Raw genomic sequence first — 57,671 nt, 5'->3', positions numbered from 1 at the left:
TGGTTAACGTGCCGATCGGCGACTATCAGGACGGGGAAATATCCAACGTGGCCTTCCATCACTGGGGCGCGGACGTCTCGACATCGCTGACGTGGCTTGATCCCTCGATCGGCCTGGATCTCTCGGGAACGGTCGGCATGACGTTCAATGCCGAAAATCCGGCGACCGACTACAGAACCGGTAACGAGTTCCATTTCGAATGGGCGGCCGTTCAGCATTTCAACGAGCAGTTCGATGCCGGCCTGGTTGGCTATTATTATCAACAGGTCACGGGTGACAGCGGGCAAGGTGCCACGCTCGGCGACTTCGAGGGACGGTCGCTCGCAATTGGCGCGACGGTGGGCTGGACCTTCAAGGTCGGTGAACTTCCGCTATCCACGCGCCTGAAATATTTCCATGAATTCGACACGAAGAACCGAGCAAGCGGCGATGCTGTCTTGCTCACTCTCTCAATGCCGTTGTCGATTACAAAGCCGGTCTCCGCGCAATAGGCGAGACCCCCCTCGCGGGTTTCCGTGATCGCTGTCGGCTTGAGAGAGGCCGGGCGAACCCGCCGTTCGCGCCTGAATTCGGCGCCATGAGCAAAGCCCCACGAATATGGCTGCCGCTCCGTCAGGCTCATGACGGAGCGGCTTTATCGTCATTGTTCGAAGGCGAAGATCTTCTTCCAGTCGGTCTTCATGTCAACGACCAGCCAGTTCCGGCGTTCGGCCTCGTTCAGCGCCTTGTCGAGCTTGCCAAAAGCAGATTGGCGGTCATAGGCATATTCCCGGTCTGCGTCGGTATGGTGGACCAGCATCGCAAAGCCCGGTCCTTTGGCGGCCGTCACCCATCGCATCATCTCGTAGTCGCCATCGGAGTTGCCTGCCACGAAGATCGGCTTGCGGCCAATGAACTTGTTGATGCCCACCGGTTTGCCTCGGCCGTCGTCGACGAAATCTATCTTCGGCAGGCGCTTCAGCACAGGCACGTCGCCGACGATGGCATATTCCGTGGCAATCGTGCTGCCGACGACCTGTTCGGGAGGAATGCCGTACAGACGCTCGCTGACCGGCCGCATGAATTCGACGCCGCCGCCGGAGACGATGTAGGTCTTGAAGCCGTTGGCGCGCAGGTATTCCAGGAGCTCGCGCATCGGCAGATAGGTCATGTCGGTGTAGAGCTTGCCTGTTTTCGGATGGGTTGCCGTTGCAAACCAGTCCGTGACGATCTTGCTGAACTGATCGGTTGTCATGCCGGCATGGGTTGCCGTTCCCAGTTCCATGATGCCCATCTCGCCGCCCTTGGCCAATCCCTTGAGATCGCCGTTCAAAATGCTCTTGAACGGTTCCTTGGTCTTCCATTCCGGGTGTTGCGGAGCGAGCGTCTTGACACGGTCCAGCATAAAGCCGAGCTGGGGATAATATGGCTGTTCCGTCCAGAGCGTTCCGTCATTGTCGAAGACGGCAATGCGGTCTTCCGGCGCCACATAGCCTTCGCCTCCTTCGGTGACCGTCGCCTTCACGAAGTCCATGATGCGTGATTTGGCGGCAGTGTCGTTCCACGACGGCAAAGGTTCCTGGGCCAAGGCCGGGAGTATGCCGACCAGGATCATCACAAGCGCTGCGATCAAGGAAGCAAGCGTTGCCTCCGCCCTGTCATAAGCTGTTCTCATCGTCGCTCTCCTCATGCGGAAATCCGCTTGATGCATCGGAAGCCAACATGGCTCGTGGAGGTGTCTTCCGGTTCGGCATGCCGCGCCGCCGGTCTGTACCGGCGGCAGTAGTTCGGTGCGCAGAGATGCGAGCCGCCTTTCAGGACACGGCGCGGAATTCGGATGTCCGGTTGGCGCGGGTCGTAGCTGGCGTCAGCTCTGCCGCCTCGGGGATTGGCAGGAATGCAGCATGAATGCTCCGCAGGCTCCGGATGGCGCGAACTCCAGTAATCGGATGTCCATTCCCAGACGTTGCCGATCATGTCGTAGAGGCCATATCCGTTGGGGGGAAACGAACGGACGGGGGTCGTGCGCTCCTGTCCCTTGGGCTTTGTCGTGTGGGTCGGGAAGGTGCCTTGCCAGGTATTGGCCATCGGCCGGCCGGCCGGTTGCAATTGGTCACCCCAGGCAAATTCCGTGTCCTCGAGGCCGCCACGGGCCGCAAGTTCCCATTCCGCCTCTGTCGGCAGGTCCAGACCCGCCCAATCGGCATAGGCCTTGGCGTCATGCCAGGCGACATGAACCACCGGATGATCCAGCTTGCCGCGCAAGTCGCTTAAGCCTCCAAGCGGCCGGCGCCAGTTGGCGCCGAACTTGAAGGTCCACCATTGTTGAATATCCGGCCCATCGACGGATTTCGGCTGGAAGAAGACAAGGGATCCGGCTCTGAGCATTTTGGGGATTGCACCCGGATAGTCTTTCGGATCGGGCGCCTTTTCCGCAACCGTCACGTATTCCGTCGCCTTCACGAACTCCATGAAGCGGCGATTGGTGACGGGAGCTTCGTCGATCCAGAAGCCGTTGACCTTGACCGGATGAGCCGGAGCCTCCTCCGGATAGTGGTGATCGGAACCCATCATGAAAGTCTGGCGGGGTATCCAGACCATGCCGGCCGGTCCCGCTTCTTCTGACGCCGTGCCGTCGAAAGCCAGTGCCATTCTTGCCTCCGGTTCGTGAGAGGCCATGTTTGCGTGTCATGGCACGGCTGATAAGTACGTAACAGTAAATGTCCGGGTCGTTTACGTAAGCCAGCTGTAAAAGTGCTTCATCGTGAAACTGAACGGTTTCAGCCCGGATTCAACTCGGGCAGAAAATGCTTCGGCGAGGAAGCCCCAGGCCGGCTTTCCGTCTTTGCCAGAAGACGTGCAACCCGGCGCCGCGCAAAGCCTCCTTCTCGGCCGGCATACAGCTCTTCCTCGAGGCGGCGGACATTGTCACGCACTTCCTGCGGCTGCCGATCCGACCAGTCCTGGAGCGTCCTGTATCCCTCGAACCGGCTCCATTGCTGGAGTGCGGCATAGACCTGCGGCAGATCGGCGGACAGGAGCTTGGCTCTCAGGCGCCTGAGCCGCGATCGTCGGGATGTCGATATGCGCAAGCGGACGTCCCGCAGCATCCTCGCGGCCTGTCTCGGGAGGCGGCGGGCCAGCCAGATGGCGAGCACCAGAAACAGCAATACGGCAACTGCGACGACGATGAGGCGGGATCCTTCGGCGAATTTGCGCCGGCCGTCCCTCTGCGTGGGAACGATCCCCGCCGTTGCAGGGGCAGCGGTCACGGTGACATCTCCCGCAGTCAGGTGGGCGAAGGCCTGGCTGTGAGCATCGACATCGAACCAGGGATAATCGATCGCCGGAAGCGCAAATCGTCCTGGCTTCGTTGCCGTATAGACGATGGTTTCGGTGCGGCGGCTCGCCGTTTCCCTGCCAAGAGCGACATTGTCTTCGAGCTTTGGCTGCCTGATGTACTGATCGAGCCCCGGCGCACTCTCGAACCGGATCGGGGGGATCAGCATCGATTGGGTATCGGACGCCGTAATCGTGATCGTCCGCACCAGAGCGTCGCCGGTCCTCATGGCTTCCGGGTCGCGATCGAAGGATTGTTTGATCCGAAGGCCCCGGGCGGCGAAGATCGGCGCGGAATTGTCGTCACCCTTGCCGACTGTGAAAGCGAGCGGTTGGGTTGCGGCAACAGCGGTCGTCGGCGTTCCATCGGCCGAATATCCAAGCTCGATCTGGATCCCCGGTACATTAAAGGCGCCCGAGACTTGCGGAACCACCACATAGCCGCGGGCGATGATGGAGTATTGCGTGCCGTCTATGGTCTGCACCGCGTTGCGAGCACGTTCCTCCGAAAGCGTCACCAAGGCATTCGGCATATCGAACAGGGGAAACTGCGGCGGCGAGGTGAAATAGTTCGGCGCGAAGACCTGGACGGTGATATGCAGTTGCTGCCCCGGCACGATGTTCTTGCCATCGTCAATATCCGCCCGCGCAAACGGCCCCGCCGCCATGGCGGTGGCAGGCACGAGCATAGCGAATACCAGCATTAGCCAGTTCATGGCCGTGCTCCCTTGGTCTCCAGGGCAAATCGCCGCGCCATCAGGTCTGCCGGGCTGATCGGGATATTCCGGATCCACATTTCCGCTGTCTGTTCCGCAAGGTTCACCGTGCCGGCCTTGCCACGCTTGCCCTTGTCGTCGAACTGGATGCTATCGGGCTTTTCGTTCGGCTCCTGCGCCTGATCGTCGTCTTCCTGCTGCTTCTTCAGCCGCTCGGCGATTGCGAGATTTGCCTCGGCCTCCGGCCAATCCTTCCTTGCCGCAAGCGCTCTGCGATAGGCGTCGACGGCCTCGTCGAACTTGCCCATGTGCATCAGGCAATTGCCCTGATTGTACCGGCTTTCCGGCGTGTCGCTCGCGGCAAAGGTGTCGTAGGCTTGATCGAAGTGGCCAGCGCGGTAAAGAGCGATGCCTTTCCACGGCGGATCCTTGAAGAGCTTGGCGGCCGTCTCGAAGTCGCCGTGCTCGAAAGCCAGCCGTCCCTGCTGGTCCGGCGTCAGCCACATATCCGCAAATTCCCCGGCGCTTGCTTCAATCGGCGTAAGCAGACGGATTGCCACCATGGTCGCCATCAGCTTCACAACCCAGCCGCGCCGGAACGACAATGCGAAAAGCAATGCCGCCGGCATGAGGAACCACCATCCCAGGTCATGCCAGCGGTCGCTATCCTTGGAGCTTTGCCGAACAAAGTTCGCTTGGATGTTTCGAGCGATCCACCGTATATCGGTGTCGCCATCCGTCATGGTCGCGACATCGGCATCCATCGCGGTGGCGGTCTTTTGCAATGCGTCCGTGTCGAGCCCCGAGGCGGTTTCGTGACCACCCGATACCGCGCCCGGATTGCCCCTGGCCGGATTGAGCGAACCGCCGGCGGCCGTCCCAAAGCCGAGGATCAGGATGTCGTTTTCGATGCTCTTGGCAGCCGTGATCGCGGCGTCCTCCACCCCGTCCGTCAGAAGCAGGATCGTTCCACTCGAACCGTCCGTCTTCAACAAGCTGTCGGCCAGCAGAAGCGCAGCGGGCGTGTCCTTGCCAGGCTTCGGCATTATGTCGGTTGCCAGCGCGTCCGTGTAGGTTTCGATCAGGGCGTCATCGTCGGTTAAAGGCACGACAAGATGCGCGCTTCCCGCGTAGGCGATCACGGCTGCGCGCGCGCCTTGCCTCATCGCCAGAATGTCATGGATCTTAAGCTTTGCGCGCTCGATCCGGCTCGGACTGATATCGGTGGCGTCCATTGATCGCGAAAGATCGACGGCGATGACGAGGGCGGCCGTGTCTGCGGCAAAGGGCGATGCCTCGCGCTTCCATGTCGGCCCTGCCAGGCCCACCGCCATCAGGGCAAGCACCAGGGCGAGCAGCCAGACCGGCCTCAGGTGGCGCTGCTGATCCGGCTCGATCAGAAGGTTGTCGAGCAGATGCGGCGCGATCATGCCTTTCCAGTGCCGCCGAATATCCGTCGTTCGTGACGCCAGCCAAACGATGATTACAGGCAGGACGATGGCCGCCAGCCACCACGGCCTTAGAAAATGGAAATCGGAGATCATCCTGCGAACCTCCGCCTTGCGACTCCGATCATGCCGGAAGAGAGATACCAGCCGGATAAAAGCAGAACTGCGGCGGCGAGCGGCCACGGGAAAAGTTCGATGCGCGGACGCCAGGAGAGGCTCCGCTGCGCCTGCGGCGTGATTGCGTCGAGAACATTGTAGATGGCAGACAGAGACGTCTGGTCGCTGCCGAAGAAGTAACGTCCGCCTGTTTTTGCCGCGATCTGTTGCAGCGTCGCCATATCCAGCTTGTCCTCGCCGCTCGCCTTCGGATCGCCTATGCCGATGGTGTGGATCGTAATGCCCTTGGTCCTGGCGATTTCGGCGGCCTTCAGAGGCGGCATCCGGCTGGCCGTGTCGTTACCGTCGGTGAGCAGGATCAGGACTTTTTCCGGCATGTTCGTCTTGTCGAACATCCGAATGGCGAGGCCGAGCGAGTCTCCCAATGCCGTGCGCGGCCCGGCGATGCCCGGAAGCAGGTTTGCGACCATCTTGCTCACCAGCGGATGATCCATTGTGAAGGGCGCGAGCGGGTAGGGGGCGTCGCCAAACGCAATCAATCCGATCCTGTCGCCGGTCCGCTTCGCAATGAAGTCTGTAACGGTCTGCTTGACCGCTTCGACGCGCGGCTCCGGCGATCCGTCAGGCTTGGCGAAATCCCTTGTGTCCATCGATTGGGAAAGGTCGAGAGCCAGCAGAATGTCGCGCTGCGGTTCCGATTTTTCGATCGGCGGCTCGATGAACTGCGGTCGCGCCAGCGCAACGACAAGCAGACACCATACCGTTGCCTGCATGGCCGCCTGTGATCGGGTTCTTCCCGCGATGACGGAGCCTTGAGACGGTGTAATGCCGGCCGCCTTGGCGACATCGTCGAAAAAAGGCAGCCGAACCGAAGGCTCGATCGAGTGGCGCGGAGGGAGCAGGCGCCACGCCAGCAGCGGGACCGGAAGCAAAAGGAGCAGCCAGGGCAGGGCGAGTTCATACATGATGTCCCTCGATCCATCGCCTGGCGCCGGCGATGGCGTCGCCAGCGGCCATCGGCGAGACCTGCTCCGGTGTCCCGTCCTTGCGATATTCGAGGTCGTCAAGCAGGCTCTTGAGAGCCGAATTTTCGGAACCGTCGAAGGAGGCGCCCAGAAACGCATTCCAGTCGGCGCCCGCCAAACCAGCCACACGCTCGCGCTGCCAGGTCGCGAGCGCCGTTCTTTTGACGATTTCCGCCAGCTCTTCCATCTGCCGGCGTTGCAGTCCCGTCCCTTCGACGTTGTCGGCGATCCGGTCCACGAGGCGCAAGGCTTCGCGGCGGTAGGCGTTTTTCCGGTATCGCCGCCATCTCGACCAGGCATAGGTGCCTAAGGCCGCAACGGCGACGATGAAAAGGACCGCCCATCCCCAGGTTTGCGGCAGCCAGGCAACCGGCTGCGGAACGGCAACGTCGTGCAGCGAACGAAGCGCGACGTTGGTCATCTGGTCGATGCTTGCTCCGGATGCCATCATCGCCTCCGCTGTCGCCAGGCCGCCTGCTCCAGGAGGCGCCGCAGTTGTGGCGCCGTTTCCTCGGCGGAAGACACCGGCAGCATGGGCAGGCCCAGATCCCGCTGCCAGGCGCGAAGCTCCCGGCCGCGACGACGGGCAAATGTGTCGATGGAACTGCGCACCGCATTCCTGCCGAGTGGAAGCTGGGCCTGCAATCCGCCGCCGCTGACGACGATATCGCCGCTTCGCGGCAGTTCCAGAAGAAACGGATCGTAAATCAGCAGGCAGATGACATCGTTGCGGCTCGACAGCCTGAGAAGGAGGTCGCGCGTGCGATCACCGTGGCCGTCGAAGTCGGTTATCAGGATCAGCAGATGGTCGTGATGGGCGATGTTGGCGACCTGCAAAAGCGTTTCGTCGAGCCTGGCCGGAGATGCCTTCTCGGTGTAGGTCGCGCAAAGCAGGGCGTTCTGCCGGGCGATCGCGTCGGCAAGCGCGACGACGGCGTTGCGGCTCCGATGCGGCTTGATCTCGGCAATGCCGGTATCGCCGATGACGAATCCGCCGATACGATCGCCCGAGCCGAGCGTGCGCCAGGCACATAGCATCGCCGCCTCGGCCGCCGTGACCGATTTCATGGATCGGCGACTGCCGAAGAACATGTTGATCCTTTGATCGACGATGACGATCGCGGGCCGCTCCTTCTCCTCGTCGTAGACGCGAACGACCGGTCCGCCGGTCCGCGCCGTTACCCGCCAGTCGATGGAGCGGATATCGTCTCCCGGCAGGTACTGGCGCAATTCCTCGAAGATCAGGCCGCGGCCGCGAAGGGCAGATTGCATGCGTCCCGCGAGTTGCTGATGGCTTCTGGCGCGCTGCACGAAGGTAAGGTCCCGCGCCTGGCTTTCGAGCGCGACAAGCCCTTCCGTCGTGACATGAATCCGTTCGTCGCCCTCCGCCGTCGCCCGGGAATTCATGAGACCGCCACCAGTTCCGTGATGCGATCGACCACGTCGTCCGCGCGGGTGTTGGATGCATGCGCCTCATAGGAGAGGATCAGGCGATGACGAAGGACATCGTTGACGACGGCCTTGACGTCGTCCGGGGTCACATAGTCGCGCCCGTTGAGCCAGGCCCGAGATCGCGCGACCTTGTCGAGGCCTATGACGCCGCGCGGACTTGCGCCGACCTGCAGGAGCTTGGCAAGCTCCTTGTCATAGCGGTCCGGGTAGCGCGTCGCGAAAACGAGAGCGACGATATATTTCTCCACGGGTGACGACACCGTGACGCTGCCGATTTCCTTGCGTGCCTGGAAGACGGCCTGCGGGTCGAGGCGTTCCGTCGCGACCGGCGGGTGGCCGCTATGGGCGGCGTTTTCCTCATCGCGATTGAGGCGCATGATCGCGGCCTCCGAGGTCTCGTCCGGATAGCCGACCTCCACATGCATGAGGAAACGGTCGAGCTGAGCCTCGGGGAGCGGATAGGTTCCCTCCTGCTCGATGGGATTCTGGGTTGCCATCACCATGAAGAGATCAGGCAGGGGGTAGCTTTTTCCTCCGACCGTGACTTGCCGTTCCTCCATCGCCTCCAGAAGGGCGGATTGCACCTTCGCAGGCGCGCGATTGATCTCGTCGGCGAGGATGAGATTGGCAAAGATCGGACCTTGCTGGAACTTGAACTCGCCCTTGCCGCCGTCGGAAAAATAGATCTCCGAGCCGGTGATATCCGCTGGCAGCAGGTCGGGGGTAAACTGCACGCGCGAGAGTTCGGAGTTGAGGTTCTTGGCAAGGCTTTTGATGGCGCGCGTCTTGGCAAGCCCCGGCAGGCCCTCGACAAGGAGATGGCCATTGGCAAGAAGGCCCAGCAGCAGGCGTTCCACCATGGTCTCCTGCCCGATGATGGACTGGCCGATACGCTTGCCGAGCGCGAGGATGTCGTCACGAGCGGTCATGAGGCAGCTTTCGATCTACAGATGTGAAGCGAGGCGCGCCGAAGCGCGCCTCACGGTGATCGCCTCTATTTTTCGATGCCGCGATCCTTGAAGGACTGGTCGATCGCCTTGTCGACCTGCGCACGGACGCCTTCGATGTTGAAGCTCGCACCCCGCTGGCTCGGAGGATAGGTGAGGAATGTTTGCAGGAAGGCGGCGGCCTGCAATTGACCCTTGACGAGAAGGTAGTCGTTGCGGACGAGCCAGTCGTTGTACTGGTCGGATACGATATCCGCGCGCTCGTAGGGGTCCATTCTGAGATTGAACAGCTTTGGAACCCGCCAGGTGATCAGAGGCGTTTGCCATACCGCGAAGCCTCCGGGCGCGGGCTGCTCGTGGAACACGACCTTCCAATCGTCGAACCGCGTTGCGACCAGATTGCCGTCGTCGTCGAAGTAGTAGAAGTCGTGGCGGGCGCTCTGGTCGGACTTGCCTTCCAGGTAGTCGAGCTGGTTGTAGCCGTCGAGATGGTTCTTGAAGGTCGTGCTGCTGCCTGCAGGCTGCCACCCCTTCAGCAAGCGGTCCTTGACGCCCGGATCACCGGCAGCGGCAAGAAGGGTTGGAAACCAGTCGAGACCGGAGAAGATGCCGTTCGTGACCTGGCCGGGCTGGATGTGTCCGGGCCAACGGATCATCGCCGGAACGCGGAAGGCGCCTTCCCAGTTGGTGTCCTTTTCGCTGCGGAACGGGGTGGTCGCGGCGTCGGGCCACGACCACTGGTTGGGGCCGTTATCCGTCGTATAGACGACGATGGTGTTGTCTTTGATGCCGAGATCGTCGAGCGCCTTCAGCAGCTTGCCGACATCGCCATCGTGCTCGACCATGCCATCGGCATAGTCGTTCCCCGGCATGCCGCTCTGGCCGTGCATCGATTCCCGTACATGGGTGAAGGCGTGCATGCGCGTCGTGTTCATCCAGGTGAAGAACGGCTTTTTCTGCTTGACCTGCCGGCCCATGAAATCGATCGCGGCGGCGGTGGTCTCGTCGTCGATCGTCTCCATGCGTTTCTTGGTCAAGGGACCGGTATCTTCGACCTTGCCGTCGGCCGATGCCTTGACGACGCCACGCGGATTGTAAGCCTTCAGGAATTCCGGATCGTCCTTGGGCCAATAGGGAGCTTCGGGCTCTTCCTCGGCGTTGAGATGATAGAGATTGCCGAAGAATTCGTCGAAGCCGTGGTTGGTCGGCAGATATTCGTCCTTGTCGCCGAGATGGTTCTTGCCGAACTGGCCGGTCGCATAGCCAAGCGGCTTGAGCGCCTGGGCAATCGTCATGTCACCGGGCTGCAGGCCGACGGGGGCTCCCGGAGCGCCCACTTTGCAAAGACCCGTCCGCAGGCAAACCTGGCCGGTGATGAAGGTCGAGCGGCCGGCCGTGCAACTGTTCTCCGCGTAATAGTCGGTAAACATCATGCCCTGTTTGGCAATGCTGTCGATGTTCGGAGTCTTGTAACCGACCACGCCCATGGAATAGGCGCTGATGTTGGTCTGGCCGACATCGTCGCCGAAAATGACAAGAATGTTTGGCGGGGCGGGATTGGCCGGCGCTGCCGCGGTCGTGGCGGATTGTGCATGAGCTGACGTCAGGAATGTTGTCGACGTCAAGGTCATCGCGGCGGCGAAGGTCGCGAAAAAGAGCTTGTTGGAAAGGGAGGTCATCACGTCCTCCCAGCAATTCGGTCGTTGAACATTACGGTCTCCCTATCGTCGGGCGGACGGATGCCGCCGCAGCTGGATCGTCGTCATTCGACGCAGGGAAGACTTCTTCTTTATCTACGGGCGCGGAAGTACGTAACGGTAAATGGTCGCGTTGCTGATGGTAAATGCGGACGTAAAACACGGATGTTCATTGCGTCAGCGGTTTCGATTCCGGATCTTCGGTCAAAGTCGACCCGAGATCGGTCGGCGAATGGTGCGTGTGCGGCTGTTCGACGGCGTTCAAGGGGGCGGAAATCGTCGTTGCCGCAACGGTTCCGACCGTCCTTGCGGTTCCGCCGATAACGGCCGCGACGCCTTCGCCGAGCGAAACGTTGGAGTCCGTCAGCGTCTGGCCCGTCATCAGCCGCTGGCCGATAAGCTGAACGATCTGGGGGCTCTCGGCGAATTTCCCATGGTTCATGCTGTCCCCGCTCTTGACCTTCGTCAGATCGATCGCGGTGATCCCGGCCTTTTCGAGGCGCGAGCGATAGGGTTCCTCGGCGGGGTTGATGGCGCCGAGCCTCTGGACGCGGCCGGTGATCCAGCTCGAAGCGGCGAGGGCACGGTCGTCCTGGGAGACGAATATCGTAAACTTGGGATGCGGGCTTCCCATCTCGACGAACTGCTTGGCAAAGACCTGAATGTCGATATCGGGCGAGGCAAGAATGACATCGCGGATCTTGGGGTCGACGTGGCCGTCGCGAATGCCCATCTGGCGCAGGGACTCCATGGCAAGCCATGTCCCCATAGAGTGGGCGAGGATCGTGATGTCCTTGACGTTGGGGTCGCGTGCAAGAATACGCAGCGCCTGTTCCAGCGCCGTTCGGGAATAGTTCGTGCTCTCCTTGTCGTATTCATAGGCGAACAGGCTTGCGCGCGACGGCCAGGTGAACAGGATCGGCGTCGCCCTCATGCGGGAGTCATGGACGATCTGTGCCAGCCGGAAGACCGAATCCTCGTACTTGTTGTTGAAGCCGTGGACGAAGACCAGGGCATGGCCATCCTCGACATGCTGCTTGAACCATGTCTTGCCCTCGGAGATCGTATCGATCTGTTTGACGCGGGTGACGGCGAAATCGGTGTCCGGGTTGGGAGGCAGGCGCCTTGGCCACTGCACGGTGCCGGGATCCCGTTTCGGCGGGATGGAGACGGCGATCTCCGTCAGATAGGGCTTCGGGCTGCGCTCGCCATTGAACAGCGTCGCCGGATTGCCGGAAGGCTGCCGCGTGGTCGCGACCAGCATATCGACCTGGGAGGTTGCCGGTGCGCCGGGGCGCAGCGCGACGGGCGTCATCACACCAGCCGGATGGCCACAGCCGGCCAGCAGAAGGAGTGCAGCGATGGCGAGGTATCGATGCATGGGCGCTCCGTCGTTGATCGCTGGCACCATCGGCAATCGCGGGCGCGGGCGTAAGTACGTAACCGTAAATGCACTGTCGTTTACGGTCGGCGGCGCCGCATTTACCGTAACGTACTCCCGCAATCGAAGTCCGCGGTGTCTTATTCCCCCGCCAAGCGAAACGGGAAGGGTGCCATCATGCGACTTGTCGTCATGTTATTCGCGGTTCTGTTCGCCTTGCCGGCGGTCGCCGCCGACAAGGCATCGCAAGCCGCATTCGATCGGGAGATCGAGCGCAATGCCGTGCAGGCAGCGGTCTGGGGAATACCCGTCGTGAACTACGATCTCATGCGCCAGGAAATGCTGGCAAAGACGCCGGGCAAGGTGGGGCAGGTCATTTACTGGGGGCGGCCGCTTGATTGGCGCAATCAGACCCTGACTCCAAATCCGGACGCCCTTTACTTCATGGTGTTCTTCACCACCAAGGATGGCCCGGTGGTTCTTGACCTGCCGCCTGCGGAAGAGGCGGCATCTTTCAACGGCAACATCGTGACGGCATGGCAGTTGCCGTTGGAGGATGCCGGCCTGCTCGGCTACGACAAGGGGAAGGGCGGGAAATTCCTGGTGCTTCCGCCGAATTACCAGGAGACGGTGCCGGAGGGATATATTCCGCTGAGATCGGAGGTGTATGGGGGATACATGCTGTTTCGCTCCAATCTCGCAAGTCACGGCGATGCCGACGTCCAGGCCTCCATCGCCTACGGGAAAAAGCTGAAGGTCTATAGCCTTGATCAGGCCGATCATCCGCCGGAGACCGTCTTCACCGATGTGAAGGATGTGCTCTTCGACTCCACCATCCGGTGGGATGGGAGCTTCTTCGAGAACCTCAATCGGGTCGTACAGGAAGAGCCGTGGATCGCACGCGATCGAGCAATGATCGATCCGCTGAAATCTCTTGGGATCGAGAAGGGCAAGCCGTTCGCGCCGAACCGGCACACGGGAACTCTCCTGACGAAAGCCATAAAGGAAGCCCAAACGCTGCTCGAAGCAAAATACGATGCGGGATTGCCGCCATTCTTCAGCGAGACGAGCCGCTGGACTTACCCCGCCTATCCCGATCTCATCAAGGCGGCCCAGGCGAATTTCGATGATCCGGACGACTGTCCGATAGAACATCGCGGCGTCGCCTATAGTTACGCCTATGTCGGCATCAAGCGGCTCGGAGCCGGCCAGTTTTATTCGATTTCCACTCGCGACAAGGAAGGGCATCCCTTCGATGGCGGCAAAACCTACCGCCTGACGGTTCCGGCGAACGTTCCCGTTCAGCAATATTGGTCGATAACGGCCTATGATCGCAAGACGCACGCCCTGATCAAAAACGTCTCGCTCGCCAGCCGCTCGTCTCAGATCCCGGAGCTTGCCAAGAAGCCCGATGGTTCCATCGATCTCTATTTCGGCCCCAAGGCTCCACGCGGCCAGGAGGCAAACTGGATTCCGACCGACGCAAAGCGGAAGTTCGAGCTGATGTTCCGCGCCTACGGCCCGACGAAAGACTTCTTCGACAAGAAGTGGATACTTCCGGATGTCGACCGGATAAACAACTAAAGCCGTTTGGTGCCTGCCAAGACAACGGGTACGGCCCTCATCGGAAACCTTGTCGGCCCGGCGCAGCCGTTTCCTACGGGGCGAGCGATTTCGACAGCAGCAGCAGCGTTGGATCGTCCGGATAGGGCTTTGCCGTGAAGCCCATGTTCTGTTCGAGTTCTATGGCGTCATAGTTGCTTCTGTCCTCGATGGACTCGATCTTGTCCATGCCGCGTTGTCCGGCTTCCTTGACCATCAGGCCCAGAAGCTCCCAGCCGAGGCCATGCCCCTTGAATTCGCTTCGTACGGAAATGGCGACTTCGGCCCGCTTCCTGTCACGATCGCAGGCGAGCACGGCGGTGGCGATCGGCACCGCGCTATCCTCCGCAAAGGCGATGTAGCTCTCTACCGCGCGGTGGTCGATGCCGATCAGATCCGCAATCTGCCGTCGTGAAACATGCTTGACCGCCGACAGGAAGCGGAAGCGAAGATCTTGCGGGCTGACATGATCGAAAAGGTCGGTCAGGAGCTGCTCGTCTTCCAAGCCCGCGGGCCTGACCGAGACCCGCAAGCCATCCCGCGTGGTGATGCTCCATTTCTGTTCCGGCATGGTCGTCTCCTGTGTTCGAATGGCATTTGACCTGCATCGCCTCACCCACGATCGGCGGCAGCCTCGGGTGGTCGTTCAAGCGATCTGGGGCGCGAGATGCAGTTCGTCAATATAGCTGCATGTGCCCCCGACAAGTTCGACGAGCACCCTGATCGCCTGGCGCTGCAATTCGGAATCGATACTGCCGCTCACACGAACCTGGGTATCGTCAACATCGACCTCGATCCGCTTGCCGTCGAGACCCAGTTCGTTCCTCAATCGCGTTTGGATCGCCAGCTTTAGAGCCGCATCGCCGGATGCGATCCTGTCCGGTGCCACGTCGGCGATGGCGCGCAGGAGATCGCGGCGGCTGACAAGGCCGACCAGCCGACCCTCGTCGAGAACGAGAACGCGCCTGATGCCATGGGATGCCAGGAGCTTGGCGATCGTGGAAATCGGCGTATCCGGCGTGACGGCAATGATGTTCGGCGTCATGATGTCGCCGACGCGCCAGGCCTTGCTCCTGATATAGTTCAGCAGCGCGCCGTCCGCTTTGCCGATATCGGCGCATGATTGTTGCAGGGAGCCGATTTCGCAGCGCGCGAGCAGGTCGCCCTCCGTCAGCACGCCGCAGACGCGTCCCAACTGATCGAGCACGGGAAGGCCGCTGATTTCGTTCTCGATCATCAGCCGCATGGCGTGGCGGACATTGGCGCAGTCATCGATCGAAACGATCGTCGTTGTCATGATGTCTTGTGCCCGCATGGCCATCTCTCCAATCGATGAACTTTGTTCAGGATGGTTCGATGTTTTCCATGGATTGGCCGATCCGACATTGATCCGCGTCAAATCCGCCGGCGAATACGAAAACGCCTGCACGTCATCGCTTCGCCCCTATCCCGGCGGGGATCCCCGACCCGCTTATGTCCGGAGCGGGGCCTCAATTTTTCAGAGGAGACGCCACCGCGACGGTCGAGAGACCGCCGCGCGCCATCGTTTCATCTTCTCACCCGGATCGCGGCCGATCGTGCCGCGGCGCGGTGATATCAGCTTCCCCAGCCGACGACGCCCTTGATTTCCAGGAAGTCGTGAATGGCCCAGTCGGCATATTCGCGGCCGTTTCCGGACTGCTTGTAGCCGCCGAAGGGGGCGAAGGTGTCCCAGTCGGGATAGTTGAGATAGACAGATCCCGCCCGCATGCGCTTTGCGACGGCGCGGGCGTGCTCGATGTTCGTCGATTGAACATAGGCGGCCAGGCCATAGACGGTGTCGTTGGCGATGCGGACGGCGTCCTCTTCGTCCTCGTAGGAAATGATGGACAGCACGGGCCCGAAAATCTCCTCGCGCGCGATCGTCATTTCCGGTGTCACATGGCCGAAGATCGTCGGGCGGATGTAGTAGCCGCGGTTCAGGCCTTCGGGCCTGCCGGGTCCGCCGGTCACCAGCGTCGCGCCTTCGCCGATGCCGCTTTCGATCAGGCGCTGGATCTTGTCGTACTGGATCTGGCTGACGACGGGGCCGAGATCGATCCCCTCGGCGCGGGGATCGCCGGTCTTGAAGGCTTCGGCGGCCTTCCGGGCGATCGCCAGCGCCTCGTCGTGGCGTTCGGCGGGCACGAGCATGCGGGTCGGTGCGTCGCAGCTTTGCCCGGAGTTGCCGAAGCAGCCGTTGACGCCCTTGGTGACCGCGGTCTCGAAATCGGCGTCGGGAAGAATGATATTGGCCGACTTGCCGCCCAGTTCCTGGGCGACACGCTTGACGGTGTCGGCGGCGGTCTTGGCGACGATGATGCCGGCGCGCGTGGAGCCGGTGAACGAGACCATATCGACGTCGCGATGGCCGGCCATGACTTGCCCGACATCGGGACCGGTGCCGTTGACGAGGTTGAAGACACCCTTCGGCGTTCCCGCCGCGGCCATGACCTCGGCAAAGATGATGCCGCTGATCGGGGCGATCTCCGATGGCTTCAGGACGACCGTGCATCCGGCGGCGATCGCGGGCGCCACCTTGCAGACGATCTGATTGAGCGGCCAGTTCCAGGGCGTGATCAGCGCGCAGACGCCGATCGGTTCCTTGAGAATGGTGGTCGTGCCGCGTTGCGCCGTGAACTCATAGGATTCGAAGGCCGTGATCGTCGCTTCAAGATGGCCGCGGCCGGCCCAGGCCTGCGAATCCCTGGCGAAGGGCAGCGGAGCGCCCATTTCGTCGCTGACGGCCTGCGCTATGTCTTCGAAACGCTCGTTGTAGCATTCGAGAATCCGCTTCAGCAGGGCAAGACGTTCTTCCCTGGAGGTCAGGGAGAAGCTCGCAAAGGCTCGCTTTGCAGCATCGACGGCCTTGTCGACATCGGCGGCCGAACCACCGGATATCGCGGTATAGGCTTCCTCCGTTGCCGGATTGATGACGTCGATCGCGTTAGGCGTGACAGGATCGACCCAGGCGCCGTCGATGAAGAATTTCAGGTGGTTTGTCATGGGTTCTCCATTGTCTCTGATTGATCAGGCCGGAAGCACGGGGCAGGCAGCGCCCGGACGCAGCGAGGCAAACAACTGCTCTCCCACCGTCATTGCGGCGGGCTGCGCCTGCCTGGGTATGTCGGCCATCAGATTGCGTTGATCGTCGGTTGCGAGGTGGACGCGCAGGCTGCGCCCGTGAAAGACGACGCTCTGCACGCGCACGCCGACGGAGTTTTCTATCCGCTCGCGCGACACCAGAATGTCTTCCGGGCGCACCCCGATCGTTGCCGCGTCGCCGGGGGTGAGCCGGGCGGCATCATCGGCGGCAAGGTTCAAGGGCAACGTTCCGGCAAGGAACTGCAACCCGTCCGCATTGCGTCCGGCGAGTTTTGCCGCAAGCAGGTTCATCGTTCCGATAAAGCCGGCGACGAAGGTGGTCGCCGGATGATCGTAGAGTTCCGACGGCGAGGCGATCTGCTCGATTGCCGCCTTGTTCATGACGACGATGCGATCGGAAATCGACAGCGCTTCGGTCTGGTCATGCGTGACCATCACGAAGGTGGTGCCAAGCTCGCGCTGCAGCCGCTTGAGTTCCACCTGCATCTGTTCGCGCAGATGCGCGTCGAGCGCGGAAAGCGGTTCATCGAGCAGCAGCACGCGCGGTTCGCAGACGATCGCCCTTGCCAGTGCGACGCGCTGGCGCTGGCCGCCGGAAAGCGCCTGGACGCGCTGGTTGATCTTGTCGGCAAGGCCGACCATGTCGAGGGCCGCGGCAACGCGCTTGCGCCGTTCCGCGCCGGCAATCTTTCGCAACGACAGGCCGAACCCGACATTTTCGGCGACAGACATATGCGGGAAGAGCGCATAGTCCTGGAACACGGTGTTGACCGGCCGGTCGAATGCGCGGAGCGGCGTTATCTCCTTGCCGTCGAGGAGTATCCGGCCCTCGCTCGGCGCTTCGAAGCCGGCAATGACGCGCAGCGTCGTCGTCTTGCCGCAGCCGGAAGGCCCGAGAAGGCTGAGGAATTCGCCCTCGGCGATGGAAAGATCGATCTCCCTGAGGCCGACGATACCGCCGGCGAAATGTTTGGAAACCTTGTCGAGGCGAAGCAGGGCGTCAGTCGCCATCACGCGCCTCCGAAGGCTTGGTCGTGTTGACCCAGAGAATGGTGCAGCGCTCTGTTCCGGGATTGCGGAACGAATGCAGCAGCGTGCTCTTGAAGGCGAAGCTGTCTCCGGTCTTCAGGAGGTAGCGCGTCGAATCGACGACGAGTTCGGCTTCGCCCGAAGTCACGATCCCGAATTCATGGCCGCTATGGGCATAGGCATCGGTGCCGCCGCCGGGCTCGACCGTCACGACCATGCCGGTCAGCGATGCGCCGGGAGGAGACAGCAGATCCTTGGTGATGCCTTCCGAATGCACGGGCAGCGGACGGCGGCTGTTGGCGCGCACGCAATAAAGATCGCTGACCGGCTCGTTGCCATCGGTAATCAGCGCGGACGGCTCGACGTCGAGCGCTGCGGCAAGCGGCCAGATCACCCGAACGCGCAGCGAAGACATGCCGCGCTCGATCTGGCTGAGTGCCCCGATCGATATGCCTGCCTTGGCGGCAAGATCCGCCAGCGACAGGTTCTTTTCGAGCCGCAGGGCGCGCACGCGCCGGCCGATGCGGACATCGGCCTCATCCGCCTCGCGCTCCGCCCTGGTTGTCAATTCATCCACGTCCATCCGCACTCCACATCTCAAGATTGGGAATGGCCCGGACAATCGCGTCCGGGCCAAGCATCTCGGGCTCAGCCGCCTGCCTTGACCTTCTCGAACATCTTCGCCAGATCGTCATTCTGCTTCATCGGTCCGGTAAAGACGGTCGACTTCAGCATGGTTTCCGGATCGGAGGGAAGCTGCAGATTCTCGAGCTCATCCTTCGGTACGGCGGCGAAAGCCGTCGTCGTCGATGCACCATAACCATAATTTTCGATCAGCGCCTTGCCCGAATCCGCCTCGAGCCGGCTGTTGATGAAATCGTAGGCCAGATCGGTGTTCTTGGCGTCCTTCAGCATGACGAAACCGCAGGCCCAGGTCAGCATGCCTTCCTTCGGCTTCATGAACTCCACCGGCACGCCCTGTTTCTTCAACGCGACGGCGGATGCGTTCCAGGTCATGGCCGCCACGAGCTGGCCGCTTGCGAGCGACTGCTCCACCGAGGTCATGTCGGTCGTATATGCCGAAACCAGCGGTCGCTGCTCGCGAAGCTTGTCGGCCACCTTGTTCAGCTGGTCCGGTGTCATGTCGAAGGGGCTGACGCCGGCGAGCAGGGCCGCGACGACAGGCGTGTCGTGCACGGCATCGATGGTTGCGATGCGTCCGGCATACTGCTTGTCCCAGAGGAGATTCCAGCTCTGCTCGGGGTTCTTGACGAGGTCGGTGCGATAGAGAACCGAGGTGTTGCCCCAGTCCCACGGAACCATCCAGACCTTGCCGTTACCGGCCTGAATATCGGGAAGATTGCGGAAGACCGGGAAGATCTTGTCCCAGTTCTTGATCTTGGCCGTATCGATCGGCTGCAGCAGGCCTTCCTTGTTCCAGCGCGCCACCTTGTCGTAGCAGGGATGGGCGACATCCGGATGGAAGCCTGCCTTGACCTTGGTGAAGGCGTCATCGTCGTCGCCGAAGACGGAGATATCGACGCTGTCGGGGTGCGCGGCCGTGAAAGACTTGTGGAAATCGGGAAGCTCGTAGCCCGACCAGGTGAAGTAGGTGAGCTTGTCGGCGGCCGCGGCCGGCAGGCTCAACGACACCGAGAGGGCGATTGCCGTCATGACGCTCGATGCGCGTCTGGCGGAACGGCCTTTATGATCATGATGCATAGCAGTTCTCCTCTTTCTGATTTTTGGCATTTCAGGTGCTGGAAGCAGGGGATTTCGACAGGCCGCGCTGCCGCAACAGCTCGGCGCAGCCGGCAATGACGATCGAGACCGCAAGAATGGCCGTCCCGAGCGCCATTACCGTCGGCAGCGACTTCGGGAATCTCAGCTGGCTCCAGATATAGAGCGGCAAGGTCGGCTGTGTTCCGGCCAGGAAGAAGGCGACGATGAACTCGTCGAACGAGGTCAGGAAGGCCAGCATGAAGGCCGAGCCGACGGCCGGCAGGGCCAGAGGCAGCATGATGCGGCGGAAAATTATCGCTTCGCCCGCGCCGAGATCTTCCGCGGCCTCGGGAATGCTGCGCGGAATGGACGCGAAGCGGCCGCGCATGATGATCACGGTCGTCGGCAGGCAGACCAGAACGTGGCCGAGCACGATCGCGAGCCGCGAGGGGCCAAAGCCGAGCAGATTGACGAGGATCAGCAGCGAGATGCCGACGACGACGCCCGGGATCAGGATCGGCAGGCGTGCGAGGCTGGAGACGAGCTTGGTAAAGGGTGAGCGGACCTGCGTGTCCATGTAGCCGATGGTGATGCCGCACAGCGTCGCGATCGCTGCAGCGGTGATGCCGATCGACAGGCTGGTCAAAAGCGCGCCGGTCAGGGTCTCGTTGCCGATCAGCGTCTCATACCAGGCGAAGGTGAAGCCCTTCAGCGGAAAGGCCGCCTGTATGGAATCGTTGAAAGAGAAGAGCGGTATCAGCGCGACGGGCAGATACAGGAAAATGAGGTAGAGGCCCACATACCAGCGTAGCCAGCCGCCATTGGCGGCGTTTGTCGGACGGCGCTTCATGTGCGGCTCCCGAACATGCGGTCCGCCTGGCGGACGATGAGCACGACGGCGAGAATAACCAGCATCACGACGACAGCCAGCGCCGCGCCGAACGGCCAGTCGTTGGCCTTGCCGAATTGCGCCTGCACGAGAGAGCCGATCATCGTGCTTGCCGGGCCGCCGACCAGGGCCGGCGTCACGTAGTCCCCGACCGTTGGCACGAAGACGACGATCGCCGCCGAGAGCACGCCGGGCATGGAATTCGGCAGGATGACCCGGCGAAATGTGGTGAAGGGCCGCGCACCGAGATCGGCAGCCGCCTCCATCAGCGATTTCGGAATGGTGTCGAGCGCAACGAAGATCGGCAGGATCGCGAAAGGGGCGTAGGCGTGGGCGAGGGTCAGCACGACCGCGGACGGCGTGTTCAAGAACAGGGTCGAGGGCTCGGATGTCAGGCCCGACAGCATCAAGGCCGAGTTCAGGACGCCGTTATAGGCCAGAACGATCTTCCAGGCGAAGACGCGCAGAAGGTAACTCGTCCAGAAAGGCAGCGTAACGAGAAAGAGGATCAGGCTGCGCCGCCGGCCGGCATGAAATGCCAGATAATAGGCGACCGGATAGGCGGTGACGACCGTTGCCAGCGTCACGAGCCCGGCAATCGTCAGCGATCGCAACACGACGAGGCCGTAGAGCGGATCGGTGAGGATGGCGATGAAGTTCTGGAGGGACGCGCCGGCGCCGAGAAGCGATCCGTCATTGATGCGGATCGAAAGGAAAAGCACCAGGAACAGGGCAAAGAGCACCAGGGCCAGGGTTACGATCGTGCCCGGCGCCAACATGGCGCCACGGAAGATCCGGGTGCCGCCCAATGCTCCAGACGAGGTGCTCTCATTGATCATGTGTGACCTATAAATGAAATTTGAATGATAATTTTCATTTTTGTGAAAAATGTCAAGCGCGCTATCCGCGCATTATTTTTCGAGCGTATCGAGCAGCCGATACCAGGCGATCGCGGCGGCGACGCCGACCTGACGGAACGCGTGGAGCGGAATCGGCCGGATCGTCGAGATGGGGAAAGGAAGTGCTGCGCGATCGCCGGACTCGATGTATCGGGCAAAGCGTGGCCCCAGAGCCGTCATCATGCCGACGCCGCGTCCCTGGCATCCGACGACGGTCAGCAGGCCCGGCTCGGGTTCGTGAATATGCGGCAGATGATCCGGCGTCATCGCAACCCGCCCGAACCAGCGCCTTTCGATGGGCACGCCATCGAGATCGGGGTAGAGGCGCCGCATCGCGTGCTCCAGATGTTTCCAGTCGGCCTCGCTCTTCGGCTCCGCCATCCGTCCTCTGCCGCCGAGCAGGAGGCGGCCGTCGGCGCTTTTTCGATAGTAGACCAGGATCCTGCGGGAATCGGAGACTGCCTGTTCGCCAGGCAGAATGGTCTTTTGAAGCCTGTCCGGAAGCGGCCCTGTCGCGATCTGAAAGGAATGCAGCGGCACGATGCTGCGCGCCAATCCGGGAAGAAGTCCGTCGCTATAGGCGTTGGTCGCAAGGACGACGAAACGGGAGCGAACCGATTGTCCGTTTGCCGTGGTGACGATCCAGCCGCCACTTTCGCGTTTTATCGCGGCTGCCCTGGCATGTTCGGCGATCCGGACGCCGGCTCTCGTTACGGCAAGCGCAAGCTGTGTGACGAAGGAAAGCGGATCGATGACGCCGGCGCGGCGGTCGAGCCAGCCGCCGAGATAGCCATGGGCGCCTGTGAGCTTCTCGATTTCCGGAGCGTCGAGCATACGGAGATCGGCGCCGCGGGCACGCCACTGGGCGTCCCGACGTTTTGCGGCCGCCAGGGCATGTTCGGTATGTGCCGCCTGGATCCAGCCATTGCGCGTACGCGGGACATCGAGATGCTCACGGTCGATCAGATCGAAGACGGCATCCGCAGTCGATTGTGCGAATTCGATCAGGGCCTCGCCGCGCACCGCGCCGAAATGTTCGAGCAGCCAGTCCGGATCATATTTCAGCCCCGGGATCACCTGCCCGCCATTCAGGCCGGATGCGCCGGTGCCAACCTCGTTTGCTTCCAGAACGCGGACGGTCTTGCCCAGTCTTGCAAGTTCGAGCGCGGTGGAGAGACCCATGAATCCCGCACCAATGATTGCAACGTCGACGTTCTCCGCTTCCCGGATCGGCGTGTGCAACGATTGATCGCCACCGGTTTTTTGCCAGGCGGAGCGAAGTTTCATGCGTAGGGGCATTTGCGATCTCCAGCGATAATGTGAAAAATACTATATGATTTTCACAAATATGAAATAGCCCCTGGGGCCAGTCATCGCAAAATGTGCTGTTGATGAAATCCGATGTCAGGCAACGGCGGTCGTCGGCAATGACGAGGAGATGCCGACTTCGCTGGGCAGCCTTGTAAGAATCACCGTCAGTCCAACGGCTTTCGCGGCAAGTAGCGGTGCTTCTTCGGGCCGAGGACGCGGCGATGGAATTGAGTGAGGCGGGCGCGCGCTTCCCTGCGTGATGTCGGCGAGCGGATCGCGGCCGCGACCGGTATGCCGGATCGCAAGGCTGCTTATGCGCCCGCTATCGGGATCGTTATTGTTTCGCCTGGAATGCAATCGCCAAGGTGACTGTGCAGAGCGAGATGCCACGATGACAGGCCAAGCCAATCCGGTCGAACGCCGGCCCGCCCGTTCACAGGCCCCCGGCGCGTCGCCCGAGATCAGGCTTGCGGATCGATGGTTGGAAAGCGATCGGGCCGATCAAACGGCCCAGGCATCGCCACCGTCGTTCAGCGGATAGGGGAGACCGTAGCGATCGCGTATCGTCTCCTGTTCATAGGCCGTTCTATAGACGCCGCGGTCCTGCAGGATCGGCACGACATTGGCCACGAACTCTTCGATGTCGTCGGGAGCGCGTGGCGGCTGCAATGTGTAGCCGTCGACGGTCCCATCGGCCCAGAGATCTATGATCGCATCGGCGACCTCCTCCGGTGTTCCGAGGACCAGCCGATGGTGCCCTTCGGACCGTCGTACCGCCTGGCGCGCGGTGAGCTTCTCGTGCGCGAGAAGATCGGACAATCCCAGGCCCATGCCCACGGCTTGAATACGGTTGGCATCGGGGATGAAGCGTTCCGCGTCCAAAACGGCATCGGGATCGAAACCATCCGGGTCGATGCCGTTGTCCTTGACGAAACGCGCGATCAGACCATCCTCCGAGCCGGTGCCGCTAAAGAGTTCATGCTTGCGCAGCGCTTCGTCCCTGCTCTTGCCGAGGATGACGACGAGGCCCGGAACGATGCGTATTCCCGAAGGGTCGCGCCCGAACGCGACGGCTCTATCCTTGACCTTCTTGCCAAAGGCCTGACCTGCCGGGCGAGACAGAATGTTGCAATAGATGATTTCACCATGACGGGCAGCCAGATCGATGCCGCCTTCGGAGGCGCCCGCCTGCGCGATGACCGGATGGCCTTGCGGACCGACAGGCACGTTCAACGGCCCCTTGACGGTGAAATAGTCTCCGGAGTGGTCGATCGCCTGCGCGCTCGCCGCGTCCCAAAAGCGGTCGTCGGGAATTTCGCCCTCGCGCGCCGGATCCCAGCTTGACCAAAGCCTCTTGGCGACATCGAGAAACTCGGATGCCTTCGCATAGCGTTCGCTGCGCGGCGGCAGTGGCGCTGCGCCGAAATTGGCGGCGACGTTCGGGTTGAACGACGAGACGATGTTGATGATCAACCGACCGCCGGAGATGATATCGGCGGATTGTGTGCGCCTCGCCAGATTGTAGGGTGAATTGTAGGTCGACGACATGGTCGCGACGAAGCCGATGTCGGGCACTTGTGCGGCCAGTGCCGTGCACAGGATCAACGGATCGATGGTGTGGAACGGGCGCCCGTTCGGATCGGTCATCAATGCGGGGTGGTCCGAGAAGAAGACCGCGTCGAACAGCCCCCTGTGTGCCAGTTCCGTCAGCCGGCGGTAGTATTCGGGGTTGTTGATATCATGGCGGTCGCCGGTGCGGTAGCGCCACGCATTGGCAAGATAGCCGGTGGTGTTGATGCCGACATTGAGATGAAGCTGTCGTTTCGCTGAGGTCATGCGGCTGCGCCTTTTATTCGGGGAGGGCGATGCACGCTAGTTCGCACGGTCAATTCTCTACAGAATTTATAGACTAATATTCCGCTGACCCGGGAAATTAATTTGCGCCCACCGGAAGCGGGGCGGATGGCCGCATCGTTCCAAGCGGCAAACGCCGAATATCCGGGTGCGGGAAGGATTGCTTTCGCCGTGCGCTAGAAAAACTGTCTTTGGATATCCGGGTTTCGAAACGATCATTTTTGCAACGGGACATCGTGCCCGATAACGCCAATTTCGGAGCGAGCAAATGTCGATCAATCGCCGTCACTTCAACCAATTGCTGCTTCTGGGAGGTGCAGGCCTTGTCTTTGGAGGCATCCCGTCATGGGCTGGCGCTGCCGAGACGCCCGTGAGCGGCGGAACCCTGAACTGGGCCTATTATCCCGATCCCACGGCGCTGATCGCGATCAACACCTCTTCCGGCACAGGGCAGGCGATCGGCCCGAAGATCAATGAGGGATTGCTCGACTTCGACTACGATCTCAATCCGACGCCGTTCCTGGCGACATCCTGGTCGGTCAGTGACGATGGTCTTCGCTACAGCTTCGCCCTGCGAAAAGGGGTCAAGTGGCATGACGGCAAGGATTTTACCTCCGAGGATGTCAAGTTCACGATTTTCCGTCTGAAGGAAGCGCATCCGCGCGGGCGCATCACCTTCCAAAACGTGACATCGGTCGAGACGCCCGATCCGCTGACGGCCATCATCGTGCTTTCCAAGCCGGCGCCCTACCTGATCTCCGCACTCGGAAGCTCGGAATCGCCGATCGTGCCGAAGCACGTCTATGAAACCTTCAAGCCGACGGAGCAGCCGACCCTTGCCCAGACGATCGGCACCGGCCCGTTCATCCTCAAGGAATGGGTGCCGGGCAGCCATCTGATCTTCGATCGCAATCCCGACTACTGGGATGCGCCCAAGCCCTATCTCGACCGCGTGGTCCTTCGTGTCATCCTCGATCCGGCGGCAAGGGCCGCAGCGCTTGAAACCGGGGAAATCGATATCGGTGCAAACCCGGTGCCGCTATCCGATGTCGAGCGCCTGAAGGCCAATTCCAATCTCGTCGTCGATACGACGACCTATGCCTATTCCGGGCCGCAGCAGCAGCTCTTCTTCAACTACGAGAACGAGATCCTCACGAAGAAGGATGTGCGGCTGGCCATTGCCCACGCCATCGATCTGCAGAAGCTCGTGGATATCGCCCTGTTCGGCTATGGGCAGGTTTCTCCAAGCCCGATCAGCACCGCATTGCCGAAATGGTACGACCCGAGCATCAAGGCGCGCGAACCCGATCCCAAGCTTGCCAACAAGCTTCTTGACGATGCCGGCTATCCGCGCGGCGCCAACGGCACGCGTTTCAAGCTGCGGCTTGCCTACAATCCCTTCCTGCAGACGTCCTATGCCGATTTCATCAAGCAGTCGCTTGCCGCGGTCGGTATCGATGCGGAAATCCTGCAGCTCGACCTCGCGACCTTTCTGAAGACCGTCTATACGGATCGCACCTGGGATCTTGTGATCGAATCCCTTTCCAATACGTTTGACCCGACCCTGGGCGTGCAGCGCGCCTATTGGTCGAAGAACTTCAAGATCGGCCTGGTGTTCTCCAATGCCAGCCACTATTCCAATCCGGAGGTCGATGCGGTGCTCGAGGCCGCCGCCACGGAGCCGGACGAGGCCAAGCGCCGCCAGCTCTGGTACAAGTTCCAGCACATCGTCCACGATGACGTCGTGTCCGTCGATCTGGTTGCCGCGGGGGCGCAGATCGTCGCCAACAAGCGGGTAAAGAATTTTGCACCCGGGGCGCAGGGCATCAACAACAGCTTCGGCCAGATCTGGCTGAGCCCGAACGCCTGAGGGGCCGGCGCTTGCCGCCTGTGGATCTTGAGCAGGCTTATCCAAGCCGGCTCAAGGCGTTCCTGGCTGCGATCGTGCGGATCATATGGCTTTGCGGCGCGTGCGACCGGGCGGTGATCGCATCGCGATGATGGCGCTCCAGCTGAAAGTCGCGATTGAGGCCGGGATTGCCGGCAAGCTCGAGCGCGAGGCTGGTCACGGCAACCGCATTGTCGATGACGACATGGCGGACATGCATGCCGTCCATTCCGACAGGCCTGCCGGCATCGACATCCTCCCCGAGCGAGCGCAATAGCCGCGCATTCGTCGCAAGCCGTACCTCGATTTCGCCGAGGCCATCCTGGATACGCGGCACCGTTGCGATCGGCGCGCCGAGGCTGGCGGGCGCATGATGGCTTGCGAAGGCAAGAACGCGGTCGCGCGCCGTCCTCGCCACGCCATGATAGACCGCACCGAGCAGGCCGAAGAAGAAGGCCGCGGCATGCTCGTCGCGGCGGATCGGCTCGCCGGCCGGCTGGGCCTCGATGAGGTCGTCGAGCGGGACAGAGACGTCCTCGAGGATGATGTCGTCGCTCGCCGTCGCATGCATGCCCGCCGCATTCCAGCTCTTTTCGATCCGCAGGCCGGCGGCATCGGTCGGCACCAGAAAGGAAGCAAGGCGCGGTTCCGGCTCGTTGGTGAGGGCAAGGAGCGACACCCATTTCAGGACGGGGATGCCGGTCACGTAACTCTTGTGGCCGGAAATGCGCCAGCGATCGCCGTCACGGCGCGCGATGGTTTCCGGCAGGGCGCCATGGGCCGGCGAGCCGATGCGCGGTTCGGCCTGCGCGTTGTTGATCAGTGCCACGCCCTGCCTGTTTGCCGACAGCACCCGTTCCGCCAGATGCCGAGGCCACTTGCCGAAGCGGCGGATCGCGAAATGCGAGGTGTAGTGCATGGCAAGCACCAGCGCGGTCGAGGGCTCGCCCCGGGCAATCTCGCTGATGACGGCCTGCGCCGAAGTCAGGCCCTCGCCAAGCCCGCCGTGCTCGCGAGCGGTGACGAGCCCCAGCAGGCCCGTGTCGAAGAGCCTGTCGAAGTTCTCAAAGGGAAAGGCCCCGGTCGCGTCGTGATGCGCGGCTGTGCCGGAGAAATCGTCGGCAAGGCTCCTGGCCTTGCCGATCAGGTCGGTGAATGTCTCGGTCATCGATTTTGCAAGTCTTCAGGCAACGGCACGTTCGGCAAAGCCGTCGAGATGGCGGCGGTCCACCCAGGCGCCAATGTCGAAATCTCCGGCCAGGAAACCGAAGTCGCGCAGGAAATTCTTGTAGTGCTCGACGGCGCCTACAAGCTCCGGATCCAATCCGAGGCCGAGATGGCGATGGATTTCCGGGCCGTTGGCCGCAAGGACCTGTTCTTCCGTGGCGCCGGATTCACGCGCGACGAAACGCCGTGTTTCCTCCGGATGGGCTTCCGCCCAGGCGCTTGCCTTGAAGATCGCCTCGATGAGCTTCCGCACGAGATCGGGACGTTCGTCGGCCAGCAGATCATCCACGGTCAGCACGCGCGGCGAGCCGGAATTGATGCGGATCTTCGGATCCGGATGAAAGCCGAATTCGGCCACCTGGACGGCGCCGATGAGATTGGCGACGTTGATGCCCGCGGTTCCCTTGACGTAGATGGCGTCCACCTCGCCACGCAGCAGAGCGGCGATTTCTTCGCCATAGGCCTGCCGGCGCTTGAGGCCGAAAAGCGATGGCCCTTCCTGGCTTGCGAGCACGGAATCGGCAAGCGCGATCTCGACAATCTCGACATCGTCCTTCGACAGGCCCCCGAGCGAGAGAGCCGAGACCAGGCCCTTGAGCGCCGTCGCACGCATGAAGTCGACGATCCCCTCGGGGCGGCGGGCAATGCCGAAGCGACGGCCCTTGAGATCCCTGGTCGTCTTGATGCCGGTTCCCGGCAGGGTGATGATTGCCTGAAACTCGTCCGTCCATGTGATGCCGACAAGGCGCGTGCGGCGCCCTTCCGAGCGGGCGCGAATGGGCGGCACGTTGCCGCCGTGGCGGAAGGACCAGTCGAGCGTATGGTTGAAGTGGCTCTGCCGGATGTTCCGGTCGGGCGAGTCGATGATGGATTTCAGCGTCACGCCCTCGGAGCGAAAGGCGTCTTCGAGATAGCCGAGCTGTGCCGCAAGGCCGACGGGCGTCGGAACAGGGCAGCGCGTGTACCAGATTTCGGAAATGGCATTGCTGGTCATGGTCGTTCCTTTCAGTGGCGCAGGCCGGCTTGTTTCATCAGCGGCAGGACGTTCGTGCCGAAGAATTCGAGGTCGTCGCGGAAGTCGAAGAAGCTGAGCTGAAGGCCGTCGACGCCGGCCGCCTTGAGCTTGACGAACTGGTCGACCACCTGTTCCGGCGAGCCGATGACGCGGATGTTGCCGCCGACGAAGCGGTAGGGATCCTGCGGGTCGCGGCCCTTCCATGCCTGGGCGTCGGAGCTCAGCGACTGGAAGCCCTGCGGAGAGCGTTGGTCGGCATGGGCGACGATCCGGTCCGCCAGTTCCCATGCCTCCTTCTCGGTCGGCCGACAAATGACCATCGGATTGAGCAGGGTGCGTACGGTGCGGCCGACATCGGCGGCGGCGTCCTTCACCCTCTTCGTGTGGGCCGGCAGGGAGGCAAGGGCGCTGTCGATATCCGCCCCGGTCGGGCTGGTGATGAAGACGATATCGGAGTAGCGGGCGGCGAAGGCGATGCCGGCATCCGAACCGGTGGCATTCACCAGGATCGGCCGGCCGAAATTCGGCTTCGGCGTGACGAAGCCGCCGCCGAGCTTCCAGCTGCTCTCGCCCTCGAAGGAATAATTCTCATCGTCGCTCCACAGCCGCTGCACGACCTCGAGAAATTCCGCCGCAAGCTCATAGCGCTTGTCATGCTCGATGCGCGGCCAGCCGAACATTTCGTGTTCGACCGCCCTGTGGCCGGTGACGACATTGATGCCCCAGCGGCCGCCGGTGATGTGGTCGAGCGTGGCGCCGAATTTGGCGAGATGCAGGGGATGCCATGGTCCGTAGAGAACATGCATCGTGGAAATGAGCATGATCTTCTTCGTGAGGGCGGCCAAGGCGGCGGTCGAGACGAAGCTGTCGAGCGCCTGTCCGTTGAAGACGCCGCCATAGCCGCCCTTGGGAAGCCATTGCGACAGTGCGAACACCAGATCGAAGCCAAGCTCCTCGGCGCGCAGTGTCAGCGCCTTGTTGTAGTCGAAGCGCCAGTCGGTGGAGCGTTCGAGCGTCGATTGCGTCCAGCCGCCGGCCTGGATCGGCAGGAAGAGGCCGAGAAGCACGGGCTGCTTCAGGGCCTGCGACAGCGGGCTATCGGCAAAATCGGTCGGCGCGGCGAATTTCGGCAGGCCCACGATGGAGCCGGGCAGGTGCTGAATAGACATGGCATTCCCTGCTTTCTATGCTTCAGGCGGTTGCGAGATAGGCGTAGGCGAGGCTGCCGGAGATGCCTTCGCCGCCGAGCGTGTGGTCGGCGATGCGCTTGTTGTAGATGGTCAGTTCCGGCTGGCTGACGATGTCGAGCGCCGGCAGGTCGTCGACGAGGATCTCCTGGATCTCACGCCATTGCTCGACGCGCTTCTTTGCGTCCACCTCGATCGCGGCGGCTTCAAGCAGATCATCGACCTTGGGATTGTTGTAGGCCGAGCCATTGGAGAAGGGCACACCCGGCTGGAAATTCTTGCTCCAGTAGAGCCGCTGCACGCCGACGGTCGGGTCGAAGAGATTGCTCATCCCCTCGAAGGCGAAATCGAAGTCGCGATCGGTATAGATGCGCTTGGTATAGGTCGCAAAGTCCTGGCTGCGCACCGTCACCTCGACGCCGACCTTGGCGAGCGCCTGGCGGATATACTCCGAGCCGCGGCTATAGCTTTCTCCGCTCGGCACGTAGTCGAGGTTGAGGCGCAGGCGCACGCCGTCCGAGCCGCGTGGATGGCCGGCTTCGTCCAGCAGCTTCTCCGCCGCGGCGAGGTCGATCGGATATGTCTTCAGGTCGGCGACGTACCATTTCGTCAGGTTGGGGTTGATGGGGCCGGGGATCGGTTCGCCGTAACCATAGTTGATCGTGTTGCGGATCACCTTCCGGTCGATGACATGCGCAAAGGCGCGGCGGACCCGGACATCCTTGAAGGCCGGCTTTTCGAGGTTGAACTCGATGCGGCTGACGCCGTTGGAATATTGATAGCCGCGGGTTTCGAAGGCGAGGCCATCCACGCTCTTGAAGCGTTCGAGATCGCTGAGCGGGACGGGCGTCGATGGCGCCAGATCGATCTCCCCGGTTTCGATCGCGATGGAGCGCGCCGCGGCATCGGGAATGAAACGAACGATTAGCTGGTCGAGATAGGGGCGGGGCTGGTCCCAATAGTCGGGATTGCGCTCATAGACGATATGGCTGCCACGCACCCATTCCTTGAACCTGAACGGCCCGGTGCCCACAGGCGCGAGATTGACCGGATTTTCCGCGACCTTCGTGCCCTCGTAGAGATGGCGCGGAACAATGGGAGATTCGGAAGCCGCGAGCGCGGTGATGAGATAGGGCGCCGGTTTGGAAAGGACGAGTACCGCCGTCAAGGGATCGGGCGTTTCGATATCGACGAGATTGAGAAACGTGTTGCGCCCGCGCGGGTGAACATCCTTCAGCGTCTTGATCGAAAAGGCCACGTCATCGGCGCCGAAGGGTTTTCCGTCATGCCATTTGACTCCGTCGCGCAGCTTGAACGTGTAGCGCAGTCCATCGTCGCTGACAGTCCACCGCGTGGCGAGCAGCGGCTGCGGGTTGAGGTCGAAATCGTAGGTCAGCAGACCCTCGGTCACCTTCGGCGACACGTAGACCGAATTGAAAGCCGTGTGGGCGATCGTCGTCAGAACCGGCGGTTCGGCCGAAAGCAGCAGGGTTGCCGTGCCGCCCTTGGATGGAGCCGTATAGCCCGCCGTTCCCGTCATGACGAGCGCGCCGAAGGCTGCGGACGAAAGCAGGAAACCACGCCGTGTAGTTGCTGGAAGTCTGGTCATCTGAGGTTGCCTCGCATGTCTGGGGCCGTGCTGCGACTTACGAGCGGCGGCTGGTTTTATCTTTTCGACGAGAGCGGCTCCCGTAGGTTCCTTTGTCCCCGAAAGTTCGATTTTTAGTACGGAAAACTCGTTTGTATCGATACGTCGCACATTTATTCCAAACTTTGCCGACCAATCGATAAATTCTGGAAATATCTACCAATACGGATTTGACAAAACCTACAGATTTAGTCAACTACTATTGCGATGCAGCGATTGGAATTTCCGTGACGCTGCCGGGGAGTCTCGATGTCGGCTTACATGCGGATAGGACGAACGCTACGCCGGACGGCCATTCAGGCGGTGCCGACGGTGCTCGGCATCGTCATCCTGAACTTCTTCCTGCTGAAGCTGGCGCCGGGCGATGCGGCGGATGTCATGGCGGCCGAAGCCGGCTCGGCGACGGTCGAGACGATGGCGGCGCTGCGCGAACGCTTCGGCCTGGACAATCCCATCCTCGTGCAGCTTGCGAACTACCTGAACAATCTTGCGCATTTCAGCCTCGGCTTTTCGCCGCGCTACGGCATGCCGGTGGCCGATCTGATCGGGCAACGATTGCCCGGCACCCTGACGCTGATGCTGGCGGCGCTTATCTTCGCCATCGTGATCGGCCTGACGCTTGGATCGCTGATGGCCAGCTTCGCCGGCCGGCTGCCGGACCGGCTGATCTCGATCGTTTCGCTGCTCTTCTATTCCATTCCCGGTTTCTGGATCGGGCTGATGCTGATCCTCCTGTTTTCCGTCAAGCTCGGATGGCTGCCGAGCGGCGGCGACAGCACCATCGGCTCGCGGCTGACCGGATTGCCGGCGCTGCTCGACCGGATACGCTACATGGTGCTGCCGGCAGTTTCGCTCGCCTTGTTCTATCTCGCCATCTACGCCAGATTGACCCGGGCAGCGATGCTGGAGGTCAAGTCGCAGGATTTCGTGCGCACCGCCCGGGCGAAGGGCGTCTCACCCTTCATCCTGACGACCCGGCATGTGCTGCGCAACGCGCTGATCCCGATCACCACCATGGCCGGCATGCATTTCGGCGGCATGCTTGGCGGGGCCGTCGTCGTCGAAACCGTCTATAGCTGGCCCGGCCTCGGACGGTTGGCCTTCGAGGCGGTGATGGCCCGCGATTTCAGCGTTCTGCTCGGCATTCTGCTTCTTTCGTCATTCCTCGTCATCATCGCCAATGCCGCTGTCGATATCCTGCAAGCCTGGCTCGACCCTCGGATCGGAGCAAGCCGATGAAAGCGCAAGAGCTCAAGGTCTATGCGGATGAAGAGCGTGATTTCAGCTCCGAAGCGTCCGGGACGGACGCAAAGCCGGAGCCGGTCGTGGAGCGTCGGTGGACCCATATTCACGCGCCCGATGCCCGCACGACAGCCGTGTCGGGCGGGCGCTGGCAGGGACGCAGGCGGGAGCTGAGGATCTTTCTTGCCAATCCCAATGCGCTCTTCGGCCTTGCGGTCCTTGCCGGCATCGTGCTTGCGGCTCTGCTCGCGCCGGTACTTTATCCCGGCGATCCGCTGGAGATGGTGGCGCGGCCCTTCCTCTGGCCGGGCCAGAACGCAGCCTATCCGCTGGGCACGGATTCCATGGGGCGCGATGTGCTGGCGGGCATCCTGCATGGTGCCCAGATCTCGCTGACCGTCGGCATAGCCGCAACGCTTCTCGGACTTGGCGCCGGTGTCACGATCGGGGCGCTTGCCGGCTATTTCGGCGGGGTGGTCGATGATCTCTTGGTCAAGCTCATCGAGATTTTCCAGACCATACCGAGCTTCGTCCTTCTCGTGGTGCTGGTCGCAATCGCACAGCCGACCACGTCGACGGTGACGATTGCGATTGCCATCGTCAGCTGGCCGACGGTTGCGCGCCTGACGCGCGCCGAATTCCGCGCGATACGGGAAAAGGACTATGTTCTTGCCGCCCGCAGCCTCGGCTTCGGCCATTCCCGCATCATCTTTCGCGAGATCCTGCCGAATGCTTTGCCGCCTTTGATCGTGACGTCTTCCGTCATGGTGGCGAGCGCGATCCTGATGGAATCGGCGCTGTCCTTCATGGGGCTCGGCGATCCCAATCGCGTCTCCTGGGGGTCGATGATCGGCTCGGGTCGTGACGTCATCCGCACGGCCTGGTATCTCACCGCCTTGCCCGGACTTGCCATCGTCTTCACCGTGCTTGCGCTCAACCTCATCGGCGACGGTCTGAACGATGCGCTCAATCCCCGCTTCTCGGAGGAGCGCTGATGGTGGGGCTTCTGGAGGTTCGCGATTTCTCGGTTGGCTTTGGCGTGGCGCAGCCTGTCAAGGGTATCAGCTTCAGTGCCGTGGCCGGTGAGATGCTGGCGATCGTCGGCGAATCCGGTTCCGGCAAGTCGTTGACGGCGCTCGGCCTGATGGGGCTGTTGCCTCGGCATGCGAAGACAGCCGGCGAGATCGTCTTCGACGGGCGTGACCTCCTGAAACTGCCCGAACGGGAGATGCGCGGCATTCGCGGGCACGACATCGCCATGATCTTTCAGGAGCCGATGACCTCGCTCAATCCGGTCCTGACGATCGGGGACCAGATCATCGAGGTCCTGCGCATTCATGAGCGGTTGAGCCGGAAGCAGGCTCGCCAGCGCGCGGTCGACCTGCTCGACCTCGTCAGCATTCCCGAGGCGGCAAAACGTATCGACGACTATCCGCATCAACTCTCGGGCGGCATGCGCCAGCGCGTGATGATCGCCATCGCCGTTGCCTGCAATCCGCGGCTGCTGATCGCCGACGAGGCGACGACGGCGCTCGACGTCACGATTCAGGCGCAGGTGCTGCAACTGCTCGATCGCCTGCGCAGCCAGCTGAACATGGCCGTGATCCTCATCACGCATGATCTCGGCATCGTCGCGCAATGGGCCGATCGCGTCGCCGTGATGTATGCGGGGCGAAAGATCGAACAGGGCCTGCCGGGCGCGCTGTTTGAAACGCCTTATCATCCCTATACGCAGGGGCTGCTCGCGGCTTCGCCGCGCCTGAAGGCCGACTATCACTATCGCGACGGACCCTTGACGGAAATCCGTGGCTCGATCGTTTCGGCAGCCAGCGAGCCGGGCTGTTCGTTCCGTCCCCGCTGTCCCGTCGCGCGATCGGCCTGCGGGCAGTCGGTGCCCCCGCTTGTCGAGGTTTCGGCCAACCGAGAAGTGGCCTGCCCTTATGTTCCGGTGATTGCGGAGAGAGCCCATGTCGCTTCTGTCGGTCGATAGGCTCTCCACGCACTATCCCGCCGCGGCTGGAACGGTGCGGGCCGTGGACGATGTCTCGCTCGAGATTGTTGAGGGCGAGACCGTGGCATTGGTCGGCGAATCCGGCTGCGGCAAGTCCACGCTCGGCAAATCCCTGATGCGCCTGATCGATCCCACCTCCGGTCGTGTCACTTTCAAGGGGCGCGATGTCGCCGGGATGTCGGGCAAGGAGCTGCAGGCGATCCGCCGGCATATCCAGATGATCTTCCAGGATCCGTTTGCCTCGCTCAATCCGCGCCAGACGATCCGGACGATCCTGACCGCACCGCTCGCAGTCCACGGCATTGGTGATCGCAGGCACCGCAACGCCATCGCCGCTTCGATGGTGGCCCATGTCGGTCTGCCGGCGGATTCGCTCGATCGCTATCCGCATGAATTTTCCGGCGGCCAGCGCCAGCGCATCGGCATTGCCCGTGCTCTGATCCTGCAACCGGAACTCGTCATCTGCGATGAACCCGTTTCCGCGCTCGATCTCTCGATCCAGGCGCAGATCCTCAATCTTCTCGTCGAGATGAAGACGGAGCTTTCGCTTTCCTACCTCTTCATCTCCCACGACCTTTCGGTCGTGCGCTATTTCGCCGATCGCGTCCTCGTCATGTATCTCGGCCGTATCGTCGAAAGCGCGCCGACGGCAAGGCTCTGGAGCGATGCGAAGCATCCTTACACGAAGGCGCTGCTTGCCGCCGTGCCCGATCCGTCGCGGCGCAAGCAGGCGGCGCCGATCACCGGCGATCTGCCGAGCCCTCACAATCCGCCGTCCGGCTGTCGCTTTCATACGCGCTGTCCGCTCGCCTCGGACATCTGCCGGACCGATGATCCGGCCTACCGGCAAATGGGCAACGGCCATGCGGTTGCCTGCCATCACGCACAATGAAATGGAGAAATGACATGGTCGACTATCGCTATCTCGGGCGCAGCGCGCTGAAGGTATCGCCTCTCACCCTTGGAACCATGATGTTCGGCGGCCCGACGCCCGACGACGTCGCATTCCGCATCATCGACAAGGCGCGCGACCAGGGGATCAATTTCGTCGACACCGCCGACGTCTATCATGACGGCAAGTCGGAAGAGGTGGTCGGCCGTGGCATCAAGGCGCACCGCGACCACTGGGTTCTGGCGACGAAGTTCGTCAACTCCCACAAGAAGGGTCCCAATCTCGGCGGTCATTCGCGCAAATGGGTGATCGAGACCGTCGAGAACTCGCTGCGCCGTCTCAACACCGACTACATCGATATCCTTTATTTCCACCGTGCCGTCTTCGACGCGCCGCTCGAAGAGCCGGTGCGTGCGATTGCCGATCTCGTCCGCGCGGGCAAGCTGCGCTATTTCGGCGTGTCGAACTTCCGCGGCTGGCGTATCGCCGAGATCGCCCATCTGGCCGATCAGCTCGGCATCGATCGCCCGGTCGCAAGCCAACCGCTCTACAACATCGTCAACCGCACGGCCGAAGCCGAGCAGCTTCCGGCCGCCTACCATTACGGCCTCGGCGTCGTGTCCTATTCGCCGCTGGCGCGCGGCGTGCTGACCGGAAAATACGAGCCGGGTAAGGAGCCCGCGGCCGATACCCGCGCCGGCCGTGGCGATAAGCGCATTCTCGAAACCGAATGGAGGCCGGAATCGATCGCCATCGCCAAGGAAATCGCCGCCCACGCCGCCGCCCGGAAGGTGACGCCGACAGAGTTTGCGATCGCCTGGGTGCTGAACAACAGGCTGATCACCTCCGCGATCACCGGTCCGCGCACGGAAGAGCATTGGGACAGCTATCTACGTGCCCTCGACGTCAAGCTCAATGCCGAGGACGAAGCCCTGGTCGATCGCCTGGTGACGACGGGCCATCCCTCGACCCCGGGCTTCAACGACCCCAGCCATCCGGTCGAGGGCCGCGTTCCCGTCAGTGCCGCCGGCGATGCTGAAAACGTCGTGCCGCTCGCCCGCGCCGTAGCCTAGTCGCCAAGCCCAAGGCCCTGCTGGAGCGGGGCCTTCTTTCCTTCCGGCGCGAAAAGAACCGTTCATGCCCATCATAGCTTCATCAGCCGTACCCTCCGCTCCCGTCGAAACCGATCGCGCGACGCTGCTTGCCCGAATACCGGACCTGGCGGTGCAGATCGCAAAAGGGGCGGCGCGGCGAGATCTTGAGCGCGAGCTTCCGCATGAGGCCTTTCGGCTGTTCAAGGAGACGGGTCTTGGCGCCTTGCGCATACCGACGACGCTTGGCGGTCCGGGCGGATCGGTGCTCGACTATATCGAGATGATCATGGCGCTCGGCGCGGCCGACTCCAATGTGGCCCATGCGCTCCGGAGCCACTTCAATTTCACCGAGGCCCTGCTGCTCAATCCGAACAGCGCCGTCGATCGCACGCAGCTTGCGCGCGTTCTCGGCGGCAAACTCTTCGGCGGCGCTCATACGGAGCAGGGGACGAAACGTCCGGGCGAGGTGACGACCCGACTGACGAAATCCGGCGAAAGTTACCGCCTCAACGGTCGAAAATGGTACGCGACAGGCACGGCATTCGCCGATTTTGCCTCCTTCAGCGCCAAGAACGATGAAGACCAGCTCGTCAGCGTCTTGTTGCCGGTGGACCGCAAGGGGATCGCCATTCTCGACGATTGGGACGGCATGGGCCAGCGCCTGACGGCAAGCGGCGGTGTGCTTCTCGAAGACGTCGAAGTCCTGCCGCACGAGATTTCGACGCGCGGGCTGAACACGCTGGTCGGCAGGCACACATCGACGCTACGCCAGCTTCACCTTGCCGCCTCGATGGCGGGCGCCGTCCGCGGAGCGCTGAGCGAGGGTACGGAATATGTGCGCAGGCAGGCGCGTTCGGCGGCGCACAGTGCCGCCGAAACAGCCGATGCCGATCCTTTCGTGCAAAAGATACTGGGCGAGATCGCCGCCGGCTCCTTCGCCGTCGATACGCTGATCCGCGAGAGCGCCCGCGCGCTCGACCGTACGGCCGCGGCCTTCGCGGGCGACGATCCCCAGGCGCTGGAAGCAGCCCTGGTCGAGAGTGCGCTGACGACGGCGCGCACCCAGATCGTCGCCTCCCAGCTTGCCCTTGCCGCCGCCACCAATGTCTTCGAGCTCGGGGGCGGTTCGGTGACATCGCGCCATCTCAATCTCGACCGCCATTGGCGCAACATCCGCACCGTGCTCAACCACAATCCGCTGCTGCACAAGGCGCGGGTGGTGGGCGACTATTATATCAACGGCACCACGACGCATCTGGAAGAAGGCAAGGTCTTCTGAGCCATGCACATAGACCCGCATTCCCATCACTCCATCGCCATCATCGGCGGTGGCTTCGCCGGTGCGCTGACCGCGATCAAGCTGCTCGACAGGACCGAGGTGCCTTTATCGATCACGATACTGGAGCCCCGCGAGGAGCTGGGACGCGGGGTCGCCTACAGCACGGTCGAGACCGTTCATCTCGTCAACGGCCCGGCCAGCACGTTTTCGCTTCATCCGGAGGAGCCCGAGCATCTGGTGCGCTGGCTCGGCGATCATGCGCCGCGCTACGGCTGGACGCCGCCTGCCGATATCGCCTCCAGTTTTCCGCCGCGATACCTGTACGGAACCTACGTTCGCGACGAGCTGCGCCGAGCGATCTCGACGGCACGGTCCGGATCGATATTCCGCCATGTCAGGGCTTCGGCGTCCACGCTGGTTTCCGCTCCGCACAGAGTTGCGATCACGACGAGCGAAGGAGAGACCATCGAGGCGGATGAGGTGATCCTTGCCCTCGGCGTCTTCCAGCCCGAACTTGCGGCGCGGGAGGCGTCTGTCGCGACCCATGCGGCCTATGCCGCGTCGCCATGGGATAGCGGCGCGCTGGATCGCCTTGTCGACGCCGAGGAGATCCTGCTCGTCGGGTCGAGCCTGTCGATGGTCGATGCCGTCGCCAGCATGGAGGCCCGCGGCTTCCGTGGCCAGTATCGGGTGATATCCAGACGGGGCCAATTCATCGAAGATCGGCGCAATGCAACGCTGGAGCGCGACTTTCTCGCTGAAGGACCGCTGCCGACCACCGCACGATCGCTGCTATCCGTCGTCAAGGCCGAGCGCCGCGCATTGGCGGCCGCCGGCAAGGATTGGCAGGCGCTGCCGCTTGCCATCCGGCCGCACATCCTGCCTCTCTGGCAGAGGGCCGGCGATGCGGAGAGATTGCGATTTGCCCGCCATCTCCGCGCGTTCTGGGACGTGACGGCGCATCGCGCGGCGCCCGAGAGCTATCGCGCCGTCTCCAATGCGGTTACCGAGGGCCGCCTCCGGCACCAGCCCGCACGATTGCTCTCGATGAAACCCTCCGGCCGGTTGATCGCCGCGACGCTGAAAACCCGATCCGGCACCGAAGCCCATTCCTTTGGCGGCGTCATCGATTGCCGCGGCCATCAGTTGCACGACTGGCGGCGCATTTCGGATCCCTTCGTCAAAAACCTGCTCGAAAGCGGAGAGGTTCGTCCGCACAGCACCGGCTTCGGCATCGACGCCACGGAGCAGGGCGATGTCATCTCCGAGGAGGGGCGGGTCCACCGCAACATCAGCGCGATCGGCCATCCGCTCAGGGGCGTTGCCTGGGAATCGAGCTCGATCACCGAGCAGCGTGCGCAGGCGATTGCGCTGGCCGACCGCATCCTCGGCAAGCTGACGCTGCTTTCGCTCATCGCGTCCTAGGGCGACATAAAAAAGGGGGCGCCGCATCGCCCCCCAAACGATTTGCCGCGAGCGGATCTCAGCCCTCGCCTTCCTTGATATAGACATCGGCGAAATTCGATTGCACGCCTTCGGCGCCGGTCGTGTGGTTCTTGACGCGCTTGTTGAAGACGGTGACGTTTTCGAGCGCGATCAGGTTGATGACCGGAAGCTCGTCGGCGATGATCTTCTGGAAATCGTTGAACTCCTGCTTGCGCTTCGCCTCGTCGACCTCGACCGACGCTGCCTCGAGAAGCCTGTCGACCTCCGGGTTCTGATAGTGGCTGGCGTTGGAGAAGGGCAGTCCGAGCTTGAAGTTCTTCGACCAATAGATGCGCTGCACGCCAAGCGTCGGATCGAACTGGTTGCCGAGATACTCGGCCGCCAGGTCGAATGCGCGCTCGGTATAGACCTTCTGGATGTAGGTGGAGAAATCATAGGAGTCGATCCGCGCATCGATGCCGATGCGCGCCAGGTTCTGCTTCAGATATTCGGCGACGCGCTTGAAGCCCTCGTTGTAGGAATTGTGCGTCAGGCGAAGCGCGAAGCGGGTGCCATTGCCGTTGCGCTTGTAGCCGGCGTCGTCGAGCAGCTGTTCGGCGGCTTTCAGATCGAAGGCATAGGGCTTGATCGTGGTGTCCAGATATTGCGGCAGGAACGTGCTGACCGGTGTCGGCGAAACGTGTCCATAGCCATACCAGACCGTGTTGAGGATCACGTTGAGGTCGATGGCGTGGGCAATCGCGCGGCGCACGCGGACATCCTTCAGATACTCGTTGTCAAGGTTGAGGATGAGCTGCGTCTGGTCGCCCTTCGTCTCGTAACCGCGGGAATCGATGCCGATATTCGGCAAGGCCTTGATGCGATCGAGATCGGCGAGCGGAATGGGATTGTCGCCGCCGAGATCGAATTCTCCGGTTTCGAACCCTGCAGCGCGAGCGGCGCCGTCGGGCACGAAGCGGACGACGACCTGATCGAGATAGGGCTTGCCGGCATCCCAATAGTCAGGATTGCGCTCCAGGATGATATGGGAGCCGCGCACCCATTCCCGGAAGACGAACGGACCTGTGCCGATGGGCGCGCCGCCATTCGGGTTGGTCGGAACATCGGCGATCTTGACGCCTTCGTAGACATGCTTGGGCACGATCGGGGATTCGGCCGCGTAGAGCGCTTTCAGTAGATAGGGTGCCGGCTTCGAAAGGCGGAATACCGCAGTCAGCGGATCCGGCGTATCAACGGCGACGACGTTGGCAAGGGTGCCTCGCCCGCGGGGATGGACCTGTTTCAGGAGTTCGATCGAATAGGCGACATCAGCGGAGGTAAACGGCTTGCCGTCATGCCATTTGACGTTGGGTCGCAGCTTGAACGTATAGGTCAGTCCGTCGGCGGCGACCGACCATTCTGTTGCGAGCTGCGGTTTCGGCGTCAGGTCGAAATCGTAGGCCAGCAGGCCCTCGGTGATCTTCGGGCTGATCTTCTGCGTGCCGCCGGCGGTGTGGGCAAGCGCAAGAATCGTCGGCGGTTCGGGTTCGACGATGAAGTTGAGCGTGCCGCCACGCGGCGGCGCTGCGTCTGCCGCGTAGGTTGCGGCGGACGGCAGAAAGGTCGCGGCGGTCGACAGCAGAAGCAGTTGATTGAAACGGCGGCGATTGATGGTCATTCGATTTTCCTTGCCGGCTGGATGGATCGGCTTCTGTACGAATAGATGGCGGACAGGCCCCTGATCGGCACATCTTCGGGTGCCGAGCCGGCAAAACGGAAGAATGTTTTTCTCATCGACCGAGAAAGAAAAGCTTTGCGAAATCCCCTCCCGCCGGAGGCCGCCGCGAACAGTTATCTAGTAAAAATATAGACTATTTCGCGATTTTAGTTTTTGCTTCCACGGCGTCCGCAAGGCATGGAAGAAAATGTCCGTCCGCTTCCAGACAAACGCAAAGCGCGTTCTCGTCTTCGATGGTCGGATCGTGCTGCAATCGCAACATGAACACGCTTGCCAGCAAACGAAAAAAAGCCATCCAGCCGACCTTGGCGCGCCTGCCGCCGTTAACCTCGCTGCGCGCCTTCGTGGCGACCGCGCGGCATCTGAACTTTCTGGGCGCCGCCGAGGAGCTGCACGTCACTTCAGCTGCCGTCGGCCAGCAGATCCGTTTGCTGGAGGACTATCTCGGCCAACCACTCTTCCATCGCGTCAGGGGCCAGCTGCAACTGACGGCTGCCGGCCTGGCGTTGGTTCCCGGCTTGACGGACGCTTTCGACGCCGTGCTCGAGACGATGACGCAATTCATTGCCAGTGACCACGAGCTGCCGATCCGCGTTTCCGTGGCGCCGTCCTTTGCAAGCAAATGGCTGATCCCCCGGCTGGACGGGTTGAGGAGGGCGGCGCCCGGTTTGCAGATCCTGGTCGATGCCTCGACCCACTTGACGGATCTCAACGCCGGCGACACCGATTGCGCCATTCGTTACGGCAGTGGCGGCTATCCCGGCCTGGTGGTCGATCACCTCTTCTCGGAAGCTGTCGTGCCGATCTGCAGCCCGGAGTTTGCCGAGCGGCATTGGCTCTGGAACGATCCGCAGGCGATAGAGGGAGCGCCGCTCCTGCACGAGGACGGGGTAGAACACGATCACTCCTGCCCTGACTGGAGTGCGTGGCTGCGGGCCGAAGGACTGTCCTGTCGGTTGCCGCAAGGCGGGTTCCGCCTCAACCAGTCATCGCTCGTCATCGATGCTGCCCTGGCGGGACAGGGGCTCGGCCTCGGCAAGGTCCGGCTGGCGGAGGCCGACTTGAAGGCGGGGCGTCTCGTCAGCCCCTTCGGCAGTTTGCAGCCGGTGAGCTTTTCTTACTTCTTCGTTACGGCACAACCCAAGGCGCGCGTAATGCGCGTCGAGCTTTTCCGCAACTGGCTTCAGGCCGAGGCGAAGGCGCTGCGCGCCGTCGGCGATGTCTTGTCGTGGCATTCACTCCGCAAGCTCGACATCGCCGCGGCCGAATAGCGCCGATCATTTCAGCCTGAAGCCGAGGCGGCGGGCGGCAACGCCAAGCAGGTGCCGTCCCCTCAGGGCTTCGACGGTGCCGATCCTGTTCTTCACCTGTACCGTCCAGTCTACGCGCGGCATGCGCTGCTCTGCCTGGAAATCCTGCAGGACGCTGTTGTAATGGTGCAGATCTTCCGGCTTCGGCTGTCGATCGTAGTGCTCGTTGTGCAGCACGCTTGCTTGCGGCAGACGCGGCTTGACGGCGGCCGGCGCGGCTGGATCCGGATAGCCGACCGTCAGGCCGAAAACCGGAAACACGCCCTCCGGCAATCCCAGTTCGCGTGCGACGATTTCCGGATCGTTGCGGATGGCGCCGATATAGCAGGTGCCGAGGCCCTGCGCCTCCAGGGCGACGACGGCATTCTGCGCGGCCAGGGCCGCATCGATGACGCCCAGCAGGAAGCTCTCCACATAGTCCAGGCCATCGGCGGCGGAACCCTGGTCAGCGGCAATGCGGCGTGGCCTGGAAAGGTCCGCAAGCCAGATCAGCAGCAGCGGCGCCTGCGTGATCTGCCGCTGTGTTCCGGCAACGGCGTTCAATCTGGCTTTGCGCTCATCGTCCCGGACGGCGACGACGCTCCAGGCCTGAAGATTGGATGAGCTCGGCGCGGATTGTGCCGCAGCGATGGCGAGACGGAGGATATCGTCCGGAACGGCCTTCGGCAGATAGTCTCTCACGGTGCGATGAGACAGCAGCGTTTCGATCGTTTCGTTCCAGTCCGAAGCAAGGGGCTGGCTGTTGCGATAGCGCTCCCTGATGAGGGCGGCGAGCCGATCATCGTCCGGAAGCTTTGCGGTCGCCACTGATGTCATGTTCTTTCTCCTTCATTCCGCTGCTATGGCATAAGGATTGGCGGGCCGGGAGAGGCCCAGATGGTCACGCAGCGTACGGCCGGCATAGCTCTTCCGGAACAGGCCGCGACGCCGCAGGATAGGCACCACTTCATCGACGAAGACTTCCAGGCCATGCGGCAGCACATCCGGCATCAGGTTGAAGCCATCCGCGGCGCCGGCGGTAAACCATGTCTCGATATCGTCTGCGATCGCGTCCGGCGTGCCGACGATGGTGCGATGTCCGGTTCCGCCATTCAATGCGCGAATGAGGCCGCGCACGGTCAATTTCTCGTGTTGCGCCAGGGCGAGCGTCGCCCGAAAGAACGTGTGCCCGCCATCGGCCGGTAGCGGAATGTCGTCGGGCAGATGTTCATCCAGCTTCAGCCGGTTTGGATCGATTTGCAGAACGCCGGCGAGCCGCGCGAGGCTGTATTCCAGCGGGATGAGTTCGCGCAGCTCTTCCTGCCGCTGTCGGGCTTCCGCCTCGGTGCTGCCGATGATGGTCGCAAGGCCGGCGAGCACCAGCAGGCTGTCCGGCGTCCGGCCATAGCGTGCGGCGCGCTGCCTGAGATCGCCGGCATAGTCGAGCGACTCCTCCAGGGATTGCGAGGCGGAAAACACGGCCTCCGCATGCTGGGCCGCGAGTTCGCGGCCATCGTCGGAGCCGCCGGCCTGCACGATAACAGGGTGTCCCTGTGGCGGGCGCGGGACGTTGTGCGGACCGTGAACGGAAAAATGCTTGCCGCGATGGGCGATCGGATGGACCTTGCTCGTATCGACGAACCGCCCGGTGGCGACGTCGCCGATAAAGGCGTCTTCCTCCCAGCTATCCCACAGCGCTTTCACGACGGTTGTGAATTCCGCTGCGCGCTCGTAGCGGCTCTGGTGCGCAACCGGCTTCTCCAGGCCGAAATTGCGGCTTTGCGAGAGGTCGGCGCTGGTGACGATGTTCCAGCCGACGCGGCCGCCGCTCGCATGATCGAGCGTCGCAAACCGGCGCGCGATGTTATAGGGCTCGTTATAGGTGGTCGATGCCGTCGCGATCAGGCCGACATGCTCGGTGTTGGCCGCCACCGACGCCAGCACGATGGTCGGCTCAAGAGACGTGAGCGGCCTGAAATCGATGCGGTCCGATATGGCCGCCTGATCGGCGAGGAAGATCGCGTCGAAGGTGCCGCGTTCGGCAATGCGCGCGACATTGATATAGTGGTTGATATCGAAGGACGCGCGGGGATCGCTTCCCTGCATGCGCCATGCGGCCGGTGAGAAGCCGGAATGCAGGATGTTGATGTTGAGGTGAAGTTCGCGTTTCCTGCTCACTGGAATATCCCCGGTTCCGGAAACTCGCCGTCCAGGAACCATGTCCCGACATTGCGGGCCTTGTATTCGGCGGGGTTGTGAAGCGTGTGGATGCGCACGTTGCGCCAGAAGCGGTCGAATCCAAGCGGCCTGACCGCGGACCTTGCCCCCATCACCTCGAATACCTCGCTCGTCACCTCGAGGGCGACCCGGCCTGCAAGGACGTTGGCGGACGCAACGGCGATCGCGGCTTCGCCGCGATCCTGTGCGGTAAGATCCGGCCCTTTTTCATAGACGGCATCGACCGCTGCCAACGCCCGGTCGGCAAGCGCCGTTGCCGCCTGCACCTTGATCCACAGCTCGCCATATTGCCTTTTGATCCACGGATCGTCGGCATGACGCTCGACGCCGGAATAGATCCACGGGCGTGATTTCGTGACAGTATAGTCGCGCGCCGCGATCAATGCGCCCTGAGCGCTGCCGATGAAGACGTTGAGAAGCACGCTCTGCTGCTGCAACGGCGCCAGCAGGGACGCCGGGTTCTGTCGTCGCTCCGGCAATATCTCGCCGTCGCCGATCTCGACATCCTTGTAGAAGACGCGTCCGCTTCCGGTCTGCCTCTGGCCGATCCCGTCCCAGTCGTCGGCGATGGTGATGCCGGCGCGGTCTGCCGGTATGTAGGCAAAGCTGCGCTTGTTGGTTTCTTCATCCTCCCAGGCGACCATCAGATAATCGGCGACATGGGAGCCCGAGGCAAAGGGCCTGAACCCGTTCAGCACGACCTTTCCGGCTTCCTGTCGACCGAAAAGGCTTTTCGAAAAGCTGTTCGTCGTATTGCCCCAGAACCAGCGACCGGCCGCCGAACGGCGCAGGATGTCCCGGGACCGTTCATCCTCGAGCGTGGCGACGGCATTCTGCAGCGGGCTGAAATGATAGCCATAGAGATGGCCGAGCGAGCCGTCGACCTTGGCGAATTCGCGGACGATCCGCATGGCGGTGGAGTAGCGTTCGCCGGCGCCACCGAACTCTTTCGGGATCAGCAGATTGACGAGGCCGCTCTCCTTGAGCAGCCCGATTTGTTCACGGGGCCTGCCACCCGACTGATCCCTCTCGACGGCATCGCGGGCGAAGATCTCGCGCAGCTCCGCCGCCTTTGCCAGAAAGGGGTTCGCCTTGTCGGCCTCGAAGAGGGAGGGCGAAGGAGAGGGCGGTTCGAAGCCGCCGGGCTTTACGGTCATGGCGACCTCCGTTCATCAGTGCAAACGCGGAAAGCCGTGCCGTTCGGCGAGCAGCTCGAGGATGCGATCGGTAGAGTTGACGAAGCGCGTGCCATGCCAGTCGCCAGCATCGTCAGGCGGGTTTTCCGCGAAAATCAGGAGCGGCAGGGATTGGTTCGCTTCGCCGGCGACGTCGATCACCTTTTGCCGCGGACGCAGGAAGGCAACCCTTTCGACATCGATTGCCGAAGCAAGATCCGGGAAGGAGGCCAGCAGTCCCTCGATAGCATTGCAATAGGGGCAGACGAAGCTGACGCCCGGATGCTTCGGATCGGCAAAGCCGGGCGAAATGAGAAACAATTTGTCACGAGCCATCTGGTGTTCTCCTATTCTGCTGCGACCGCATTGCCTGCGGAAAAACGATTGTCTGGACGTTTGAGCCCGAGATTTTCCCGCAGCGTCGCGCCTTCATATTCGGTGCGGAACAGGCCGCGCCGGCGCAATTCCGGCACGACGAGCGCAATGAAATCGGCAAGCCCTCCGGGCATGATCGGCGCCATGATGTTGAAGCCGTCGGCGCCGTAGTTTTCGAAGCGCTCTTCCATGACATCGGCGATCTGCGTCGGCGTGCCTACCACTTGCCAATGCCCGCGCGCGCCGGCGATGCGCAGATAGAGCTGGCGAATGGTCAGGTTTTCGCGGCGGGCGAGATCCAGCACCAGTTCCTGCCGGCTCTTGCCGGCATTGGTGGTTGGCGGCTCGGGCGGCACGGGACCGTCAAGCGGATAGGAACTCAGGTCGACGCCGGTCAATTGCGAGAGAAGATTGAGGCCGACTTCCGGCTGGATGAGGTCCTGCAGGGCCTGGAATTTGTCCTCGGCCTCCGCCTCGCTGCGCCCGACCACGGGGAAAATGCCCGGCAGAATCTTCAGGTCGTCCGGCGAGCGGCCGTACTTGCCGAGGCGGCCCTTGACGTCGGCATAAAAGGCCTTTGCCTCGTCAAGGGTGATCTGCGCGGCGAAGATTGCTTCGGCGGTGCGTGCGGCCAGTTCCTTGCCCGGTTCGGAGGCCCCGGCCTGCACGACGACCGGATGTCCCTGCGGCGATCGCGGAATGTTCAGCGGTCCGCGTACCTTGAAATGGCGGCCCTTGTGGTCGAGGCGGTGCAGCTTCTCCGGATCGAAATAGCGGCCGCTGTCGCGATCCCGGAGGAAAGCATCGTCCTCCCAGCTGTCCCATAGGCCGAGCACGACATCGGCGAATTCCTCCGCCCGGTCGTAGCGGTCCGCATGCAGGACCTGGGCGTCGTGGCCGAAGTTGAAGGCAGCGTCCGGATCGGAAGAGGTCACGAGATTCCAGCCGGCGCGGCCGCCGCTCAAGCGGTCGAGCGAGCCGAACTGGCGCGCAAGGTTGAAAGGATCGGAAAAGCTCGTCGAGGCCGTGGCGATCAGGCCGATATTGCGGGTGACGCTGGCAAGCGCCGACAGCAGCGTGATCGGTTCGAACGGATAGACGCCGCTATGCGCCTTCCGGCTCGCGGCATTGAGGTCCTTCAGCCGGGCGGCGACGCCATCGGCAAAGAAGATGGTGTCGAACTTGGCGGATTCGGCCAGTTTCGCGAGTTCGAGATAATTCTCGAACTCGGTGCCCACCGACGCCTCCGGATGCCGCCAGGCCGCGACATGATGACCGGTGAAAAGCAGGAAGGCTCCAAGCTTGATCTGGTCCTTGCGTCTTGCCATGAGATATCCTTTCAGCGGTACATGGCCGGAATGGGGAGCTCGCCGGTGAGCAGCCATGTGCCGATCGTGCGCTTCTTGTATTCGGCGGGATTGTGGAGCGTGTGGGTGCGCACATTGCGCCAGAAACGATCGAAGCCGTTGGCCGTGGTCGCCGAGCGCGCGCCCATGACCTCGAAGATCTCGCTGGAGACGGCAAGCCCGATCTCGCCGGCATAGACATTGGCCGTGGCGATATCGATGGCGGCCGCCCCGCGATCCTCATGCGTCAGGCCCGGTCCCTGATTGAAGACTTCGTCCAGGCTGCGCGCCGCCCTGTCGGCAAGCTCGGCCGCCGCCAGCGTGCGGATATAAAGGTCGCCATACTGCCGCTTGATCCAGGGATCGTCCGCGTGCCTGTCGACGCCGGAATAGATCCAGGGCCGCGACGATGTCGTCGTGTAATCCCGGCCCTCTTCCAGCGCGCCTTGCGCGCTGCCGACGAAGACGTTGAGCAGCACGCTTTGCTGCAGCAGAGACGTCAACGATGTGTAGGGGGTGAGGGGGACCGCCGGAGAGCCGATGAGTTCGTCGTCCCGAATTTCAAGATCGTGAAAGCTGACGGTGCCGCTCCCGGTCTGGCGCTGGCCGATCCCGTCCCAGTCATCCTCGATGACGATACCCTGGCGGTTGGCCGGCACGGCTGCGGAAAACCGCTCCCCTTCGGCATTTTCGAAGGAAATCTGGATGTAGTCGGCCACATGCGAACCGGAGGAAAATGGACGCCGTCCGTTGACCAGCCAGCCATTGTCGACCTTCCGTCCCGACGATGTCTTTGACATCGCATTGCCGGAGTTGCCCCAGACGAGGTTGCCGGCGGCGGAAGCCCGCAGCAATCGTTCCCTCTGAACGTCCGAACCGCGAAAGAGCACCAGGTTTAGCGGCAGGTGGTGATAGCCGAAGAGATGCGCGAGCGACCCGTCGGTGCGGGCGAACTCGCGCACGACCCGCAGGATGGAGAGCCAGGAGGCGCCCCGGCCGCCATAGCGCGTGGGGATCTGTGCGGAGGGCAATCCGCTCTCTTTCAACAGGCGGATCTGGTCGATCGGCCTGCCGCCTGCCTTGTCGCGCGCCACTGCGTCCCGATGGAACGCCTGTCTGAGTTCGATGGCTTTGGCAACGAACGGATCGGATGTGTCTGAATTGAAAGACATGCCTGCTCCACGCCTATGGATTCGAGCGGCACTTGGCCGCTTCAGGCACGAAGGGTTCGGTGATAACAGGCCCAAGTCCAGCAATATCTATTTGATCCGGCAGGAAGAAATTCTTTTCGGCACAGGGATCGGGATTGCTGGGCCATGACGGTTCTCGATCATTCGATGCCTGCCGGCGAGAAACGTTCTCCGCGCGGCCAAGGCCATGGCGCGATGACAATTCGAAGCGTCGGCAGTAAATAGAATATAATTTCTATAGATTATATTATTTAATGGATAGCCTTCTTTCCGCAGCGACGACGGAGAAGACGATGACGGGCAGACGACGGCAATTGAAGCTTGGGGCTTTCCTCTATCCTACCGGCCATCACATTGCCGCGTGGCGGCACCCTTTGACGCAGGCCGATGCCGGTTCCAACTTTTCCCATTATGTCGAGCTGGCGCAAATCGCCGAAGCTGCGAAGTTCGACCTGATCTTCATGGCCGACGGTGTCGGCACGCGCGGCGAGGATACCGAGGCGTTGCATCGCACCGCCCTTCGGTATGTCGCGCAGTTCGAGCCGATCACACTGCTGTCGGCGCTGGCGGCAGTGACGAAGCGCATCGGTTTCGTCGCCACCGCCTCGACATCGTTCAACGAGCCCTATCACATCGCCCGTAAATTCGCCTCTCTCGATCATATCAGCGGCGGCCGGGCCGGATGGAACCTCGTGACCTCCTCCAGCGATCACGAGGCGCATAATTTCGGCAGGGACGAGCATTATGCCCATGCCGAGCGCTATGACCGCGCCGAAGAGTTTGCCGATGTGGTGCTTGGTCTCTGGGATACCTGGGAGGAAGACGCCTTCCCTCGCGACAAGCGGAGCGGCGTCTACTACGATCCGGACAAGCAGCACATCCTCAATCACAAGGGAAAGCATTTCAAGGTCCGCGGGCCGTTGAATGTGGCGCGTGCGCCCCAAGGCCACCCTGTCCTGGTGCAGGCGGGTTCCTCCGAACCGGGCAGGGAGCTTGCCGCCCGCACCGCCGAGGTCGTCTTCACGGCTCACCAGACCATCGAGGACGCCCGGACCTTCTACGCGGATCTCAAGGGTCGCCTTCAGAAATACGGCCGAAATCACGACGACCTCAAGATCATGCCCGGCATCTTCCCTGTCGTCGGCAGAACGCGCGAGGAAGCACAGCGAAAGTTCGCCGAAATCCAGGACCTCATCCATCCGGCGGTCGGCCTCGCCATGCTGAGCGGCATGTCGGGCGGCGTCGACCTGTCGCAATATCCGCTCGACGGTCCCGTTCCGGATCTGCCGGAAACCAATGGCAGCAAGAGCCGGCAGAGACTGCTGCTTGAGCTTGCGCGGCGCGAAAATCTGTCGATCCGGCAGCTCTATCTGCGGATTGCCGGCGCGCGGGGTCACTGGCAGATCGTCGGCACCCCGACCGAGATCGCCGATCGGATGGAGGAATGGTTCAAGACGGGCGCGGCCGATGGCTTCAATGTCATGCCGCCGCAGCTGCCGACCGGCCTCTACGATTTTGTCGAGCATGTGCTGCCGGAGTTGCGTCGCCGTGGCCTTTTCCGGAGCAATTACGAGGGCACGACGCTTCGCGAAAATCTCGGATTGAAGGTGCCGCAGCATCCGGCCCGACGACCTGTCGCGGCGGAGTAGCAAGCCATGGGCAGCTCCCTGCATCTGCAGATCAGCCACGTCAGCCGCCAGTTCAAGGTCAACGGCGAGATCCTGACCGCTCTCGACGATGTGAGCCTCGATATCGCCGAAGGCGAATTCGTGACCATCGTCGGCTCCAGCGGCTGCGGGAAATCGACCTTGCTGCGGCTGGGTGCCGGTCTCGACACCCCCACGTCGGGTTTCGTCGGTCATGCCGGGCGGCCGGTCACCGAACCCAGTCTCGAACGCGGCATCGTTTTTCAGGAGCCGCGGCTTTTCCCCTGGCTGACGGTCGGCCGCAACATCGCGCTCGGCCTGGAAAACTCCGGCCTGCCGAAAGCCGAGAAAAGGAAGCTCGTCGAATCCCATCTCGAACTTGTCGGGCTCTCCGGTTTTGCCGGGGCCTATCCGCACCAGCTTTCCGGGGGCATGGCGCAACGCGCCGGCATCGCAAGGGGTCTGGTCAATCGACCGAACGTTCTCTTCCTCGACGAGCCCTTCGGCGCGCTGGACGCCATCACCAAGGCCAGGCTGCAGGACGAATTGCAGACGATCTGGGCGAAGGAACGCATCACCATGGTTCTGGTGACGCATGATGTCGAGGAGGCGGTCTATCTCGGTGACCGTGTCGTCGTCATGTCACCGCGGCCGGGCCGCATCCGCGACATCATCCCGGTGGAGTTGCCGCGCCCGCGCGCTCGAACCTCTACGCGGCTGGTCGAAATCCGCAATCGCGTGCTCGAAAGCCTCAATGAGACCACGCCGGAGTCTCGTCCGGCACCCGTCAGGGGAGGCCACCCGGCTAAAACCCGGCCAGCCGTCCTCGCCGCAGAATAGAAAACGGAGCAACAGATGAAACTGCCAGATATTTCGCGCCTGGTCGCCGGAGCCGCCATCGCCCTGACACTGTTTTCGGCTTCCGCCAGGGCTGAGGATTCACTCGTCATTCATGTCGGCTACGCGGCGATCGGCGTCGACAATCGCCCTTATTCCGAGGGTACGTCCGCCGCAACGGCACGAGCAGGCGAATTTCTCGAAAAGGAATTTGCGGGCGATCCGAACGTCAAGATCGAATGGACCTTCTTCAAGGGCGCCGGCCCGGCCGTGAACGAGGGCTTTGCCAATGACCAGCTCGATTTCGCCTATCAGGGCGATCTTCCAGCGCTGATAGGCCGGGCAACGGGCCTGAAGACGAAATTTCTGCTGGCGAGCGGTGCACGCAAGCCGCTCTATCTCGCCGTTGCCAAGGGCTCTGGCATCAAGACGATCGAAGACCTGAAGGGGCGCAAGATCGCGCTGCAGCGCGGCACCAACGGTCACCTGGCGGCCATCAAGGTGCTGGAGGCGCACGGGCTGACCGAGCGGGACATCCAGGTGGTCAACCTTGACAGTGCCGGCACGGTCGCGGCGCTCACCAGCCGGGACATCGACGCCGCCTTCGGCGACACGCAGCTGATCAATCTGGCCGCCAAGGACAGCGCCGACATCATCTACACGACGAAGGGTGACGATCCGCGTTTCGGCCGCAACGCGGGGATCATCGCCCGCGAGGCCTTCATCGACGCCCATCCCGAAATCACGCAGCGCGTCGTGGATGCCTTCGTCAAGGCGGCGCAATGGTCGTCGGAGGAAGCGAACCGTGCGGCGCTGTTCGAGCTGTGGCACAAGTCCGGAACGCCCGTTCCGATCCTCGAGGAGTATTTCCGCAACGATACGCTGGCCTATCGCAACTCGCCGCTGATCGATGATCTGCTGGTCTCGCAGTACAAGGAGCAGGCGGTCAAGAGCAAGGAATATGGCCTGATCCGCCGCGACGTCGATCTGAATGGCTGGTTCGAGTCGAAATACCTCGACAAGGCGCTGGAAAAGCTCGGCCTGACCAAATTCTGGCAGCCCTATGGAGCCGACGGAAAGCCGGCTGCTTCCTGAATGGGGGCGGTCGAGCGAAGGAGGCCTGCGTGAGCGCTATTGTCGAGATCGCCGGTCGTGCCGGCACGGGGCTTCCTCCTGCGAAGGCGCGGCGTCTGGCCCTGCTTGCGACGGGCCTGATCTTTCCTCTGGCCCTGCTCGGCCTCTGGTGGATTGCCTCCGCCAGAGGCTGGCTGCCCGAACAGATTCTGCCGGCGCCGGCCTACGTCTATCAGACCGGCCGCGACATGATCCTGAGCGGCGAGCTTCTCTATCATACCGGGGTCAGCCTGGGTCGCGTCCTCGTCGGGTTTACGATCGGTGCCGGATTGGGACTTGTTCTTGGGATCGCCATGGGGCTTTCCGAAACGGTCGAGGATTATGTAAAGCCGCTGTTTCTCGCCTTTGCGCAGATCCCGACGCTCGGATGGATCCCGCTCTTGATGCTGCTGGTCGGCATCGAAGAGACGCTGAAGATCATCATCATCGCCAAGGGTGCCATCGTGCCGATGACGATGAATACCTTGACCGGGATTCGCGGCGTCTCCCCGAAATATATCGAGGTCGGCAGGGCGCTGCGCTTCAGTCGCTGGCAGATGCTGCGGCTGGTCGTGCTGCCGGGAGCCGTTCCCTCGATATTCACCGGCATCCGCTATGGTCTCACCCATTCCTGGACCTCGCTTGTCGGCGTCGAATTGCTCGCCTCGTCCGAAGGGCTTGGCTATCTGCTGGTCTGGGGTCGGCAGATGTTCTGGCTGGATACCGTCATCGTCGCGATGATCGCCATCGGGCTGGTCGGCCTCATCATGGACAAGGGGCTGGATCGCACCGAATTGCTGATCCAGCGCTGGAAGCGGCAGGAGCGTTGACGATGGCGAGAGCGAGCCGTTTCGTCCGTTTCCGGCGCGGCATTACCTTGCCGATCCTCCTGTTTATCGCCTGGGAGGTCTCGAGCCGGACCGGCCTGGTCGATGCACGCTTCCTGCCGCCTCTGGAAGATGTCGCCGCCACCGCCAAGCGTGAGCTGATCGACAACGATCTCATCGGCGAACTGGGCTTCAGCCTGATGCGAAACATCGCCGGCTTTCTCATCGGATGCGTACTGGGTATCGGTTTTGCGAGCCTGCTCGCCCTGTCGCGGATTGCCGACCGGCTGATCATGCCGACGTTCAACGGACTGAAGCAGATATCCCTCCTTGCCTGGATACCGCTGATTTCCGTCTGGTTCGGCTTTGGCGAGCAGGCGAAAATCGTCTTTGTCGCTCTCGCGGCCTTCATCCCCATCGTTCTCAACACCTATGACGGCATGCGCGAGGCTCCCGCCGAGCTTCTGGAGGTCGCAAGGGCATTGAAGTTCAACGCACGCCAGAAGGCATTGCGAATCTACATACCGGCGGCAATGCCGTCGATCGCGACCGGCGTGCATCTGGGCTTGATCTATGCGTGGCTTGCAACGGTCGGCGCGGAATATTTCCTGGCGGTCGGTCCCGGCGTCGGCGGCCTCGTCATTGCCGGACGCGAGCGGTTCGACATGGCGCTGGTCATGGTCGGCGTTCTTGTCCTCGGCCTCGTCGGCTTCACTCTCAACCGTCTTGCCTATGCGTTGGAGGCTTACCTGCTGCGCTGGCGGCCGAGGCAGATCATGTAAACGCGCAGCAACAGCCTCGACGAAACAGCACGCGTTCCGCGGGCGTATCGGCGCCAGAAAACATCAACCAGGGACACAATTCCATGACCCACCAGACGACCATTCTACCGGATGCTTCCCAGCCCGCCGTCATTGATCGCATCGAAAGTTACTTTCCGGAGCTCGTGGCTCTTCGCCACGATCTGCATGCCCATCCGGAGATCGGGTTTGAGGAGGTGCGGACCTCGGCGATCGTTGCCGAACAGCTCGAGTCCTGGGGCATCGAAGTGCATCGCGGCATCGGCAAGACCGGCGTCGTCGGGCGCCTTGTCGGCCGTCAACCGGGCAACCGCTCGATCGGCCTGCGCGCCGACATGGACGCCTTGCCCATGCCGGAGGAAACCGGCTTGCCCTATGCGTCGGTCTATCCCGGCCGGTTCCATGGCTGCGGACACGATGTTCATACGACCATTCTGCTCGGGACTGCGCGGTATCTTGCCGAAACACGGGATTTTGCCGGGACCGTCATCTTCATCTTCCAGCCGGCCGAGGAAGGGCTGGGCGGCGCCCGCGCCATGATTGCCGACGGTCTGTTCGAGCGTTTCCCCGTCGATGAGATCTACGGGCTTCACAACGCAACCCATCTACCTCCCAACCATCTGCATGTATCCCCCGGGACCGTGCTCGCCGGGGCTGACTTCTTCGACGTGACTTTCCGTGGAAAAGGCGCGCACGGCGCTCACCCGGACGTCGCGCGCGACCCGATCCCGGCGATTACCGAATTCGTCCAGGCTCTGCAGACGATCGTCAGCCGGAACGTGCCGCCGACGGAACCTGCCGTTCTTTCGGTCACCAAGATTTCCAGCGGTTCGGCCTATAATGTCATCCCGGAGACTGCATTGGTCGGCGGCACGATCCGCGCCTTCTCGGATGATATCAGGGAACTCATTCGCGGCCGGCTCCGGACGATTGCCCATAATATTGCGGCCGCGCACGAGCTGCAGGCCGAGATCGATCTCAGGGACATCTTCTCCGTTTTGACCAACCATCCGGAGCATGTCGATATCGTCGCCGAGATCGGGCGGGATGTTCTGGGGCCGTCGCAGGTTTCGACCTTTTCGAAGCGGGCCATGGGCAGCGAAGATTTTGCCGATTTTCTGCTGCACGCGCCCGGTGCCTTCTTCACGCTTGGCCATTCCGGCACCGTTCCGGCTCATAATCCCGGCTTTATCGTGGATGACGCTATCCTGCCCGTCGGCGCGACCCTGTTTGCCCGCCTTGTCGAAAGCCGGCTGAAGGCCGCCTGATTTCCAGCCGATCCATTCCGTAGGTTCAAACACACAAGAGGATTGCGATGCATCTCTCCAGGCGCGAAGCGCTTTTGCTCGGTACCGCACTTGCCGCAAGTGCCGTTCTGCCCACACGTTCCACCTTCGCCCAGACGGCGACGCCGAAGAAAGGCGGAACACTGACATCCATTTCCGTCGGCGAGCCGACGACGCTGGTGCCGCTGCTGGATTCGAACACGCGGACGCGGGCGATTTCCACGAAGATCCTCGAGGGCCTGGTGCGGTTCGACGAGAGTTTCAACCCGCAGCCGGTCCTTGCCGAATCCTGGTCGGTCTCTCCGGATGGCCTCCGCTACACGTTCAACCTGCGCAAGGGCGTCAAGTGGCATGATGGTCAGGATTTGACCGCGGCCGACGTCCGTTTCTCGCTGCTTGCCTTCAAGCGTGTCGGTCCGCGCGGGCGGATAACCTTTGCCAATGTCGCCGACGTCGAAACGCCGGACGCTCATACGGCAATCGTCGTCCTGTCCAAACCGACACCTTTCCTGCTGCGGGCTTTGACCGGCGGGGAAACGCCGATCCTCGCCGCACACACCTATCCGACGGACGATTACGCCAGCAGCCGTAACGGGACGAACCCGATCGGCACAGGTCCCTTCGTTTTCGAGGAATGGAAGCGGGGAAGCCATGTGTCGTTGAAGCGCAATCCCGACTACTGGCAGGCCGGCCTTCCTTATCTTGATGGCGTGGTGGCCCGCTTCGTCGGCGATGCCGCCGCCGCTTCGATCGCGATCGAGACAGGCGAAGCGCATCTGTCGACCGACATCTCGCTGAACGACATCGACCGGCTGAAGCAGAATCCGCAGCTTGCCGTGGACATTTTCACCGACGCCTATCTCAACAATACGCAGGTCTTCGAATTCAATCTTGAAAATCCCATACTCGCCAAGAAGGAGGTGCGGCACGCGCTGGCCCATGCCATCGACCGCGATCTCATTATCGAGACGGTCTTTCTGGGAACGGCCAAGCCCGCCGCCTCCACCATTCCGGCGATATTCTCCGCCTACAATGACGAGGCGCCGTTCCAGTATCCGTTCGATCTCGCGAAAGCGGGGCAGCTTCTCGATGCTGCGGGCCACAAGAAGGGTGACGATGGCGTGCGGTTCAGCCTCCGCCTCGCCTTCATTCCCGGGGAGACCTTCAAGAAAACGTCGGAGGTTCTTCGCTCCTCGTTCGGCAAGCTTGGCGTCAAGGTCGAGATTCTCGATGGGGATCTGGCGACCTATATCAAACGCGTTTACTCGGAGCGCGGCTTCGACATCAACCTCAACGGCATCAGCCGGCTGTTCGACCCTACGGCCGGCGTCCAGCGGCTTTACTGGTCTGACGGTATCAAGAATATCGCGCCCTACGTGAATGCCGCCCACTACAACAATCCGGATGTCGACAATCTCTTCCGTGCCGCTGCCGTCGAGCAGGACGACGCCAAGCGCGCCGGTTATTTCAAGCAGATTCAGGCGATAGTCGGCGACGATCTGCCCAATATCGCCGTTGTCGCATTGCCGACCGTCATCGCGCGGTCGGCTGCGGCGAAAGCACTGGTGACGACGGTCGATGTGGCATCCGGCGATTTTGCGGAGAGTTGGCTCGACGTCTGAGCGATGCAATGCATGGCCCGATCTCGATCGGGCCACGCGATGGCTCCGCATGACTATGGCGCGGTGTCTTCATCTCGCATCGGCGGAGATGTCTGTCTGACGGAGCAGGGTTTTGGACCCGCAACGGCTCAGTGAGTAGCCACGGTCCAGAAATAGTAGGCAAGCGGAATGGCAAGAAGGTACATGCCGATAGATACCTGCTTTGCTTCCCCCGACAGCACCTTGACGATGACGTAGAACAGCAGTCCTCCGGCAATGCCGGTGCCGAAGCTGTTGGAGACCAGGGTCAGCAGAACCATCATCAAGGCGGAAAGACCGTCGGAGAAATTCTCCAGATCGACCCGCTTCAAGGCACTGAACATCGACATGCCGACGAGGATCAGGGCCGGCGCGGTCGCCGCGGCCGGGATCATCAGCGCGATCGGCGTAAAGAGCAGGGTGAGCGCAAACAGGGCCGCGGTCGCAAGCGAGGCGAAACCGGTACGGCCACCGGCTTCCGCGCCGGTGGCGGACTCGACGAGGGCCGTTGCGGAGGGGATGCCGAGCAGCGGGCTGATCGTCGCGGCAATCGAGTCGACGAGGAACGGCTTTCCCAGGTCCTTCATGTTACCCTCTTCATCGACCAGACCGGCCTTCGCGCCGACGGCAAGCGTCGTGCCGAGCGTCGAGAAGAATTCCGAAGCGAAGAAGGCAAAGAGGTAGGGGAAATACTGTATTTTCAGGGCGCCGAGGAAATCGAGCTGAAGACCGG

50 protein-coding genes (2 of these 50 only partly in view) are annotated in these 57,671 nt (G+C 62.2%); 18 read left to right on the top strand and 32 right to left on the bottom strand.

The genetic code is table 11. From position 1 onward, the window contains the following. Positions 1–491, top strand: the 3' portion of a protein-coding gene (locus GR212_RS22430; protein WP_163989691.1) for a SphA family protein. Its footprint begins 463 nt before the window's first position; the window shows 491 of its 954 coding nt (coding positions 464–954); its start codon lies off the left edge, out of view; it ends in the stop codon at positions 489–491. 149 nt (positions 492–640) lie between these two features. Here the strand turns inward: GR212_RS22430 and GR212_RS22425 are convergent, their stop codons facing one another. The 10 genes from GR212_RS22425 to GR212_RS22380 form a co-directional block, all read right to left on the bottom strand. Further along, entirely contained in the window at positions 641–1,594 is a 954-nt protein-coding gene (locus GR212_RS22425; protein ID WP_432444397.1) for an HAD family hydrolase, read from the bottom strand. A gap of 71 nt (positions 1,595–1,665) precedes the next feature. Beyond that, a complete protein-coding gene (locus tag GR212_RS22420) occupies positions 1,666–2,631 on the bottom strand; it encodes a formylglycine-generating enzyme family protein (protein ID WP_163989571.1) in 966 nt (321 codons plus the stop codon). A gap of 128 nt (positions 2,632–2,759) precedes the next feature. Next, positions 2,760–4,034 carry a BatD family protein gene (locus GR212_RS22415; RefSeq protein WP_163989569.1) on the bottom strand — a complete coding sequence of 425 codons (1,275 nt, stop codon included), beginning with the start codon at positions 4,032–4,034 and terminating at the stop codon, positions 2,760–2,762. Next, positions 4,031–5,578: a VWA domain-containing protein gene (locus GR212_RS22410; protein WP_163989567.1), complete on the bottom strand. Its 1,548-nt coding sequence runs from the start codon at positions 5,576–5,578 to the stop codon at positions 4,031–4,033. The genes GR212_RS22415 and GR212_RS22410 overlap by 4 nt, the downstream gene beginning before the upstream one ends. Beyond that, positions 5,575–6,564 carry a vWA domain-containing protein gene (locus tag GR212_RS22405; RefSeq protein WP_163989565.1) on the bottom strand — a complete coding sequence of 330 codons (990 nt, stop codon included), beginning with the start codon at positions 6,562–6,564 and terminating at the stop codon, positions 5,575–5,577. Before GR212_RS22405 ends, GR212_RS22410 begins: the two co-directional genes overlap by 4 nt. Further along, positions 6,557–7,075 (bottom strand): DUF4381 domain-containing protein, encoded by a 519-nt coding sequence (locus GR212_RS22400; RefSeq protein WP_246725870.1) that lies wholly within the window; start codon positions 7,073–7,075, stop codon positions 6,557–6,559. The genes GR212_RS22405 and GR212_RS22400 overlap by 8 nt, the downstream gene beginning before the upstream one ends. Beyond that, positions 7,072–8,031, bottom strand: a complete 960-nt coding sequence (locus tag GR212_RS22395; RefSeq protein ID WP_163989563.1) for a DUF58 domain-containing protein — start codon at positions 8,029–8,031, stop codon at positions 7,072–7,074. Before GR212_RS22395 ends, GR212_RS22400 begins: the two co-directional genes overlap by 4 nt. After that, positions 8,028–9,005 (bottom strand): AAA family ATPase, encoded by a 978-nt coding sequence (locus GR212_RS22390; RefSeq protein WP_163989561.1) that lies wholly within the window; start codon positions 9,003–9,005, stop codon positions 8,028–8,030. Before GR212_RS22390 ends, GR212_RS22395 begins: the two co-directional genes overlap by 4 nt. Positions 9,006–9,070: 65 nt before the next feature. After that, positions 9,071–10,702, bottom strand: a complete 1,632-nt coding sequence (locus GR212_RS22385; protein WP_163989559.1) for an arylsulfatase — start codon at positions 10,700–10,702, stop codon at positions 9,071–9,073. Positions 10,703–10,889: 187 nt separating this feature from the next. After that, positions 10,890–12,101 carry an alpha/beta hydrolase gene (locus tag GR212_RS22380; RefSeq protein WP_163989557.1) on the bottom strand — a complete coding sequence of 404 codons (1,212 nt, stop codon included), beginning with the start codon at positions 12,099–12,101 and terminating at the stop codon, positions 10,890–10,892. A gap of 177 nt (positions 12,102–12,278) precedes the next feature. Here GR212_RS22380 and GR212_RS22375 point away from each other — a divergent pair, with 177 nt between their 5' ends. After that, complete coding sequence (locus tag GR212_RS22375) at positions 12,279–13,685, top strand: DUF1254 domain-containing protein (protein ID WP_163989555.1); 1,407 nt, start codon at positions 12,279–12,281, stop codon at positions 13,683–13,685. A gap of 73 nt (positions 13,686–13,758) precedes the next feature. Here the strand turns inward: GR212_RS22375 and GR212_RS22370 are convergent, their stop codons facing one another. The 10 genes from GR212_RS22370 to GR212_RS22325 form a co-directional block, all read right to left on the bottom strand. Continuing rightward, complete coding sequence (locus GR212_RS22370) at positions 13,759–14,274, bottom strand: GNAT family N-acetyltransferase (protein ID WP_163989553.1); 516 nt, start codon at positions 14,272–14,274, stop codon at positions 13,759–13,761. A gap of 75 nt (positions 14,275–14,349) precedes the next feature. Further along, positions 14,350–15,018, bottom strand: a complete 669-nt coding sequence (locus GR212_RS22365; RefSeq protein WP_163989551.1) for a CBS domain-containing protein — start codon at positions 15,016–15,018, stop codon at positions 14,350–14,352. A 281-nt stretch (positions 15,019–15,299) separates the two neighbouring features. Beyond that, positions 15,300–16,727, bottom strand: coding sequence for an aldehyde dehydrogenase family protein (locus GR212_RS22360; protein ID WP_163989548.1), 1,428 nt, complete (start codon positions 16,725–16,727; stop codon positions 15,300–15,302). A gap of 24 nt (positions 16,728–16,751) precedes the next feature. Next, complete coding sequence (locus GR212_RS22355; protein WP_204326706.1) at positions 16,752–17,837, bottom strand: ABC transporter ATP-binding protein; 1,086 nt, start codon at positions 17,835–17,837, stop codon at positions 16,752–16,754. After that, the gene (locus GR212_RS22350) at positions 17,827–18,438 is read right to left on the bottom strand and encodes a helix-turn-helix domain-containing protein (RefSeq protein ID WP_163989544.1); all 612 of its coding nucleotides are present in this window, start codon (positions 18,436–18,438) and stop codon (positions 17,827–17,829) included. Before GR212_RS22350 ends, GR212_RS22355 begins: the two co-directional genes overlap by 11 nt. A gap of 65 nt (positions 18,439–18,503) precedes the next feature. Beyond that, complete coding sequence (locus GR212_RS22345; RefSeq protein WP_432444396.1) at positions 18,504–19,529, bottom strand: ABC transporter substrate-binding protein; 1,026 nt, start codon at positions 19,527–19,529, stop codon at positions 18,504–18,506. Positions 19,530–19,608: 79 nt separating this feature from the next. Next, on the bottom strand, positions 19,609–20,427 hold the full coding sequence (locus GR212_RS22340; RefSeq protein ID WP_163989539.1) for an ABC transporter permease: 819 nt from the start codon (positions 20,425–20,427) through the stop codon (positions 19,609–19,611). Then, complete coding sequence (locus GR212_RS22335) at positions 20,424–21,305, bottom strand: ABC transporter permease (protein ID WP_163989537.1); 882 nt, start codon at positions 21,303–21,305, stop codon at positions 20,424–20,426. Before GR212_RS22335 ends, GR212_RS22340 begins: the two co-directional genes overlap by 4 nt. A gap of 72 nt (positions 21,306–21,377) precedes the next feature. Beyond that, positions 21,378–22,664: an NAD(P)/FAD-dependent oxidoreductase gene (locus GR212_RS22330; RefSeq protein ID WP_246725869.1), complete on the bottom strand. Its 1,287-nt coding sequence runs from the start codon at positions 22,662–22,664 to the stop codon at positions 21,378–21,380. Positions 22,665–23,177: 513 nt separating this feature from the next. After that, positions 23,178–24,512, bottom strand: a complete 1,335-nt coding sequence (locus GR212_RS22325) for an NtaA/DmoA family FMN-dependent monooxygenase (RefSeq protein ID WP_163989536.1) — start codon at positions 24,510–24,512, stop codon at positions 23,178–23,180. A 286-nt stretch (positions 24,513–24,798) separates the two neighbouring features. Here GR212_RS22325 and GR212_RS22320 point away from each other — a divergent pair, with 286 nt between their 5' ends. Further along, positions 24,799–26,400: an ABC transporter substrate-binding protein gene (locus GR212_RS22320; protein WP_163989533.1), complete on the top strand. Its 1,602-nt coding sequence runs from the start codon at positions 24,799–24,801 to the stop codon at positions 26,398–26,400. Positions 26,401–26,437: 37 nt separating this feature from the next. On the opposite strand, the gene GR212_RS22315 is transcribed toward GR212_RS22320, so the two are convergent. From GR212_RS22315 to GR212_RS22300, 4 genes are read right to left on the bottom strand one after another with little or no spacing between them, the layout of a single operon-like run. Further along, entirely contained in the window at positions 26,438–27,586 is a 1,149-nt protein-coding gene (locus GR212_RS22315; RefSeq protein WP_163989531.1) for an acyl-CoA dehydrogenase family protein, read from the bottom strand. A 15-nt stretch (positions 27,587–27,601) separates the two neighbouring features. Further along, positions 27,602–28,639, bottom strand: a complete 1,038-nt coding sequence (locus GR212_RS22310) for an ABC transporter substrate-binding protein (RefSeq protein ID WP_163989529.1) — start codon at positions 28,637–28,639, stop codon at positions 27,602–27,604. An 11-nt stretch (positions 28,640–28,650) separates the two neighbouring features. Then, positions 28,651–29,829 (bottom strand): LLM class flavin-dependent oxidoreductase, encoded by a 1,179-nt coding sequence (locus GR212_RS22305; RefSeq protein ID WP_163989528.1) that lies wholly within the window; start codon positions 29,827–29,829, stop codon positions 28,651–28,653. A 22-nt stretch (positions 29,830–29,851) separates the two neighbouring features. Beyond that, entirely contained in the window at positions 29,852–31,456 is a 1,605-nt protein-coding gene (locus GR212_RS22300; protein WP_163989525.1) for an ABC transporter substrate-binding protein, read from the bottom strand. Positions 31,457–31,744: 288 nt separating this feature from the next. On the opposite strand from GR212_RS22300, the gene GR212_RS22295 reads away from it, so the two are divergent. From GR212_RS22295 to GR212_RS22265, 7 genes are all read left to right on the top strand, one after another. Continuing rightward, a complete protein-coding gene (locus GR212_RS22295) occupies positions 31,745–32,734 on the top strand; it encodes an ABC transporter permease (RefSeq protein WP_163989523.1) in 990 nt (329 codons plus the stop codon). Next, positions 32,731–33,732, top strand: a complete 1,002-nt coding sequence (locus GR212_RS22290; RefSeq protein ID WP_163989521.1) for an ABC transporter permease — start codon at positions 32,731–32,733, stop codon at positions 33,730–33,732. Before GR212_RS22295 ends, GR212_RS22290 begins: the two co-directional genes overlap by 4 nt. Then, on the top strand, positions 33,732–34,727 hold the full coding sequence (locus GR212_RS22285) for an ABC transporter ATP-binding protein (RefSeq protein WP_163989519.1): 996 nt from the start codon (positions 33,732–33,734) through the stop codon (positions 34,725–34,727). The genes GR212_RS22290 and GR212_RS22285 overlap by 1 nt, the downstream gene beginning before the upstream one ends. Continuing rightward, positions 34,705–35,640 (top strand): ABC transporter ATP-binding protein, encoded by a 936-nt coding sequence (locus GR212_RS22280; protein WP_163989517.1) that lies wholly within the window; start codon positions 34,705–34,707, stop codon positions 35,638–35,640. Before GR212_RS22285 ends, GR212_RS22280 begins: the two co-directional genes overlap by 23 nt. Before the next feature lie 14 nt (positions 35,641–35,654). Further along, on the top strand, positions 35,655–36,713 hold the full coding sequence (locus tag GR212_RS22275; protein ID WP_163989515.1) for an aldo/keto reductase: 1,059 nt from the start codon (positions 35,655–35,657) through the stop codon (positions 36,711–36,713). A gap of 64 nt (positions 36,714–36,777) precedes the next feature. After that, the gene (locus GR212_RS22270; RefSeq protein WP_163989513.1) at positions 36,778–38,013 is read left to right on the top strand and encodes an acyl-CoA dehydrogenase family protein; all 1,236 of its coding nucleotides are present in this window, start codon (positions 36,778–36,780) and stop codon (positions 38,011–38,013) included. Between the two features lie 3 nt (positions 38,014–38,016). Then, complete coding sequence (locus tag GR212_RS22265; protein WP_163989511.1) at positions 38,017–39,438, top strand: FAD/NAD(P)-binding protein; 1,422 nt, start codon at positions 38,017–38,019, stop codon at positions 39,436–39,438. A gap of 58 nt (positions 39,439–39,496) precedes the next feature. On the opposite strand, the gene GR212_RS22260 is transcribed toward GR212_RS22265, so the two are convergent. After that, positions 39,497–41,116 (bottom strand): ABC transporter substrate-binding protein, encoded by a 1,620-nt coding sequence (locus GR212_RS22260; RefSeq protein ID WP_163989509.1) that lies wholly within the window; start codon positions 41,114–41,116, stop codon positions 39,497–39,499. A 320-nt stretch (positions 41,117–41,436) separates the two neighbouring features. Between GR212_RS22260 and GR212_RS22255 the strand changes: the two genes are divergently transcribed. Then, positions 41,437–42,447, top strand: a complete 1,011-nt coding sequence (locus tag GR212_RS22255) for a LysR substrate-binding domain-containing protein (RefSeq protein ID WP_163989507.1) — start codon at positions 41,437–41,439, stop codon at positions 42,445–42,447. A 6-nt stretch (positions 42,448–42,453) separates the two neighbouring features. On the opposite strand, the gene GR212_RS22250 is transcribed toward GR212_RS22255, so the two are convergent. Genes GR212_RS22250 through GR212_RS22225 form a run of 6 tightly spaced genes read right to left on the bottom strand, consistent with a single transcriptional unit; the run spans position 42,454 to position 48,771 of the window. Beyond that, positions 42,454–43,302 carry an NADPH-dependent oxidoreductase gene (locus GR212_RS22250; RefSeq protein ID WP_163989504.1) on the bottom strand — a complete coding sequence of 283 codons (849 nt, stop codon included), beginning with the start codon at positions 43,300–43,302 and terminating at the stop codon, positions 42,454–42,456. Positions 43,303–43,314: 12 nt separating this feature from the next. After that, positions 43,315–44,643 (bottom strand): LLM class flavin-dependent oxidoreductase, encoded by a 1,329-nt coding sequence (locus GR212_RS22245; RefSeq protein WP_348643504.1) that lies wholly within the window; start codon positions 44,641–44,643, stop codon positions 43,315–43,317. Then, on the bottom strand, positions 44,640–45,860 hold the full coding sequence (locus GR212_RS22240) for an acyl-CoA dehydrogenase family protein (protein WP_163989486.1): 1,221 nt from the start codon (positions 45,858–45,860) through the stop codon (positions 44,640–44,642). The genes GR212_RS22245 and GR212_RS22240 overlap by 4 nt, the downstream gene beginning before the upstream one ends. A gap of 15 nt (positions 45,861–45,875) precedes the next feature. Then, a complete protein-coding gene (locus GR212_RS22235; protein WP_163989484.1) occupies positions 45,876–46,214 on the bottom strand; it encodes a DUF3088 domain-containing protein in 339 nt (112 codons plus the stop codon). A gap of 11 nt (positions 46,215–46,225) precedes the next feature. Next, entirely contained in the window at positions 46,226–47,581 is a 1,356-nt protein-coding gene (locus tag GR212_RS22230) for an LLM class flavin-dependent oxidoreductase (RefSeq protein WP_163989482.1), read from the bottom strand. 11 nt (positions 47,582–47,592) lie between these two features. Continuing rightward, on the bottom strand, positions 47,593–48,771 hold the full coding sequence (locus GR212_RS22225; RefSeq protein ID WP_163989480.1) for an acyl-CoA dehydrogenase family protein: 1,179 nt from the start codon (positions 48,769–48,771) through the stop codon (positions 47,593–47,595). Between the two features lie 311 nt (positions 48,772–49,082). On the opposite strand from GR212_RS22225, the gene GR212_RS22220 reads away from it, so the two are divergent. From GR212_RS22220 to GR212_RS22190, 7 genes are all read left to right on the top strand, one after another. Continuing rightward, positions 49,083–50,438: an LLM class flavin-dependent oxidoreductase gene (locus GR212_RS22220; RefSeq protein ID WP_163989478.1), complete on the top strand. Its 1,356-nt coding sequence runs from the start codon at positions 49,083–49,085 to the stop codon at positions 50,436–50,438. Between the two features lie 6 nt (positions 50,439–50,444). Beyond that, positions 50,445–51,275, top strand: coding sequence for an ABC transporter ATP-binding protein (locus GR212_RS22215; protein ID WP_163989476.1), 831 nt, complete (start codon positions 50,445–50,447; stop codon positions 51,273–51,275). 15 nt (positions 51,276–51,290) lie between these two features. Further along, positions 51,291–52,367, top strand: a complete 1,077-nt coding sequence (locus tag GR212_RS22210) for an ABC transporter substrate-binding protein (RefSeq protein ID WP_163989474.1) — start codon at positions 51,291–51,293, stop codon at positions 52,365–52,367. Between the two features lie 29 nt (positions 52,368–52,396). Next, positions 52,397–53,215: an ABC transporter permease gene (locus GR212_RS22205; protein ID WP_432444392.1), complete on the top strand. Its 819-nt coding sequence runs from the start codon at positions 52,397–52,399 to the stop codon at positions 53,213–53,215. 2 nt (positions 53,216–53,217) lie between these two features. Beyond that, positions 53,218–53,994: an ABC transporter permease gene (locus GR212_RS22200; RefSeq protein ID WP_163989472.1), complete on the top strand. Its 777-nt coding sequence runs from the start codon at positions 53,218–53,220 to the stop codon at positions 53,992–53,994. An 83-nt stretch (positions 53,995–54,077) separates the two neighbouring features. Next, complete coding sequence (locus GR212_RS22195) at positions 54,078–55,280, top strand: M20 aminoacylase family protein (protein ID WP_163989470.1); 1,203 nt, start codon at positions 54,078–54,080, stop codon at positions 55,278–55,280. Positions 55,281–55,327: 47 nt separating this feature from the next. After that, complete coding sequence (locus GR212_RS22190; protein WP_163989468.1) at positions 55,328–56,920, top strand: ABC transporter substrate-binding protein; 1,593 nt, start codon at positions 55,328–55,330, stop codon at positions 56,918–56,920. Between the two features lie 128 nt (positions 56,921–57,048). Here GR212_RS22190 and GR212_RS22185 read toward each other — a convergent pair whose 3' ends face one another. Next, on the bottom strand, positions 57,049–57,671 hold the 3' end of the coding sequence (locus GR212_RS22185; protein ID WP_163989466.1) for an NCS2 family permease. It continues 730 nt past the right edge of the window; the window shows 623 of its 1,353 coding nt (coding positions 731–1,353); the start codon falls outside the window, past its right edge; it ends in the stop codon at positions 57,049–57,051.

Source organism: Martinezella lusitana (assembly GCF_010668395.1).
GTDB lineage: Bacteria > Pseudomonadota > Alphaproteobacteria > Rhizobiales > Rhizobiaceae > Rhizobium > Rhizobium lusitanum_A.
This window is presented reverse-complemented; position numbering and strand designations above follow the sequence as displayed.

Excerpts from the sequence above, each read along its gene's own strand:
- GR212_RS22425 (WP_432444397.1), bottom strand. The coding sequence starts at position 1,594 with ATGATCCTGGTCGGCATACTCCCGGCCTTGGCCCAGGAACCTTTGCCG.
- GR212_RS22420 (WP_163989571.1), bottom strand. The coding sequence starts at position 2,631 with ATGGCACTGGCTTTCGACGGCACGGCGTCAGAAGAAGCGGGACCGGCC.
- GR212_RS22415 (WP_163989569.1), bottom strand. The coding sequence starts at position 4,034 with ATGAACTGGCTAATGCTGGTATTCGCTATGCTCGTGCCTGCCACCGCC.
- GR212_RS22410 (WP_163989567.1), bottom strand. The coding sequence starts at position 5,578 with ATGATCTCCGATTTCCATTTTCTAAGGCCGTGGTGGCTGGCGGCCATC.
- GR212_RS22405 (WP_163989565.1), bottom strand. The coding sequence starts at position 6,564 with ATGTATGAACTCGCCCTGCCCTGGCTGCTCCTTTTGCTTCCGGTCCCG.
- GR212_RS22400 (WP_246725870.1), bottom strand. The coding sequence starts at position 7,075 with ATGATGGCATCCGGAGCAAGCATCGACCAGATGACCAACGTCGCGCTT.
- GR212_RS22395 (WP_163989563.1), bottom strand. The coding sequence starts at position 8,031 with ATGAATTCCCGGGCGACGGCGGAGGGCGACGAACGGATTCATGTCACG.
- GR212_RS22390 (WP_163989561.1), bottom strand. The coding sequence starts at position 9,005 with ATGACCGCTCGTGACGACATCCTCGCGCTCGGCAAGCGTATCGGCCAG.
- GR212_RS22385 (WP_163989559.1), bottom strand. The coding sequence starts at position 10,702 with ATGACCTCCCTTTCCAACAAGCTCTTTTTCGCGACCTTCGCCGCCGCG.
- GR212_RS22380 (WP_163989557.1), bottom strand. The coding sequence starts at position 12,101 with ATGCATCGATACCTCGCCATCGCTGCACTCCTTCTGCTGGCCGGCTGT.
- GR212_RS22375 (WP_163989555.1), top strand. The coding sequence starts at position 12,279 with ATGCGACTTGTCGTCATGTTATTCGCGGTTCTGTTCGCCTTGCCGGCG.
- GR212_RS22370 (WP_163989553.1), bottom strand. The coding sequence starts at position 14,274 with ATGCCGGAACAGAAATGGAGCATCACCACGCGGGATGGCTTGCGGGTC.
- GR212_RS22365 (WP_163989551.1), bottom strand. The coding sequence starts at position 15,018 with ATGCGGGCACAAGACATCATGACAACGACGATCGTTTCGATCGATGAC.
- GR212_RS22360 (WP_163989548.1), bottom strand. The coding sequence starts at position 16,727 with ATGACAAACCACCTGAAATTCTTCATCGACGGCGCCTGGGTCGATCCT.
- GR212_RS22355 (WP_204326706.1), bottom strand. The coding sequence starts at position 17,837 with ATGGCGACTGACGCCCTGCTTCGCCTCGACAAGGTTTCCAAACATTTC.
- GR212_RS22350 (WP_163989544.1), bottom strand. The coding sequence starts at position 18,438 with ATGGACGTGGATGAATTGACAACCAGGGCGGAGCGCGAGGCGGATGAG.
- GR212_RS22345 (WP_432444396.1), bottom strand. The coding sequence starts at position 19,529 with ATGACGGCAATCGCCCTCTCGGTGTCGTTGAGCCTGCCGGCCGCGGCC.
- GR212_RS22340 (WP_163989539.1), bottom strand. The coding sequence starts at position 20,427 with ATGAAGCGCCGTCCGACAAACGCCGCCAATGGCGGCTGGCTACGCTGG.
- GR212_RS22335 (WP_163989537.1), bottom strand. The coding sequence starts at position 21,305 with ATGATCAATGAGAGCACCTCGTCTGGAGCATTGGGCGGCACCCGGATC.
- GR212_RS22330 (WP_246725869.1), bottom strand. The coding sequence starts at position 22,664 with ATGCCCCTACGCATGAAACTTCGCTCCGCCTGGCAAAAAACCGGTGGC.
- GR212_RS22325 (WP_163989536.1), bottom strand. The coding sequence starts at position 24,512 with ATGACCTCAGCGAAACGACAGCTTCATCTCAATGTCGGCATCAACACC.
- GR212_RS22320 (WP_163989533.1), top strand. The coding sequence starts at position 24,799 with ATGTCGATCAATCGCCGTCACTTCAACCAATTGCTGCTTCTGGGAGGT.
- GR212_RS22315 (WP_163989531.1), bottom strand. The coding sequence starts at position 27,586 with ATGACCGAGACATTCACCGACCTGATCGGCAAGGCCAGGAGCCTTGCC.
- GR212_RS22310 (WP_163989529.1), bottom strand. The coding sequence starts at position 28,639 with ATGACCAGCAATGCCATTTCCGAAATCTGGTACACGCGCTGCCCTGTT.
- GR212_RS22305 (WP_163989528.1), bottom strand. The coding sequence starts at position 29,829 with ATGTCTATTCAGCACCTGCCCGGCTCCATCGTGGGCCTGCCGAAATTC.
- GR212_RS22300 (WP_163989525.1), bottom strand. The coding sequence starts at position 31,456 with ATGACCAGACTTCCAGCAACTACACGGCGTGGTTTCCTGCTTTCGTCC.
- GR212_RS22295 (WP_163989523.1), top strand. The coding sequence starts at position 31,745 with ATGTCGGCTTACATGCGGATAGGACGAACGCTACGCCGGACGGCCATT.
- GR212_RS22290 (WP_163989521.1), top strand. The coding sequence starts at position 32,731 with ATGAAAGCGCAAGAGCTCAAGGTCTATGCGGATGAAGAGCGTGATTTC.
- GR212_RS22285 (WP_163989519.1), top strand. The coding sequence starts at position 33,732 with ATGGTGGGGCTTCTGGAGGTTCGCGATTTCTCGGTTGGCTTTGGCGTG.
- GR212_RS22280 (WP_163989517.1), top strand. The coding sequence starts at position 34,705 with ATGTCGCTTCTGTCGGTCGATAGGCTCTCCACGCACTATCCCGCCGCG.
- GR212_RS22275 (WP_163989515.1), top strand. The coding sequence starts at position 35,655 with ATGGTCGACTATCGCTATCTCGGGCGCAGCGCGCTGAAGGTATCGCCT.
- GR212_RS22270 (WP_163989513.1), top strand. The coding sequence starts at position 36,778 with ATGCCCATCATAGCTTCATCAGCCGTACCCTCCGCTCCCGTCGAAACC.
- GR212_RS22265 (WP_163989511.1), top strand. The coding sequence starts at position 38,017 with ATGCACATAGACCCGCATTCCCATCACTCCATCGCCATCATCGGCGGT.
- GR212_RS22260 (WP_163989509.1), bottom strand. The coding sequence starts at position 41,116 with ATGACCATCAATCGCCGCCGTTTCAATCAACTGCTTCTGCTGTCGACC.
- GR212_RS22255 (WP_163989507.1), top strand. The coding sequence starts at position 41,437 with ATGAACACGCTTGCCAGCAAACGAAAAAAAGCCATCCAGCCGACCTTG.
- GR212_RS22250 (WP_163989504.1), bottom strand. The coding sequence starts at position 43,302 with ATGACATCAGTGGCGACCGCAAAGCTTCCGGACGATGATCGGCTCGCC.
- GR212_RS22240 (WP_163989486.1), bottom strand. The coding sequence starts at position 45,860 with ATGACCGTAAAGCCCGGCGGCTTCGAACCGCCCTCTCCTTCGCCCTCC.
- GR212_RS22235 (WP_163989484.1), bottom strand. The coding sequence starts at position 46,214 with ATGGCTCGTGACAAATTGTTTCTCATTTCGCCCGGCTTTGCCGATCCG.
- GR212_RS22230 (WP_163989482.1), bottom strand. The coding sequence starts at position 47,581 with ATGGCAAGACGCAAGGACCAGATCAAGCTTGGAGCCTTCCTGCTTTTC.
- GR212_RS22225 (WP_163989480.1), bottom strand. The coding sequence starts at position 48,771 with ATGTCTTTCAATTCAGACACATCCGATCCGTTCGTTGCCAAAGCCATC.
- GR212_RS22220 (WP_163989478.1), top strand. The coding sequence starts at position 49,083 with ATGACGGGCAGACGACGGCAATTGAAGCTTGGGGCTTTCCTCTATCCT.
- GR212_RS22215 (WP_163989476.1), top strand. The coding sequence starts at position 50,445 with ATGGGCAGCTCCCTGCATCTGCAGATCAGCCACGTCAGCCGCCAGTTC.
- GR212_RS22210 (WP_163989474.1), top strand. The coding sequence starts at position 51,291 with ATGAAACTGCCAGATATTTCGCGCCTGGTCGCCGGAGCCGCCATCGCC.
- GR212_RS22200 (WP_163989472.1), top strand. The coding sequence starts at position 53,218 with ATGGCGAGAGCGAGCCGTTTCGTCCGTTTCCGGCGCGGCATTACCTTG.
- GR212_RS22195 (WP_163989470.1), top strand. The coding sequence starts at position 54,078 with ATGACCCACCAGACGACCATTCTACCGGATGCTTCCCAGCCCGCCGTC.
- GR212_RS22190 (WP_163989468.1), top strand. The coding sequence starts at position 55,328 with ATGCATCTCTCCAGGCGCGAAGCGCTTTTGCTCGGTACCGCACTTGCC.